Source organism: Micromonospora sp. NPDC051141 (genome assembly GCF_044455765.1).
Lineage (GTDB): Bacteria > Actinomycetota > Actinomycetes > Mycobacteriales > Micromonosporaceae > Micromonospora.
Window position 1 is genome coordinate 57,672 of the sequence record NZ_JBITFD010000017.1, and the last position, 57,671, is coordinate 115,342.

Here is a 57,671-nt window from a genome sequence, read left to right on the forward strand (position 1 = left end):
GGTTCCGGCAGACCGTCGAGGCGATGTACGACGCCGGGTTCCGGGTGTTCCTCCAGGTCGGTGCGGGGCAGCTCGCCTCGCTGATCGGTGACAACCTGCGCGGGCGCGACCACCTCGCGATGCCGGTCAACACCGCGCACCGCAGCGGGCTGAACCAACTGCGCCGGGTCGCCACGGCGCTGTGGGTGGAGGGGGCCGCACCGGACCTGCGGGCGCTGGACACCGTGGACCGCACCCCGGCGGCGGGCAACGGCCGCATGCCGGCGGCGGGCTCCGACGAGGGCCCGACGAAGCCGCGTGGCGGCGCCGCCCGACGCGGCCCGCGGATGAAGCTCGACCTCGGCGGGCCGCTGGTCCGCCTCGGCGCAGACGCCGCCGGCCTGCTCGGGGTGACCGCGTCGCCCGACCCGGTGCCGTCGACGCCCGGCAACGGCAACGGCGCGGCGCGGCCCGTCGTCGCCGCGACCGGCCGTGCCGCAACCGGCCAGGGCCGCCCGCCGACGCCGGCCGCCGCGCCGCCCCCGGCGGCCCGACCGGTGGCCGCACCGGCGCCCGCCGCACCGGCGTCCGCCGCACCGGCGCCCACCGCACCGACACCCACCGCCCGCCCGGCCGCCGCGCTGGACGCGCTGCACCGGCTCGGGTCCAGCGCGGCGGCCGAATTCGCCGCCCTGCTGCGGGAGAACACGGCGGGGCTGCGGACGGCCACCGGCGGCGGTGGCGCGACGACACCGACCCGACCCGCCCCGCCGGTCGACGCCCCGCCCGCGCGGCCACCGGTGACCACCACCGGCCCCCGGCGTCCGGCGAGCGCCGCCGGGGCCGGTGCGGAGATCGGTCGGATCACCCGGCGGATCTCCCTGGAGACCATGCCGTACCTGCTGGACCACTGCTTCTTCGTGCAGCCCGACGACTGGCCGGACCCGGAGGACCGGTGGCCGGTGGTGCCGGCGACCGCGCTTGTCGCGCACATGATGGAGGCGGTGGAGCAGCTCGTGCCCGGCGTCCCGGTGGTGGCGGTGCACGACGCCAGGTTCACCAAGTGGCTGATCGCCGAACCGGCCACCGACGTCGAGATCGTGGTTCGGGCCGCCGGCCCGAACCGGTACTCGGTCGTCTTCGCCGGATATGCCCGCGCGACCATCGAGGTCGGCCACGCGTACCCGCCGCCGCCGCCGGTCTGGACCCACGACCCGGCCACCGAACGACCGCCGACCCTCGGCGCCGCCGAGATGTACGCGGAGCGGCTGATGTTCCACGGCCCGCAGTTCCAGGGCGTGACCGAGGTGCACGCGCTCGGCGACATGCACGTGCGCGGCGTCGTCACCGCCCCCGAGCCGCCCGGGGCACTGCTGGACAACGCGCTCCAGCTCATCGGCAACTGGCTGATCACCACCCAGCCGTTCCGGACGGTCGCGTTGCCGGTGGGGCTCGGGCAGGTGCGGTTCTACGGGCCGCCCCCACCGGCCGGCCGGGCGTTCGAGTGTGTCGCCCGGGTCCGCGTCATCGACGACGGCAAGCTCGTCGCCGACACCCAGCTCAGCTACCAGGGGCGGGTCTGGTCGGAGATCGAGGGGGCGGTGGACCGCCGGTTCGACAGCCACCCGCAGGCCCGGGTCGCGGAGCGGTTCCCCGAGCGGCACCCGATGTCGCTGTTGCAGGCGGAGGGCTGGACGATGGCCTTCGACTGCTGGACCGACCTGGTCACCCGGGGCATGGCGGCCCGGGGCATCCTCGGCGGCGCCGGTTACGCCGAGTACGAGCGGCGGCCCGCGAAGACCCGCAAGCAGTGGATGCTGGGCCGGATCGCGGCGAAGGACGCGGTGCGGGCCCGGCTGTGGGATGACGGTCACACCGACATCTACCCGATCGAGCTGACCGTCGGCAACGACCCGGACGGCCGACCGTGGGTCCGTGGTCGGCCCGGCCGCGACCTCGGCGACTGCGACGTGTCCCTGGCGCACTGCGCGGAGATCGGGGTGGCGATCGCCCGCCGCCGGGCCCCGGGCGCGCCGGCCGGCGGTCCGGGCGTCGGCATCGACGTCGCTGAGGTCACCGACCACCCGGAGAGCACCCTCACCTTCGCCCTCACCCATTCCGAGCTGAACCTGATGTCCTCCCTGGCCGGCACGGACGCCGGGGCCCGAAAGCTGTGGTTCACCCGGTTCTGGGCCGCGAAGGAGGCGGTCGCCAAGGCCGAGGGCACCGGGCTGGACGGCTCACCGCGCCGGTTCCGGGTCTACTCGGCCTCCGACACCGGGCTGACCGTCCACGTCGGCGGGCGCGCGTACCGGGTCGGCCACCGGGTCGTGACCAACCCGGAGGATCTGCCGCCCCGCCGGTACGTCGTCGCCTGGACCTGGGGGCCGGAGCCTGCGCCCGCCATCCCGCCCGGGGTGTCCCGGCCATGAGCCGGCCCCCGGCACGCCGCACCGCCCACCCATCCGACCAGCAGAAGGAGCACCGCCATGCCCGCGGCCCAGGACACCATCCTCGCCGAACTCACCGAGATGATCGACGCCGTACTGGGTGACTTCGCGGACGACCAGGTGGTCACCATGGACACCACGTTCTCCGACGACCTGGGGATGGAGAGCATCGACGTCGTCGCGCTCGCCGGCCGGCTCCAGGCCCGCTACGGGGACACGGTGAACTTCGCCCACTTCGTCGCCAGGCTGGATCTGGAGACCGTCCGTGAGCTGACGGTCGGGCAGCTCGTCACGCACATCGCCGATTCGTTGGCCAACGCCGACGAGGTCGGGGCGGGCAGCCGGTGACCATGGTCCGGGCGAACGGGATCACCCTGCACACGCAACGGCTCGATCCCCCCGGTCCGGCCGCCGGCGGCCGGACCGACCCGCCGACCGCCGTGCTGATCCACGGGATGGCCTCGGACACCATGGCGAGCTGGTACTTCACCCTGGCCGAGCCGTTGTCCCGGGCCGGCGTCCCGACCGTCCTGTACGACCTGCGCGGCCACGGGCGCAGCGAGCGCCCCGCCACCGGGTACGCCCTGGACGACTTCGTCGACGACCTGGCGGCGTTGCTGACCGGCCTGGACGTCACCGGTCCACTGCTGCTGCTGGGCAACTCGTTCGGCGGGACCATCGCCTTCGGGTACGCCGCCCGGTATCCGGGGCGGGTGGTCGGCATCGTGGCGGTGGAGTCGGCGCCACCGGTCCCCGAGTGGATGCGCCGGGTCCGCGAGCGACTCGCCCGCGTCGCCGCCCGGCTGCCCGGCGGTGAGGCGGTCGCCGAGATCGGGGCCCGGCGGGGCCGGGTGGCCGCCCAGCGGGCCGCGGAGACGCAGCGGATGCTCGCCGACACCAGCCTGGCGCGGGAACTGCCGGCGAGTCCGCTGCCGACGACCGAGGCGCTGGCCGCGATCGGCTGCCCGGTGCTCTGTCTCTACGGCGGCGACTCGGCGGTGGTGGAGCTGGCCCCGACGGTACGCGGGCTGCTGCCGCAGACCCGGGTCGCGGTGCTGCCCGACCAGAAGCACACGGTGCTGATCGACCGGCCGGAGGAGATCCGCCGGCTCGTCTTCGGCTGGCTGGCCGAGGACTGCTCACTCGACCTGGCCCAACCCACCACCGCATGACGACGCGACACGTAGGAGGTCTTCCGATGGACACCCCGATCACCGGCCGGTCGATCATCATCAGCAACGGTCGGTGCGGCTCCACACTGCTGTCCGACCTGATCCACGAGGAGCCGGACACCCTGTCGGCCCAGGAGTTCTTCATGTCGGTGGCGCCGTGGGCGCGCAGCGCCGAGGTGCTCACCGGCGCCGCGTACTGGGCGGTGCTGGCCAGCCCCAAGGCGGAACTGTCCACCCTGTTCCGCATCGGGTTGCCGCCGAAGGAGGTCCGCTACCCGGCGACGGGCCGGTGGGCCGACCGGCTGACCGAGCTGCCCCGCATCCTGGCCATCACCCTGTCGAAGCTCACCGCCGACCCGGACGCGTTGTTCGACCAGCTCGCCGAGCGGGTGCCGCGGTTCCGCACCCAGACGGTGGCCCAGCACCATCACGACTTCCTGGACCTGCTCGCCGTGCTGACCGGCAAAACCCGGTGGGTGGAACGCTCCGGCGGCTCCAGCCACGTGGCGCCGTACCTGCTGCGGGGCTTTCCGGACTGCAAGGTCGTCTATCTGACCCGCAACTGGGAGGACACCGCCCGGTCAATGAGCCGGCACTCGTCGTTCCAGCTCATCCAGTTGCGGGTGGAGTTCCTCGGCCGGTGCGGCCTGGACCCCTTCCGCGTCGGCGCGGACCAGTCGGTGCCGGAGGATCTCCAGCGGTACCTGCCGGACCGGCTGACCGCCGACGCGCTGCGGGAGCGTGGCGCGGACCTACGCCGCTACCTGGGCCTGTGCGCCTTCATGAGCAGCCAGGCCGACCAGGCGTTGCGGGACGTGCCCCCGGAGCACCTGCTGCGGATGTCCTACGAGGACCTGGTCGCCGACCCGGTCGGGGAGCTGACCGGCCTCGGTCGGTTCCTGGGCTTTCCCGACCCGTCGGGCTGGGCCGAGCGGGTGGCGTCCCGGGTCGTCGCCCCGACGCCCCGCCGGCAGCCCGCCGCCGTCTGACCGGTCCCTGCCAGTCCCTGCCTGTCCCTGCCTGTCCCGGCCCGGTCTCCGGTCCCCGGGACGGGCGTCCCACTCCTTCGGAAAGAGAGACAGTTGGTGAATCCACTCCGGATCTCCCCGCGACGGTGGTCGACCGTCGTGGCCGTACTCGGACTCGGGTCGGTGTTGGCGCTTCCCCCGATGGCGCTCGGCGCGCCGCTCGACGCCGCCGACGCCGGCGGCACTGCCGGAACGCACCAGAGCGGCCCGCAACTGCTCGCCAAGGCCCAGCCGGACGAGTGCTTCGCCGGGATCGGGCAGGCGTACCCGGCCGGCCCCCCGTGCGCCACCGGGCAGGCGAAGGTCAACCAGGCGTACCTGTGGGGGATGACCCGGGCCGGCAGCACGCTGTGGTTCGGCACCGGAGCGAACGTCAACTGCCTGACCAGTGGGCGGGCCCTGCGCAACACCAAGCCGACGGTGAACGACGACTGGGTCTGCGAGTACGGCGAGAGCCAGGTCGCCAAGCGTAACCCGCAGTTGCCGGCCATTCTCGGTGACCACCGCCAGCCGCGCCTCTACACCTTTGACACCCGCGCCAACAAGCTGACCGAGAAGACCGACCTGGTGAAGGCGGCCTCCACCGAGGACGCCAACCGGTTGCAGAGCACGGCGGGCATCCGGGCGGCCGGCAACTTCGGCGGGGTGGCCCTGCTGGGCGGCCCGGCGCTGGGCACCAGCGTGAACCTGTTCGCGTTCGACACCGACACCGGCGCGTACCTGGGCTCCCGCAACTTCCCGACGTACGGCAACATCCGGCACTTCACGGTGGCCGGTGACGTCCTCTACGCCGGGGTGGGCGTCGGCGCGAACGGTGGCGAGCGCGGCAACGTGCTGCGCTGGACGGGCAGCAAGGCCGACCCGTTCGCGTTCACGGTGGTGGCGAACCTGCCGGCGCAGGCCGCCGACCTCACCGTGCACCAGGGTCGCGTCTTCGTCACCACCTGGCCGGGTTCCGACGACGAGCTGGCCGGCCCGACCGCCGGTGCCGCCGCCCCGCCGCAGAGCATCGCGGCGGTCTGGATGAGCCCGCCCCTGGCCGCGGGCGCCCCGGGGCTCAACCCGGAGGACGCCGACGGCTGGCAGCAGGTGTGGAACGTGTCGGCCTACGAGCCGGACCCGGTGGTGGCCCGCGCCTATGCCCTGGGCGGCCTGGCCTCCTACGGCGGTTACCTCTACTGGGGCACGATGCACGTGCCGATGAAGGCGACCACGGTGCACATGGCGACCTACCCGCCGGCGGACGAGGCGGCGGCCCAGGCCACCATCCAGAACACCCAGCGGTCGATCAGCATCTACCGGGGTCGCAGCTTCGGCACCCACTTCCAGAAGATCGACCTCTTGTACGGCTCGACGGACCTACCCGCGTACGACCCGGCGGCCAACGGTGGGGCGGGGGCCTGGGCGTTGCAGTCGACGCACCAGACGCCGAAGTTCGGCCCGGCCGGGTTCGGCAACCCGTACAACAACTACACCTGGAAGATGGTGGTGGCCGGCGGGAGGTTGTACGTCGGCACGATGGACTGGAGCTACCTGGCGAAGGAGCTGGGCAAGGAGACCGCCGACGAGCTGGGCCTGTCGCCGCGGCTCGGTGAGCTGATGGCGCAGGCGCCGATGACGGCGGCCGGGATGCGGGCCGGCGCCCGGCCCGAGGCGGTCTACGGCGGTGACCTGTACGTGTTCACCTCGCCGACGAAGCCGGCGACGACGGTGGACAACACCGGGCTGGGCAACTACCTGAACTACGGCATCCGCAACATGGTCGCCGACGGCACGACCCTCTACCTGGGCATGGCGAACCCGATGAACCTGCGGACCGACCCGGGCGACGACGTGCCCGAGGGCGGTTGGGAGCTGATCCGGCTCCGGCGTCACTGAGGCCGGGGGCCGGTCCGGTGCCAGCGTCGTCGCCGGGCCGGCCCTCCTTCCCGCCCCCGGCCGGGGGCGGTGGGGTGCCCCTTGCCGAATCCGGGCGCGTCTCTGACGTTGCTCGAACATTCCTGGGCGAAAGTAACCATATGATGCCTTTTACCGCTTTCCGCCCCTCGGTCGGGCCGGTTCCCCGCCGGCCGGTGGCCCGATTCGCGGGCACACTCACGCTGCTCGTCGCCCTGACCGTGCCGACCGGATGCGACCCCGACCGCCAGGACGCCCGGCCCGCCGACGGCGGATCCGCACCGACGGCCGGCGCGGCACGCCCGACACCGGACGTCCCCGTCGGCAGCTCCACGCACACCATCACGGTGGACGGGCGGGAACGCAGTTACCGGCTGTACCGGCCCGCCTCGGCCGACCTCGCCACGCCGGTCCCGCTGGTGGTGATGCTGCACGGCGCGGCCGGCACCGGCGAGCAGGCCGAGCAGGCGTACGGCTGGACCGGACAGGCCGACCGGGACGGCTTCCTGGTGCTGTTCCCCGACGGGCTGAACCGGGCCTGGGCCGTCGGCCCGCAGTGCTGCGGCGCACCCGCCCGGGAGGGCGTCGACGACGTCGCCTTCATCACCGAGCTGGTCGCCAGCGTCGGGCGGGACATGCCTGTCGACCCGGCCCGCCGGTACGTCACCGGGATCTCCAACGGCGGGCTGCTGGCGTACCGGCTCGTCTGCGACACCACCACCTTCGCCGCGATCGGAGCGGTGGCGAGCACACTGACCGGGCAGTGCCCCGACCCGAAACCGGTCTCGGTGCTGCACATCCACGGCCGGCAGGACCGAACCATGCCGTACGACGGAGGCCCCGGCCGCCGGGACAACGGCGGCACCGGCCGCAACCCGGTGAAGATCGACGGACCGCCCACCCCCGAGCTGGCCGCCCGCTGGCGGGCCGTCGACGACTGTGCCGCGCCGAAGGCGACCACCGACGGGCCGGTCACCCGGTCGACGGCGACCTGCGCCCAGGGCCGCGCCGTCGAACTGATCACCATCGCCGACGCGGGCCACCAGTGGCCCGGCGGTCGCCCCAACCCGCCCCGCGCGGAGCAACTGCTCCACCTCGATCCCCCGTCCACGGCGCTGAACGCCACCGACACCATCTGGCGGTTCTTCGCCGCGCACCCCAAGCCCACCGGCGGCTGAGCGGCACCGTCGCCAGCCGCAGGCTCCGGCATTCGCACCCGCAGAACAGGAGTTGAGATGCCCAGCAGAGACGGGCCGGCCGTGGTCGAGGTCGACGACCTCGTCAAGCGTTACCCCCGCACCGACACCAACGCGGTGGACGGGTTGTCGTTCACCGTCGCGCCGGGCGAGATCTTCGGGTTGTTCGGGCCCAACGGGGCCGGCAAGTCCACCACCGTCGGCATCCTGACCACCCGACTGCGGGCCACCGGCGGGCGGGCCCGCGTCGGCGGGATCGACGTGGGCCAGGACCCGGCCGCCGCCCGCGCCCAACTGGCCGTGGTGCCCCAGCACAACAACCTGGACCGGGCGCTGACCCCCCGGCAGAACCTGGTCTACCACGCCACCTACCACGGGGTACGGCGACGCGACGCGCAGGCCCGCGCCGAGGAGTTGCTGGACCGGTTCGGCCTGACCGAACGCGCCGATCGGAGGATCGAGGCGTACTCCGGCGGGATGGCGCAGCGGTTGATGATCGCCCGTGCGCTGGCCCACGAGCCGGCGGTGCTCTTCCTCGACGAGCCGACCAACGCCCTCGACCCGCAGACCCGCCTGCTGATCTGGGGCCAACTGCGGCAACTGCGCGAACGCGGGGTGGCCATCGTGCTGACCACCCACGCCATGAACGAGGCGGCCCGGGTGGTCGACCGGGTCGGCATCGTCGACCACGGCCGGCTGCTCACCCTCGACACCCCGGCCAACCTGGTCCGGGGCCTGGCCGGTGACGCGCTGCTCGACCTGACGGTCACCCCGGCCGGCGGCGACGACCCGGACGCGCTCCGCGCCGCCCTCGGCGAGCTGGCCGGCGTACGCAAGGCGGAACGGTTGGCGGCTCCGACCGTGCCGGCCGGATGGCGGCTCGGCGCCGGCGGGGCCGGGCTGGTCGGGGCCGGGGCGGGCGGTGCCGCGATGCTGGCCGGGCTCGCCGCCGGGGGTGGCGGTGGGCGGCCGGGCGCCGGCCGGCTGGCCGCCCTGGCCGGCGCGGGCCTGCTCGGGCGCGGCGGTGGCGGCGCGGCGGGCAACGGCGGTCGCGGCCGGCTGCGCATCCGCCTGCACCTGGCCACCGACCCCGCCGCGCTGCTCGGACCGGCGGTGAGCGTGCTCACCACCCGGTCGGCGGCGATCAACGCGGTCGACATCGGTGAGCCCAGCCTGGAGGACGTCTTCATCGAACTCACCGGAAGGCAACCGCGGTGACCGCTCTCGACACTCCCGCCCCGCCGCACCCGACCTCCCAGCCGCGCCGCCGCCCCGGGGCCGGGCGGGTGTTCGCCGCCGTGCTGCGTCGCGACCTGATGGTCACCGGCCGGGAACTCTGGATCATCCTGGTGCAGGTCGGGTTGACCCCGCTGTTCATGCTCTTCGTCTTCCACACCGTCCTGGGCAGCCAGGGCCTGGTCGGACGGGGTTTCGCCGACGTGTTCCTGCCCGGCGTCATCGCGCTGGCCGCCCTCACCACCGCGTTGCAGAGCGTGGCCCTGCCGTTGGTGAAGGAGTTCGGCTTCACCATGGAGATCGAGGACCGGCTGATGGCGCCGCTGCCGACCGGATACGTCGCGATCGGCAAGCTGGTGATCGCCACCATCCGGGGGCTGCTCGCGGCCGTGCTGATCTATCCGCTCGGAGCGCTGATGGTCGGCTCCGCGCCGTGGCGGCCGGAAGGGCTGCCGCAGGCGTTCGTGGTGACGCTGCTCGGAGCGTGGATCGGCGGGGCGCTCGGGATGAGCCTGGCCACCACCCTGCCGGTGCAGCGGATCAACGTCACCTTCGCGGTGATCCTCACCCCGATCATCTGGACCGGCTGCATCCACTACCCGTGGCCCCGGCTGTCGTCGGTGCCGTGGTACCAGGTGGTCACCGCGCTCAACCCGATGACCTACGTCTCGGAGGGGGTACGCGGGGCCCTGCTGCCCGGCGTGCCACACCTGCCGGCCTGGGTGTGCCTGACCGTGCTGACCGGGGTGGCCGTCGCGCTGACCCGGATCAGCGTCCGCTGCTTCGACCGTCGGGCGGTCCAGTGACCACGTCCACCGCCCACCCACACCCGAAAGGACGCGCGATGAGCAGCGGATCGGCCGCGTACCAGGTCTCGCAGCTCGACGAGTTGGAGGCGGAGAGCATCTTCGTGATGCGTGAGGTGGTCGCCGAGATGGAGCGGCCGGTGCTGCTGTTCTCCGGTGGCAAGGACTCGATCGTGATGCTCCGGTTGGCGCAGAAGGCGTTCGCGCCGGCCAACATCCCGTTCCCGGTGATGCACGTGGACACCGGGCACAATTTTCCCGAGGTGCTCGACTACCGTGACCAGCGGGTCGCCGAGTTGGGTCTGCACCTGATCGTGGCCAGTGTGCCGGAGGCGTTGACCAGGGGCATGGTCCGCGAGTCGGCGGATGGTATGCGTAACCGCATCCAGACGCCGGTGTTGCTCGACGCGGTGGAGAAGCACCGCTTCGACGCGTTGTTCGGCGGCGCCCGGCGGGACGAGGAGAAGGCCCGGGCGAAGGAGCGGGTGTTCAGCTTCCGTGACGAGTTCGGTCAGTGGGATCCGAAGAACCAGCGTCCGGAGCTGTGGTCGCTGTACAACGGTCGGCATCACCCGGGTGAGTCGATCCGGGTGTTCCCGCTGTCGAACTGGACGGAGCTGGACGTTTGGCACTACATCGCCCGGGAGCGGATCCCGTTGCCGGCGATCTACTTCGCGCACGAGCGTGAGGTGATCGAGCGTGACGGGATGTTCTACGCGGTCAACGAGTTCTTCCGGGCTCGGGCTGGTGAGCAGCCGTTCAAGGCTCAGGTGCGGTACCGGACCGTGGGTGATGCCTCCTGCACCGCGGCGGTGCGTTCGGATGCGGACACGGTGGAGAAGGTGATCGAGGAAGTGGCCGCCACCCGGATCACCGAGCGTGGCGCGACCCGCGGTGACGACCGGGTCAGCGAGGCCGCCATGGAGGACCGTAAGCGAGAGGGCTACTTCTGATGAGTGTCGACACCTGGGCGCCGGCTGACGGTGAGACCGCGGCACGGCCGATGGATCTGCTGCGCTTCGCCACCGCCGGCAGCGTCGACGACGGTAAGTCGACCCTGATCGGTCGGTTGTTGTACGACACGAAGTCGCTGTTCAGTGATCAGCTCGCCGCGGTCGAGGCGGTCAGCGCGGCGCGCGGCGACGAGTACACCAATCTGGCGTTGCTCACCGATGGTCTGCGCGCCGAGCGGGAGCAGGGCATCACGATTGATGTGGCGTACCGCTACTTCGCCACGCCGCGGCGCAAGTTCATCATCGCTGACACGCCGGGGCACACCCAGTACACCCGGAACATGGTCACCGGCGCGTCGACGGCGGACCTGGCGTTGATCCTGGTGGACGCGCGTAAGGGGTTGGTGGAGCAGTCGCGTCGGCACGCGTTTCTCTGCTCGCTGCTGCGGGTGCCGCACCTGGTGTTGTGTGTCAACAAGATGGACCTGGTCGACTGGTCGCAGGAGGTCTTCGAGCGGATCGCCGACGAGTTCACCGCGTTCGCGGCGAAGCTCGACGCGCCGGATCTGACCGTGGTGCCGATCTCCGCGCTGCGCGGTGACAACATCGTCACCCGTTCGGAGAACATGCCCTGGTACGAGGGCCCGTCGCTGCTGCACCACCTGGAACACGTGCACATCGCCTCGGACCGCAACCTGGTCGACGTGCGGTTCCCGGTGCAGTACGTGATCCGGCCGCAGTCCACCACCGTCACCGACTACCGGGGTTACGCCGGGCAGGTGGCCTCCGGCGTGCTCAAGCCGGGCGACGAGGTGATGGTGCTGCCGTCCGGCTTCACCAGCCGTATCGCCGCGGTGGAAACCGCAGACGGCCCGGTCGAGGAGGCGTTCCCCCCGATGTCGGTGACGGTCCGCCTGACCGACGAGATCGACATCTCCCGCGGTGACCTGATCTGCCGGCCGAACAACGCCCCCATGGTCGCCCAGGACATCGAAGCGATGATCTGCTGGATGGACGAGACCCGCCCCCTGCAGGTCGGCGGCCGATACGCGATCAAACACACCACCCGCTCCGCCCGCACGATCGTGCGGGACCTGCACTACCGACTCGACGTCAACTCGTTGCACCGGGACGAGACGGCGACCGAGCTCAAACTCAACGAGATCGGCCGCGTCCGGCTACGCACCACCGTCCCCCTGCTCGCCGACGAATACCGCCGCAACCGCACCACCGGCGGCTTCGTCATCATCGACGAAGCCACCAACCGCACGGTAGGCGCGGGGATGATCGTCGAAGCCGCCTGACGACCGCGCTCCCCTAGCGCTCGTCGCGCAGATTCACGGAAAGAGTGGCTATCCATGCTCGGATAGCCACTCTTTCCGTGAATCAGGGGCGGGCTGGCGTCGGGGGGCGCGTGCGGGCGTCGGGGGCGCGGGCGGGCGGGGGTGCGGGCGGGCGTCAGGGGAAGCGGGTGGCGCGTGTTCATCACGTCGGCTCCGGTCGAGCCGGAGCATCCGAGGGCGCATACCTGGATTCGGCCGGAAGCAATGCTGTTCCATGGCCATTGAAGTGCTGCTCCCACAGTTCGTCGAGTTTTGGCGCGTCCCGCGCGGCCACGGTGTCACCCGCATCGTCGACGAGTCGCTCGTGACTGAGAATCACTCGGCCGACGGTCGGCCTGCCGTCCCACATCTCGAAAACGCCGACGCCGGCATGCACCGGCCGGTAGCCGCGAGTGGCGAAGTCAGGAAAGATCTCGGTGGCCTGTGCGCTGGCTCCGCCGGTCTCAGCGGTGATGAGCAGAACGGCATGTCCACCGCGGATGCCGGCCTCAACGCTGTATGCGAGGGTGCGACCCAGCCCGTCCGGCACGTCGATCTTGACAGTGATCGAGCTGATCCTCTGCGGGCCGTCGAGGCTCCAGCGCATGTGTCGCCACACCAGCCGGCCCTCAAGAGTGGTGACATGGTAGTGGTGCCACGTAGCTCGCAGCTGTGGAAGGGCGTCCTCCGACGAGACGAATCGGGCACCCAGAGTTCGTCTCAGCATTGCACCGAGGTCATCTCGACCATCGCGATCAGCAAGGCGCGAGATGGCAATGCTCGTTGCGGCGCCGACAATCCCCGCACCCAGTGCACCCACAACCGCAGCTATCACACCATTTGATACGGACTGGCGTGAGGCGCTGGACCCGGCAGTCGCGATGCCATACGCAACGCCCAGCCCGGTGGTCACCAGACCCAGCGCCAAGAGAAGCCACAGGACAATGTCGTTGCGCTTCGACATAGCCACATTGTCGGTCCGCGCCACGCCATTGGTGACTTCGGTCGATAACCCGACACCCACAATTGCTGGCCGTCGGCACGCGGGGCACCTCTGGATTCGGTTCGTGTGTCAGGGGCTACGGCGCAGTGAGCGGAGCGCGGGAACCGCGTCGGTGGCGGCGAGCGCCCAGAGGACGAGCAGCGGTTGGAAGAGCAGGCGGACCGCCCGTGCCGCGTCGGTATCGAGGCCGAATCCGTCACGCCCTTCAGTGAACTGAGCGATGTTGCCCGGGAAGACCGCGACGAAGAAGGCGGCCACGACCGCTCCGGCGAGGCCGCGTACGGGCTGTCTCCAAGCGGCGAGCAGGGCCAGCCCCAGACAGATCTCGACCACTCCGGAAGCGACGACGACGAGGTCGGCGTCGAGCGGGAGCCAGGAGGGCACCTGCGCCAGGAACTCCTGGCGCGCGACGGTCAGGTGGGCGGTGCCGGCAACGAGCAGCATCACGCCCAACGCGACCTGGCCGGCCGCGCCCGTCAACCGTCGGGCAGACGTACGTGTCATGGTGGCTCCCGGGGCATGAACGAGGGACGGACGGCCCGCTGCGGGGGCAACTCCCACCACACTACGGACAGAGGAGGCGGGCCGGCTCCCGACCCGGCACCGCCTCGACCTGTCGACCGATCTGGCGGGAGCTTCCGCCGAGGTGCCGGCGCTGCCGCCGGCCGCGGTCGGCGCTGCCGCCAGCCACGGTCGGCGCGATCAGCCGTAGCGACAGGTGTCAGCGTGGAAGCCGATCACTGTGCTGGCCGAACTCCGCGACCGTGCCACGCCGCAGCGCCTGGGCTCCCAGCGCCGCCAACGCCGTGAGCGTCGACCTGGTGTCCGGGTCGACATCCCCGCGGCTCCCGGTAGCCGACGACGAGCGCACCCAGCACCTCACCGGCCACGGTCAGGGGAAGGAACGCCCACGCCTGCCGGCCCCCGGGCGGGGCGGCCGAGGCCGCACCGCGCCGATGGCGGCGTACGCCTGCGCTGTCGTTTTCGCCGCGACCAACGCCGCGGTCACGCTCTCCAGGCTGCGGGTGCGGGCTGCCGCCCGGCTCGGCGCGGGCCGCGACCTCGGCCACCTGTCGCTGCCTGTCGACCTGCTCGGTGATCTCCCGGAACGACACCGCCACATGACCGCCACCCGTGCGCCCGACCTTGATCTCCCATACCTGACCGATCTCGGGATAGCTCAGCTCCTGCCGCCACGGCTCCCCGTGTCGGCAGCCGCGCGGTCACGGTCGAACAGGCCGCTCTCCCAACTGTGGGCGGCAGTCTCGCTGAGCGGACGGCCGATCGCGTCCGCCACGCTGCGGCCGGTCATCTTGGCCCCTTGCTGATTGACGTACTCGCAGACGAAGTCGAGAACCTCTCCGTCGACAGCCCGTACGGGACGAAGCACCGTGAACCGACTGCCGCGTCGAGGCGCGCAGGGCTCCTCGGCGCCGCCGCGGCCCGGTGTCAGCCTGGTGGGGTGAGCTGAACGGCGAGGATGGCGAGGTCGTCGGTCTGCGGGCCGGTCTGATGAGCCGTGACGGCGGCTCGGATTCTCTCGACCATCGTGGCGGGAGTGCCGTTCGGAGCGGTGGCGAGGGCCGCGACGAGGCGCTGCTCACCGAAGAGACCGTCGGCGCCTCGGGCCTCGATGACGCCGTCGGTGTAGAGCACCATGGTGTCGCCCGGATGAAGGTCGATCGTGCTCTGGTCGAGCGTGACGGTCGGGAAGGCGCCGAGGAGCACTCCGCGTACCTCGACGACGTCGACGCGGCCGTCGACGCGGCGAATGAGCACGGGCGGGTGCCCGCCGGAGGCCAGTTGCACGCTCGCGCCGGCGTCGTGCGGTTGCAGGAGAGCACAGGCGACGGTCACGAAGCGGTCCACGTCCTGGGCGGCGACGAGTTGCCGGTGGAGTTGGTGCAGCGCCTCCGCCGGGGGCGCCTGGGCGGCGGTCACCCGGAGGGTGTGCCGGGCGATTCCGGTGACAGCGGCGGCGGCGATGCCGCGGCCGGCGACGTCACCGATGACGAACACCCAGCCCGGCATGTGCGGTGCGTGGGTGGGGAAGATGTCGTAGAAGTCGCCACCGACCTCTGCGGCTTCTGCGGTGATGTAGGCGGCGGCGAGGGCGAGGCCGTGGATCTGCGGCAGCCGGGAGGGCAGCAGGCTACGTTGCAGCCGGACCGCCGTGTCGTGTTCGCGTTCGTAGAGTTGCGCGCGGGCCAGGGCCTGTCCGGCCAGGCCAGCGACGGAGGTGAGCAGGTCGCGGTGCTCGTCGTCGAAGGACTGCTCGGTGTGGAAGGCGAAGGTGAGCACGCCCCTGGCGACAGCCGGCCCGCGCAGCGGAACAATCGCCCAGGCCCGGTCGGGTGTCTGGGCCTGGGTGTCGGCGAGGTGCGGATACCGGGTTGTCATGGCGGGCACGGTGGGCAGGAAGGCCGGCTCGCCGGTACGCAGCGCCCGGGCAACCGGATGGTCGGCGTCGCGGTGCACGCCGGCCCAGCGGGCCGCCGGTTCTCCGGCGGTCGCGGTGCTGGCGAGGAACACCAGACCGCTGCCGTCCCGGTCGAGCACAGCCACTCCCGCCACGTCGGCATCGGCGGCACGGGCGCCGGTGTCGGTGACGGCCTCGACGACGTCGGAGACAGTGAGGGCCTGCGCGAGTGCCGCGGTGAACCGCTGTAGGCGGCGGGCTCGCCGTTCGCCCCTGCGGCGCACCGTGATGTCGGTGACAAGGACGGCCAGGGCGGCGGTTTCCCCGGACGGGCCGGGCACCGCGTAGTAGCTGCTGAGCCAGTCCCGTCCCGCCGCGGAGTGCGCCACGTCCCTGGCCATCCGCCCGCTGGCGGCTACCTGGGTCAGCAGCGGTTCCAGGGTGCGAGCGGAGGCGGGAAGGACATCGCGTAGCCGCCGACCGATGTGGGCGGCGGCCGGCTGGCCGTTCCACTCGGCGAGGGTGGGGTTGACACGGAGATAGCGCAGGTCGGTGTCCAGGACCGCGACGCCGATCGGGGCGTTGTCGATGAGCGTGTCGAGCACCGCGAGGTTCGTCGCCCGGTCCGCCGCGAGTTCTCCCACCCCCTGGGGCGTGTCCAGGGTGTCGACCTCGTCGAAGATGATCGCCACCGCGACCGCCCGCTCGCCCGCCGCGGCGTAGACGGGATAGTAACTTCCTCGCCAGCGAGGGCTGTCGGGTCGGGCCGGGGTGGAGCCGACGATGTCGACGTTCGTTTCCGGCTCGCCTGTCTCGATCACCCGCCGCACGAGGGTTCCGATCGACCTCGGTATGCCCGGCAGGAGGTCGAACACGAACCGGTCGACGTGCGCGTCGGCGGGTAGACCGTTGATCTCGGCGGCTCTCTGGTTCACCAGGATGAAACGGAGGTCGGCGTCGAGCACGCTCACGGCGACCGGCAGGTGCACCAGTACGGTCCGCAGCAGTTCCTGGTCGATGCCCCGCGACCGGGCTGCCTCGGTCACGGTGCCCAGCAGGGGCAGCGGGTCGGAGTGGTGTTCGTGCGCCGGGTCTGACATCGGAAGCTGCCCTCCTACCCGCCGTCGAACATGTCGTGCCGCCGATGCCCCGCACACCAACCGCAGGCGCGCTGGTCGGACACCGCCGCTCCGACCGCACCGCCATCGAAGTGGCCCGCGAACCAGCGCGACGACCATACCGCCGCGATCGCGGTGATCCACCCCTACCCGGCGGAGTCGACACGTACACCCTCCCTCGGCCCTCCACGGCAACAACCGCCGGCCGGCGCCGACCTGACCCCGCGGTACTGCTCCTGCGGATCCCCAACGGCTCTCCGCTCGAGCGCCGCCGCTGCCGGCGCCGCAACTGTCCCCGTCGCCAGCGGGCCGTCAACCCAGGCCGTGCCCGGCTCCGCGCCCCGTCGAGCGAGCCATCGCCACACCCGAGACCCGGAAAGCACCGGCCAAGCCGCGCGACCGCCCCGCCGCGAGCGGCAATCGTGCGGGCCGTCCTCGTCCCACCACCGAGGCGGCCGGCGCCAGGGGAGGCCGGCCCCCCGACGCCGAGCAGGTCCGGGACCCGAATGACGGGTACGGCGAGCGGGCGCTTTTCCGGCCGCCGCACCGCGAAATCCGATAATCCCGCGTGCGACCGTCCTTCATCGCGGTCGGCACGCCGCCGTCGCCCGACCGATGAAGGACCACCATCTGTCGACGCGCACGACCGAACGCCTGGGCGACTTCGCTAAGCGACATTTCCTCCAGACAAGCGGTCGAATGCGCCGGCCACCGGCCGGCCCGATTCCCCGTGGGGCAAATGCTGCTACCGACGCCGCCACCCGGCAGGTCGTTGCGCCGCCGCACGGCGGGCCGCACACCATCCGCGCCCACGTCGATCCGGGGAACACCGCCTCCGTACCGGCCACGATGTCCGGCAGGCGCAGCTCGGCCGCCCCCGGACGGCGCGACGCCCGACCCGGCAATCCGACGAGGTTGCGCTGCGTCACGACATGAATACGCAATTGGAATAGCCGGACGCCTTCCATTCATGCAAGACTCGGATCAGTCGATGCAACGAGGTGGCAGGGGTCGACCGCAGCAATTGCTCGCACTTGCTCGCAATGCGTCCGCGGCTGACGACTAATGCTCGCCGTCGATTGAACAACCGGTGAGGAAGTGGTGCAGGAATGGCCATCAACCATCAACCAGGAGCCGTCGGCACCCGCGCCTTACCTGCCGTCGAAAATGCCCGGAACGTCTAAGCCGGCAAGCCGAAAGTAAACGACCGCAAACGGTAGCACCTCCGCCACCGCCACCCGGTCGCCGCACCACGCCATCGAAAGCCATTCCCGGAAGAAACGCATCCGGACGATTTACCTGCCGGCCTGCCAAATTGTCACCATCCGGATACCGGCTGGCCGCCGCCCTGAATCTGCCCGTCTTCCTTTTTCGAGGGAGTTCACCATGGATTGGCAGGCCCTACACTCCTTCCGCACCGTCGCCCGGGAGAGGTCCTTCACGCGCGCGGCGGCCCTGCTGTTCGTCAGCCCCAGCACGCTCTCGCATCGGATCAGACGTCTCGAGAAGGACTGGGGCGTTCCCCTGCTCACCCGAACGACGCGGCGGGTGTCCACGACCCGTGGCGGAGAGGCGCTGTTGGCGGCGGTGGAGAAGATCGAGGTCGCGCTCGTCGAGGCTCGACAGAAGGTCGCCGACATGACGCACGCCACCAAGGGACCGCCGTTCGGTTTCCGGACGTCGGAACCGGCCGATTCCCGCCGCGGGGGCACCGGCCCGGACGGCGGACACGACTGACGACAACGCCGTCGGCGTCACCGTACGCGGGAACCCTCCGCCCACAGGCCCTGCCCGCGCAGCGCGTCGAGGCAGGCGGCGGCGACCCGAGCGGGGTCGAGCTCCGCCGTGGGGATCACCTGCCAGGCCCGAGGATCGGCCATGCGCAGCAGCTCGCTGCGGACCTGGCGCTGGTACCGGGCGAACACCGAGCGGGAGCCCTCACCCCGGCGAGCCGGGCCGTATTCGGCGTCGTTGATGTCCTTCTTCCGGTCGGCGGCCACCTCCGGCGCGGTGTCCAGCAGCAACACCGTGTCCGGGGTGCGGACGGGGGCGAATATCGACCGGACCGCCTCCGGGTCGTCGGCGTGCCCGGCCGCGGTGACCCGGGCGACGAACTTGTGGTACCACCCGTCGGCCACCGTCACCTCGCCCCGCTCCAACGCCGGCCCGACGACGAAGCGGTCGACCAGGGCGTAGTAGCTGGCACGGATCAACGCCCAGTGCACCGCCCCGAGAGACGCGTAGTCGAACGAGTGCGTCCGCTGCTTCAACGACACCAACTCGGCGACGTACTGCGACACAACCCGCGGACCCACATCGGTGCTGTTGTGCGCGACCAGGGTGACGGGCACCCCGGAGCGGCGCAGCAGCCCCACCAGATGCGCCGCCGTGGTGGTCTTGCCGCTGCCGTCGATCCCCTCGAACGCGATGAACCGACCGGTCGTGCCCCGCTCATCCATGATCGGCCGGCTCCACCACTCGTACCCGGCCGGTGGAGCCGTTGACCTCCAGCATGGTTCCGTCCGCGACCCGCCGGGTCAGGTCCTTGATCTGCACGACGGTGGGGACACCGAGTTCCCGCGCGACGATCGCGACGTGGGTGAGCGGGCTGCCGCGCTCGATGAGAAGCGCGGCGGCGGACGGCAGCACGGCCACCCACCCAGGGTCGGTGCGGTACGTGACGACCACATGGCCGTCGACGCCGTCCGGGGTGTCCACCACGATGGCGGGGCCGGTGGCCGTTCCCGGCCCGGCCGCCACACCGACCATCTCATCCCGCGGGCCCACGGCCGGGGCGTCGTCGATGTCCTCGGCCCACTGTCGTCCCCCCGAGAGCGGATACACCGCGCCGGTCGTGGTGAACCGCTCGGGCGCCGTCACACCGGCGGCGCGGGTGACCGACCGGCGGGCCACGATCCCGGCCAGGTCAGAATCCACGAGCGTGCCCTCGTAAGCGCCGACGACCTCGTCCAGGGTGAGCAGATAGACGTCGTCGGCGGCGGCCAGCCGGCCCGATCGGGCGAGGTCCGCACCCAGCGCGCGAAACATGCGCTTGACCACACCGAAGGCCATCGTGCGCGAGAACCTGGTCTTCTCCCGGGCGGCGAAAGCGCGCTGGGCCCGGGTACGGGCCCAGCGGTAGGCGAGGCGACGGAGCGGGCCGAGGCCCCGCACATGGGGCGCGATGTCGGCGGCGGCCCGCCTCTCGCCGCCGCCGAGCGCCGTGGTGAGCAGCGCGAAGAACGAGGCGGGATCGTGCGAGAGTTCGGGCACCTCCAGCTTCAGCTCGTCGACGCTGCGATACCCGAAGCGGTCGATGTACGCGTCGATCCGGGCCAGGAACGCGTGGTGCCCGGCGTCGGCGAGGGCCTGCCGGGTCGCGGTCCCCTCGGTGTCGCGCACCAACGCCTCAAGCCCGGGGTCGGCCCGAACCTCCTCGGCCAGCTCGGCCAGCCGTTCCGCGGGCTCGACGGAGACCACCTTGCCAGGCCCGGCGGCGGCCCAGGCCAGCCAGGGCGGCGCGGCGGGCAGCCAGCGACGCGTGAGGTGCGCGAGCAGACCGAAGAAGACACCGATCGCCTGGTCGGTGATGGACACCGGGCCCCAGCGGGTGACGAAGTCCCGCTCCAGCGCGAGATAGCGGCGCAGCACCTCGTCGCCCGGCAGGCGGGTGTAGTCGACCGCGTCGTATGCCGCGAACGCCGCGTCGAAGCCGCTGAGGAAGCGCGCGACGATCCGGTCCCGGCGCAACAGGCGCCAGGCGAACACCGTCCGGGTACGTGCCAGCCTCAGCAAACGGGCGAGCCCCGCACCCGGCTCGTACGGCACCAGGGACTCCGCCACCTCCTTCGGCAGCGCCTCGCGGACGCCCAGGGTGAGTTCCAGGTTGCGTCGACCGTTGTCGTAGAAGGGCGCCAGTCCCACCAGGCGGTACCAGTTGTGCAGGTTGTAGTAGACGTGGCCGTCGAAGTAGCCCAACAGGAACGGGGTCCACTGCTCGACCTGGTCCAACGCCCTGCGGTCGAGTCCCAGCGACGCGGCGTAGTGCCGGTAGACCTCGCCGTAGACGCGCCTCGCGAAACTGTAGGTCAGCGGCGAGGTGACACCCCGGAAGCTCTCGATGATGTTGGAGTTGTCCCAGGTGCGGATCTGCCCTGGCGCAGCCTCCAACGCGCTCGTTATCGGCCGGCACTGCAGGACCCAGAGCTGATCGTCGGCGAAGGCCCACTCGATGTCCTGCGGTGTGTCCAGGCGCTCGTCGATGAGGTCGGCCACCGCGCCGAGTTGCTTGAGCAGTTCCACGTCGAGGCACGCCCGCGCGGCCTCGGCCGGCGTCACCGGGTGCGGTGAGACGCCGCCGCCGTCCGCGGGGGCGTACCGCTCGGACTTGTCACCCAGCACGACGGACCGCGCCGAGCCCGCCCGGTCCAGCACCACCGTGTCGGCGTCGACGGCCCCGGACACGAGTCCCTCGCCGAGCCCCCAGGTGCCGCTGACCACCCGCTCCGTACGCGAGCCGGTGAGCGGGTTGGCGGTGAACAGAACGCCACTGACCTCGGCGGGCACCAGACGCTGGAGGACCACCGCCAGCCCTCGGGGGATGCCCCGGAGACCGTGCTGGGCACGGTAGCTGACGCTGCGGTCGGAGAACGCCGACGCCCAGCATCCCAGGACCGCGTCCAGCAGGGCGTCGGTCCCCCGAACGTTGAGGAAGCTCTCGTGCTGACCGGCGAAGGAGGTGACCTCGCCGTCCTCCTCCAGCCCCGAGGACCGGACGGCGAGGGGCCCGTCACCCAACTCGTCCTGGATCCGCCGGATCGCCGCCCGCACCTGCGGGGCCGGGGCGCGCGTCAGAATGGCCTCCCGGAGTCGCCGGGCCTCCTCGGGGTCCCCGGCGGACCCGGCTCCCCTTCGCCCCGGTCGGGCTGGCAGCGTCGCAGGTGCTCGGTGAAGGCGTCGACCGGCAGCGCCCGCCAGTCGGGCACGGCGAGGCCGAGTTCGCGCAGGTCACGGAGCCCGGCGGCCTTGCGCCCGCCCAGGGCGGCGACCTCGGTGACCGGCATGCCCGGGTGGAGAATTCGCATCGCGGCTCGCTCTCGTCGGTTCAGGCCGTGGCGGCGGCGGTCACCGCCACCACCGCCGGCAGGATCACCAGCAACGGCAGGCCGGGCCACCACCGGGGCGGAAGACCACGGCGGTCGCGGATCCCGGCCTGGTGCGCGGCGGCCAGGCAGAACAGCCCCGCGACCGTCGCGGTGGCGACCGACACCGGAGCGTTCAGCAGACCGGTACGGCCGGCCACGGCGGCGACCGCCGCGCCGAGGGCGGCGATGACGGCGGCAGCCCGCACCCGGCCCTCGGGCGTCAGGTCGAAGGGCGTGTAGCCGGCGTCGCCGGGTTTACGGGAGAACTTCCAGAACTCGTAGGCGCACCACAGCACGAGGCCGACGGTGAGCCCGGCGCCCCATGCCACCGGGGCGTCGGCGGCGACCCGGGCGGACGGGAACACCATGATCGCGAGCGGCACGCTCTCGTAGAGCACGAACAGCAGCACCGGCCGCCGCAGTGCCCGGTGCCGCGCCACCAGGGGCCCCACCCACATGCCGGCCAACGCCACGGCCGCGGTCAGCACGGCCGCGGGTCCGGGCAGGCCGAGCAGCAGCGCCAGGGCGCCGCTCAGCACCAGGCCGGCGACCATGCCCGCCCGGCTGACCCGCGCCGGGAGTCGGCCCTGGGCGCGATCGCGGTCGAAGTCGTCGATGTCGTCCACCAGCCGCTGCGCCAAAAACAGCAGCATCGTGCCGGCGGCGCAGGCGGCGAGGGTGGCGGGCGGGACGCCGCCGTGGGCGAGACCCGCGGCGACCCCGGGAAGCGCGGCCACCACCATCAGCGGTACGGGGAAGCGGGCGGCCAGGTACGGGCCCACCGCCCAGCTAGGCATGCGCCTGCGCGCCCACGGCCGAGGCGATCTGGACGCAACTGTCCCGCAGCGCCTTCTCGGCGACCGGGTTCAGCATCTCGGCCAGCAGCGGGATGCCGATGTCGAACGTGGCCTCCATCGTGATGACCGTCCCGCCCGACTCGGCGGTCACCCGCCACTGCCCGGTGAACACGTCCATGTCTCCGTCGAGTTGCTCGAAGGACAGCGTTCGGCGCGCCTCGTCGACGACCTCCTCCTCACGCCACTCCAGGACCGAGCCCTTGAGCAGGACCGACCACGCGCTGACCCGGCGTCCGTCGGACAGCTCCCGTTCGATCTCCACCGACCGGACCACTGTCATGTAGGTCGGATAGGACTCGATGTCCTTGAGTCTGGCCCAGACCGCGTCGACACCTGCGGCGCAGACGGTCCGGGTGATCACATGCGGCATGACACTCCTCGTAGTCGACGGCGGCTCGCGGCGGGACACGCTCTCAGTGCAGCCACTGGATCCAGTCCAGCGGCGGCAGTCCGAGCCGTTTGCGCAGGTTCTCGTAGTCCTTGGCGATGCGGACGCTGGGGAAGAACCCGTCGGATGCGCGTACGGTCGGCAGCGCCGACGGCAGCTCGGCCACGACGAGATCGGTCAGCCTCCGTACCGCCGCGCGGGCCGTCTCGGCCTGCTCCCGCGACGCGCCCACCGCCTCCGGCAGCGACCGGCGGGTCGACTCGACCTCCGCCATCGGATCCCCGGGGCGGGCGTCGGCGAGGTGGATCGCCACCTCGCCGTCGTAGGTGTTGCCCTCCAGGCCCCGCAGCACCAGCAGGCAGTACCCGATCGACGTCACCGCCTCGGCCGCCGCCGCCACGACGGTCTCCCAGTCACGGTCGACGGTCGCGGCATCCATGTCCCCCAGTGAGCTCTGCACGTAGGTGAAGTAGACATAGGTCGCGGGGGCTGCCCGGTTGGCCACCCACCAGGTGTCCCACTCCGACGCCCGGGTCACCGTGGTTCTCCCGCGGGTTCGGCGTCGGCCGGCGATCGGCGGGCGGAGCGGTCGAGCGCGGCCGGGTCGACAACGGGACGCACCAGTCCGGCCCGCATCCATTCCAGAACCCGCCGGGCGCCGGCCTCCGCGACGGTCTGCCGGAGGCATCCGCCGGCCGGCGGCTCGCCGCCGTGCAGCCGGTGGTAGCGCGTCACGGCCATGGTCCGCCGGCCGAGGAGGACCGGCTCGCCGATCGTGCACTCCCGCAACTCGACCAGGGCGAGGGGGTCGTCGATCGGCCACACCAGTCGGGCGACGGCCGCCACCCAGTCGTCGAGGGTGGCCGGGGCGAACGAACGGCGTACGGCGTCGTCGACCCCGGCCGCACGCAGTCGCGCCGGGAGCCACTTGGCGCCCATCGGGGCAAGGCCACGTTCGGTGCACAACAGGTCGAGCAGCGCCCGCCCGCTGTGTCCCCACAGCCCCGCCGGGTTCGCGCCACCCAGCTCGGCCAACTCGGCCAGCGCCGCGTACAGCACGGTCAGCTCGACGCTGTGGCGCAGCAGGTGCGCCCGGATCACCGCGGCGTCGGCGGTGGTCAGCAGCGCGCCGTGTGCGGGGTCGAGGGGAACGGCCGTCATCCAGCGGGACAGGCACATCTTGCGATGGCCACGCGGCGCCGGGTGGAGCGCGATCGGTCCGACCTGCGTGTGCACCGCCGCACGGCCGAGTTCGGCGACCATCGTGGCGACCCGGACCGCGGGAAAGAATTCGATGTCGACCGGCACCTGATCGACGAAGAACAGATAGGGGGCGCTGTCCGGGTGCGCGGATTCGTCGAACACGTGGATATCGACGTCACTTCCCCCGTTGCCGAACCCCTGAGCCAGCGAGCCGACCAGATAGGCACGGCCATCGGCCAGCACACTCCCACCCGAGTCCCGCAATTGCGCGAGCGTGATGCCCACCTTCGACAACGCGCTCCGTATATCGGTGTCCTGTTTCAGCATCCCCGCTCCCGACGCCGCGGTGACATGTCTGCCACGATTCGACGATGCGTCGCCGTGGTCGGTTGGACGGTAACATCGCCGCCGGCACGTATTGCTGAAAAGCATTCAACAATGCCGATGGGTCACTGCCCTATATTCCGATGGAGCAGGCGTGATCATCGGAGGGGTTCCGGGTGAGCGATACCCTAATGAACTACGACTACCTGTGGCCGGACGTGAGTGCGCTCCTGCCGGCCGGCACGCTCGACGGCATCGCGAGTCGCGCCGCGAAGTCCGACGACGACGGAGAGCTGAATCTCGACAGCCTCGCCGCGCTCCGGGAATGCGGGTGGCCCGGGCTGGCCGTGCCCGTGGAGATGGAGGGCCGCGGGGCCGGCTTGGTCGAGTGTTGCGCCACCCAGCGCCTTCTCGGCAGCGCCGACCCCGGTCTGGCCATCGCGGTGAACATGCACGTGTTCTCCGTCGGGATCATGGTCGAGGAGTGGCGGCGGAACACCGACACCTCCTGGTTCCTGCTGGAGGCGATCGCGTCCCAGGGCAGACTGGTGGCCTCGGCGTTCGCCGAACCCGGGCTGGCCGGCAGCGTGTCGCGGGCCGGCATGACGGCGGTTCGACACGCCGACGGCTGGACGGTGAAGGGGCGCAAGACACCCTGCTCACTCGCGGGCGTCGCCGACCTGTACTGCACCCAGGCGCAGAGCGCCGACGGCGACCTCGTCATCGGCCTGCTCCCCGGGCACGCCCCCGGAATCACCGTCGACCGCACCTGGGACGCCCTGGGCATGCGGGCGTCGGGGTCACACACCGTCGTCTTCGACGACGTCCACCTGCCCCAGGATCTGGTCTTCACCGAAGGACGGGCGGGCGTCGAGGACGTCACGATCGACGCCGGACTCGTCTGGTTCTGCCTCACCGCCACCGCCGTGTACCTCGGGGTGGCGAAGGCGGCGGCCGATGCCGCCGGTGCGATGCTGCACCGCGGCCGGGTCGTGCACACCGGCGGGTCCCGCGCCCAACTTCCCACCTACCAGGGAGTTGCCGGCGGCGCGCTCAGCCGGCTGCTGACCCTGGAGGCGTCGTGCCTGGCCCTGGCCACCCAGATGGACGCCGGCCGCGACGCCACCGCGCTGCTGCCCTTCGCGCTCGCGCTCAAGAGCGAGGCCGTGGACGGCGTCACCGAGGCGGTCGCCACGTTCAGCGAGGTGTGCGGCGGGCAGTCGTACGGCCGACGCGCTCGGCTGTCCCGGCTGTGGCGCGACGCCCAGGCCAGCCGGTACCACCCGCCGACCCGGGCGGCCGTCCGGCAGTACCTGGGACGACGCCACCTGGGCATCGACGGGGGCCTGGACCTCTCGGACATCCCGGTGCGCGATGCGACGTGACCCGGTGGCGGCGGACACCTTCGGCGCCGTCCGCCGGCACCTCACCCCGGCCGCGGCGCTCACCGGCAAGGTGATCGGTCAGGGGGCGGTCGAGGAGTCCGCGGCGGGATGCCGCGTCCGGACCTCCGACGGCCGATCCCGGTTGGACTTCGGCTCGTACGGCGTGGCCCTGCTGGGGCACCGCAATCCCGCGGTGCTGGCCGCCGTGACCCGCCAACTCAACCAGCAGCCGGTCAGCACCCGGACCCTGGCCAACCCGGTCACGGCCACGGCCGCCACCCGGTTGGGCACCTATCTCGGCGCCGGCCTCACCCGGGTCTACCTCGGCGCCAACGGCAGCGACGCGGTCGAGGCCGCACTCAAACTCGCCCGCCTGGCCACCGGGCGCCCCACCGTGCTGGCGGTCCGCGGCGGCTACCACGGCAAGACACTGGGCGCCCTGTCGGCCACCTCGACGCCGCTGTTCCGGGCGGGGCTGCACGCGCTGCTGGGCCACGTCGAGCACCTCGACGTGGCCGACACCGCCGCGCTGCGGGTCAGGCTCCGCGCCGGGGACGTCGCGGCGGTGATCTTCGAGCCGGTCCAGGGCGAGGGCGGCGTCGTCCCCCTGCATCGCGACCTGCTGACCGAGTGGTGCGCCGCCGCGCACGCCGCCGGCGCCTTCGCCATCTCCGACGAGATCCAGTGCGGGCTGCGCCGCTGCCTCGCGCCGTCTGTCGCCGTCGCCGACGAACTGCCCGTCGACGCGGTGCTGTTCGGCAAGGGGCTCGGCGGCGGGGTGGTGCCGGTCTCCGCGGTCGTCTGCACCGATGACCTCTACCGGCCGCTGCTGGCCGACCCGTACAAGCACACGGCCACGTTCAGCGCCTATCCCCTCGGATGCGCCGCCCTGGTGGCCGCCCTGGACGAGGTCGAGCGGCTGGCCGGCCACGCCGTCGACCTGGCCGAGCGGCTGGCCGGGCACCTGACCGACCTCCGCGGCCGACACCCGGACGCGGTCCGCCAGGTACGCGGGCGGGGGCTGCTGTGGGCGATCGAGTTCGCCACCCCGCACCTGGGTGGCGAGGTGCTGGTGAACCTCGCCCAGGAAGGGCTGTTGGTCTCGCCGTGCCTGGGCCGACCGGAGTGCCTGCGTCTCATGCCGCCGCTGGTCGCCGGCCCCGACGACATCGACACCGCCCACCAACTCATCTCCGCCGCGCTCGCCCGCGCGGTGCGGGACGTCGAGGCATAGGAGGCCGCGCATCATGTCACCGTCCATCGACAGCATCGTCCGTCACGAGGTGGCCGCCGTACTCGGCATCGACCCGACCGAACTCGCCGGCGACGAGCCGTTCATCCGGACCTACAAGGTCGACAGCCTGGAACTGACCGAGATGGGTGTCCGGCTCGAACGGTCGCTCGGGCGGCGGCTGCCGGTGCAGACCCTGCGCGACATCGTCTCCGTCGACGACTTCGTCCGGGTGCTGACGGAACACCTGCGGGACGGCCAGTCGTGACCCGGTCGGTGGTGGTGACCGGCTTCGGTCTGGTCACGCCGGTCGGAAGCACGGTGGGCGACGCGCTGTCCGCACTGGACCGGGCCCGGGGTGTCGCCGCGGTCGTGCCCGAGTTGGTCGCCGACAACGTCGCCGTGTCCTTCGCCGCCACCGTGGCGGACTTCGCCGCCGCGCCGGAGCTGACCGACCGGCGGCGCAAGTACTACAGCCGTTCCGCCGAGATGGCGGTGACGGCGGCGCTGGCCGCCGTCAGTCACAGCGGCCTCAGCGGCGATCCGCTCCTGCGCGGCGCCGGCGTCGCCGTGGGAGTGGGCAGCGGGGGCGCGCCGCCGATGGAGTTCGCCGTGCGGGAGGCCGCGGGCGACCCGACCGGCACCACGGCCCTCCTGGTGCCACTGGCCATGCCCAACTCCCCGGCCGCCGCCCTCGCCCTCATGCTGGGTGCGCACGGCTCCGCCACGACGTATGCCGCCGCCTGCGCCAGCGGCACGACCGCCATCGGCGAGGCGTTCCGCAAGGTCCAGTACGGCGAGCTGGACGTGGCCGTGGCCGGCGGAACGGACGCGCCGGTCACCCCCCACATCATGACCGGGATGGCGCGTCTGGGTGTCATGGCCACCGCCTCCGACGACCCCGGCCGGGCCTGCCGGCCCTTCGACGCCGACCGCAGCGGTCTCGTCCTCGCCGAGGGGGCCGCGTTCCTCGTCCTGGAGGAGGAGACCCGGGCCCGGGCGCGGGGCGCCACCGTCCTGGGCCGGATCCTGGGGTACGGCACCACCTCCGACGCCCACCATCCGCTGGCTCCCGACGCGAGCGGTGCGGGCGGCGCCCAGGCGATCGAGTCGGCCCTCCTCGACGCGAAACTGAACCCCGCCGCGATCGGGCACATCAACGGACACGGCACGGGCACCCGGGCCGGCGACGCCGCGGAGGCCCGCTCCTACCGCACGGTCTTCGGCGACGCCTGCCCGCCGGTCACCACCTGCAAGGGGGTTACCGGGCATCTCTTCGGCGCGGCCGGGGCGATGGAGGCGATCGTCGCTCTCGAGTGTGCCCGGCTGGGCACGGTCTTTCCGGTGGGCAACCTGCGACAGCCCGATGTCGACATCGACGTCGTCGCCGGATCGACCCGCCGGATCGACCCGATGCCGGTGCTCAGCCACTCCTACGGCTTCGGCGGGCACAACAGCTCCCTCGTCCTCTCCCCCGAGCGATAGGAACATCGATGCGCATCCTGGTGACGGGAGCGGCGGGCATCGTCGGCAGTGAGACGGCCCGGTTACTTGCCCGGGACCCGCGGTTCGACGTGGTGCGCACGGTGCGCCGCCGCCCCGAGCCCGACGGCGGACCGCCGACCGTCGGCTGGGTGATGGGTACGGAGGACCCGCCCGCGCTACTGCGCGGCCCGTGGGACGTCATCGTGCACACCGCGGCGTCCACCCGCTGGACCATGGACCGCGCCGAGGCCACCCGCGCGAACATCGACACCCTGCGCGCGGCCCTGGCCCTGGCTACCGGCCGGACCCGGTTCGTGCACGTGTCGACCGCCTACGCCGACGGACCCGGCCCCACCGACGCGCCGGGGCGACCCGAGTACGACGGCTTCCGCAACGGCTACGAGTGGTCCAAGGCCGCCGGTGAACGGATCGTCACCGACTCGGCTGTCGGAGACTGCGTGATCGTCCGGCCACCGCTGATCCTGGGTGGACGGTCCACCGGGATGATCGCGGCGTTCACCGGCCCGTACACGCTCTTCCAGGCCCTCGTGTCGGGCCTGGCCCCGGCCGTCGTCGGCGCCCGCGACGGATATGTCGAGGTGGCCCCGGTCGACGAGGTGGCCGCGGCGCTGGAGACGTGCTGCCTCCGGCCCGGCGGCGGGCGGACCGAGGTGATCGCCGCCGGGACGGGCTGCCTGACCATGGACGCGTTCCTGTCGGCCTTTCTCGACGAGATCAACGAGTGGCGGCGCCAGCGCGGACGCGACCCGGTGCCGTTCCCCCCGATCGTCGCGCCGGACCGCTGGAAGCGACTGCATCTCCCGCTGGTACGCGAGCACCTCTCCCCCATGCAGATGCGCGCCACCGACCTGCTCGAACAGTTCGAGGCATACACCGCGATGCGCCAACCGTTCGAGCCCACCTTCCCGGTGGCGGATCCCGCCCAGGTGGTGCGCGCGTCCACCCGTTGGTGGGCGGACCAGGTGCCCCGCCGCGCCGGCCACCCCACCGAGGGCTGGCTCATGGCCCCGTGACCTCCCGGCCGCAGCGGAACCGAGCCTGCGGCGGGCGGGCCGGGAAAATCCCATCGCTGGCTCAGCATGTCTACGACACCGCGGCGCGCGGCTGCGCCACCGGCGACGTCGTCCTCGTCGACGACGCGAGGCGCTTCCCTCGGACTCGACCGCCGCAATACACGAAGCAGATTACTTGCTTTTCATTTCGCGTATACGTTATCGTAAGTATTCCACCTGGCACCGCCGAACCTGCGGGTCACCACGTCGTCATCCCCGCGGCACAAGCCAAAGAAGATCAACGACCTCGACCATCCGCAGACCCTCCCCGAGAGGATCCGACCAGAGGACGACCGAATGGCGAAGCGGATACTGCACAAACTCATCGACGACCTGACCGGTGACGACGCTGACGAGACCCTGCGTTTCGCCCTGGACGACACCAGGTACGAGATCGACCTCTCCGCGGACAACGCCCGGAAGTTCCGCGAAACCCTGGCACCGTACGTCGCACGCGGCAGGAGGACCGGCCGGAACACCCGGACGGCTCGGCGCGCCGGCGGAGGTCGTCGATGAGCCTGCGCCCGGACGCCGGCGCGAAGCGATCATCTACGCCGTCGGGGGCGCGTCAGGACGCCGGCGGCAGTGCGGAGATCCGGGCGAGGTTGGTCCGGGTCCCGCCGCAACCAGCCGGGCGCAGCGGCGCCCAGGGTCACCGCGTGGAACCAGAGCATCGACGAATCGGGTACCCAGGGGGACGGCCGGATTCTTACGGACTGGATCGCATCGCCGCGTGGGCGAGGCGGGTGAGGCCAGCTCGTATCCGCTGTTCGCCGAGTTCCGGCAGGAGCGCGGCCACGTGTTCGGCGGCCAGGGCGGCGAGCAGGGCGTGGGCGGCGTGTTCGGGGTCGGGTGTGGGGCCGAGCAAGATTGACATGTGGCGGTGCCAGAACCGGTAGGCGCCGATCCGGTACCGGGCACCGGGTGTCGAGGTCTCTGACATTCGGATCAGGGCCAGGTGTTCCAGCAGGTAATCGAGGTAGGCCCCGATGAAGGCGGTCAGGCGTTCCTCGGCCGGTGCGCCGGGGCCGAGGGGCGGCGGCCCGTGCAGGATCGCCTCCTGCAGCACGGACTCCCGGGCGTCCAGCAGCGCCGCGGCCAGCCCGGACTTGTCGCCGAAGCGGCGGAACAAGGTGCCCTTGCCGACACCGGCGGCTGCCGCCACCTGGTCCATGGATACCGCTTCGACGCCGTGTTGGGCGAACAACCTGCCCGCGGCCTCCAGCACGGCGGCGCGGTTACGTGCCGCGTCCGCGCGCTCCTTGGCTGGTGGGGTGCGCAGGAGCTCCAGGGGCGTTGCTGAAACGGACCGTGGTCCGCTATCGTGGTGAGGCACAACCGGACTATAGTCCATATCTCTCGGAAGGTAGCGACATGACCGCACTCATCACCCGCGACGAACTGACGGCGGCGATCGACGCCGGCTCCGTGACTGTGCTGGACACGCTGGGCGGCGAGTACTACGCCAAGCAGCACCTGCCCGGCGCCATCGAACTGGTCCTGGCCGACGTGGAAGCCGAGGCGTCCACCCTGCTTCCCGACCGCGGCGCGGCGGTCGTCACCTACTGCTCCAACCCGGCCTGCCCCAACAGCGGACAGGTCGCCGACCGCCTGACCGCTCTCGGTTACACCAACGTGCGGAAGTACCGCGAGGGCATCCAGGATTGGGTGGCGGCCGGGCTCCCCACCGAGTCCGCCTGAGCTCTGCCGAGGGAGGAGCAAGGTCGAGCGCCTGCCCCTCCCTCGGCAGTCACGCACACGTGCATCCGTCGCCGACAGGCGCGCACCCCGCCGCCGGGCGCACACCGGCAACCCGCTCCCGTGCGGCAGCCGCCCAGGTGCGGTCCTCGATCAACTCCTGGTGTTGCTCGTGGTCTGGAAACTACGGACGGGCCAGATCGGCTGGGCAGGGCTCAGCGTCGGCCGTCGGATCGGTGCACGGTGAGCTCGCCGTACGCCCTGAGTCGCGCGGCGAGGTCGCCCGGCGCGTTGCGCAGCGTGGCGTCCAGGAAGGCGACCGTGGTGGCGATGGTCATGCGCAGCGCGCCGGCGCGGCTCCGGGTGCCCACGAGCGAGGGGACCGGCGGCAGGAAGAGTGGCGCGTCGGTGAACGTCAAGTGCGCCGATCCGGGAACGACGAGCAGGTAGCCGGTCGAGGTGCCGAGGTTCAGCACGTGTGTCAACTGGGGAAGGTAGGTGGGGTTCACCGCCGGGTCGACCGGGTGGGCGAGCGCCAGTACGGGCTGGTGGAACGGCTGCGGGTGGGGATCGTGGGGGGCGCCGTCGATGTCGATGACGACTGCGAACCGGGCATCCTGCCGGGCGGCCAGCAGGGCGGCGGCTCCGCCGGCGGAGTGGCCGGTCACCGCGGCCCGGTCGGTGTCGAGGCGGTCGGTGAACGGCCCCCGGATCTCGCCGCGGTCGAGGCGGCCCAGTTGGGTCAGCACGAAGCGCAGGTCGGCGGCGCGGATTGCCGTCCAATCGTCCACGCTCCGCCGGTCCACGGCGTCGTCGCCGGTGGCACCGACCCGGGTACGGACGGTCGTGCCGTCGGCGAGGACGACAGCGGCGGAGTCGTACGGATGGTCGACGCCCACGACGACATAGCCCCGGCTGGCCAGTTCCTCGGCCCACGCGGTGTTCTGGGTGCGCACACCGCCGAGCCCTGGCGAGAACAGCACGATGGGGAACCGCCCGCCGGTGTCGGCCACGGCCGCTTCGGGCACCGACCAGGTCCGGGCGTCCGCGGCACCGTCGAGCAGGAAGCCGGGCGCGCCGAGATAGTGCGCCAGGGCACCGAACACGACGTGCGCCTCGTGCGCGGTGCGACCGCCGTACCGGGCCCGCTCATCGCCCACGGCGCTCGGGCGCGCCGGATACCACAGCTGCACCACGACGGTGCGGCGGTCGTCTGGCGCGGGTGTGGCGGTCTCCGGGCGGTCCGGGTCGGTCCACTGCAGCACCGTGGTGCCGACCCCGAGCTGCCCCGACGGTCGCGGAAAAACCGGCACGGGCAGCGCCCACGCCGCGGCGGGCCCGGTGGCGATGAGCCCCAGACACACCACCGTTCCCGGTAGCGCCAGCCACCAGCGGGCCCGCCACGCCGGCCGCCCGTCACGCCCTCGCACCAGCGCGGGCACGGCGAGCGACAGCATCACGGCCGCACACCCGAGAACCGGCACCAGTTGCCACCGCACCCCGACCACGACGAGCACCACGGTGGACGCCGCCACCACCGCCGCGGCACCGATCGTGGTCGGGCGGCGGCCAGCGGGCGGCAGCCAGCGGGCAAGCACCAGCCCGACAGCACCGAGCACCGCGAGGATTTCCGGCAGCGACATTCCGAGGCCCTGGATCGATTCGGTCACCCGGCAACCTTCGGCCCAACGGCCCGGCGGCCACATCCGTCTCAGGTCACCGCTCCGCGTACGACTCAGGTCGCACCCCGACCGGGGACCGTCGTTCAGGGGTCGCACCCGAGCCCGGCTGCGTGAGCGGCACAGGTCGACGAGACCTGGAAACCGAAACGCCACGCCGGCTCGCCTCCCTCACGACGCGGCAGCGTGCGGCCTGGTCAGGCGTCCCTCCCCGGTGCTGCCGGTTGGACGAGACGGTCGACCGGAACATCACGGAACGCCGTACCGGCAGTTCAGCCGCCCGCTATCAGACTCGGGAGTGACCGTGTCCACCCAACCTCCAGTGACGACCTCGCGTTTGAGCGCGCTCGCGTTGCCGTTGATCTGCCTGGCGCAACTCATGGCGACGCTTGACGTCACGATCGTCAACCTGGCCCTGCCGGCCGTGCAGACCGAATTCGCCCTGTCCAACGCGTCGCTCGCCTGGGTCATCGACGCCTACACGCTCACCTACGGCGGGCTGCTGCTGCTCGGTGGCCGCGCCGGTGACCTCTTCGGGCACCGGCGGACTCTGGTCGTCGGGGTGCTCCTGTTCACCGCGTCGTCTCTGCTCGGCGGCCTGGCGCGGGACGAGTCGGTGCTGCTGACGGCGCGAGCGATCCAGGGCCTCGGGGCCGCCCTCGCGACGCCGACGACGCTGTCGTTGATAACCACGCTCCATCCGCCCGGGCCGCGTCGGAACAAGGCGATGATCGCGTACGGTGCGATGGCGGGACTCGGCATCACGCTCGGGCTCGTCCTTGGCGGCATCCTCACCGAGGCGGCGTCGTGGCGTTGGGTGTTCCTGGTCAACGTGCCGATCGGCCTGCTTCTCGCCGTGGCCGCACCGAAGGTGCTGCCCGACACCGCGGGACGCCGGCGGCGGCTCGACCTCCTCGGCGCTCTGTCGGGCACCGCCGCCTTGACCGCGCTGGTGTACGGAGTGATCCGGGCCGGTGGCGAAGGCTGGGACGACCGCGCGGCGCACGCCGCGCTCGTGCTGTCAGTCCTGCTGGTCGGCGTGTTCGTGAAGGTCGAGCGAGCAGTCGCCGAGCCGATGCTCCCGCTGAGCCTGCTACGACACCGCACACGCCTCGGCGCCTACCTGATCGCCATGCTGCTCTTCGCCTGCCTCTACCCTTCCTTCTTCTTCCTCACCCGCGCGTTGCAGGACGTCTTCGCGCGACGGCCCATGGAAACCGGACTCCAATTCCTCCCCATTGGGGTGGGCGTGCTCATCTTCGCCGTGGCCACTCGCCGTTTCGTGCCGGTCTACGGCGCGCGCCGGATGGTCGTCGGCGGTACGGCAGCCGCCATGCTCGCCGCGCTGTGGCTCGCCCAACTGGATGCGGGCGACGCCTACGTGACCATGCTGCTGCCCTGTCTCGTCGGGCTGGGCGCCGGGGTGGGCACGACCTTCGTGGCCAACGCCGCTGCCGCGATGACCGACGTGCCCGAACACGAGACGGGCATCGCCTCAGGGCTGCTCAGCACGTTCCAGGCGGTCGGCGGCACGGTCGGAGTCGCGGTGCTGGCGTCCGTGGCGGCCAGGGTCACCGAGGACCAGGTCGCTGATGCCGCAGCCCTGGGCCTTCCCTCTACGGCAGTCGTCCAGGATGCGGTGATGTCGGGCTTCGCCCGTGGGTTCGTACTGGCAGCCGTGCTCGCCGGGCTCGCCTGCGCCGTCGCGATCTCCACCTCTCCCGGACGCGCGACAGGTCTCCGCGGTCCGGCACCTCGGCGACAGCCCGTCGCGGTGCTCGACGACGACCGAGGTTAGGTCAACGCCCCCGGTAGGACGAGGAGGGCGAACCGGATCACTCGCCCGGCCAGGCATGCGGCGGCGAACTCGCGGTGTCGGAGGCCCGCGGTGCCGGCGGCGAGGCTGACCACGGCCAGCGGTGGGACCCCGACCGTGGCGGAGGCGAGCACCGTCGGCAGGGCGGTGCGTCGGCGGGAGAGCCAGCGCTGCATCCGCCCGGCCCAACGGGCGCTCCCGGCCGCCGCGCGACCTGATCGGCTCCGACGTGCGAATTTCCGGGCGAGCCGTCCCGTTCCGCGACGCGCGGCTTCGAACAGGAGTAGCTTGCCGGCGGTCTGCCCGAGCGCCAGGGCGAGAACGGCGACCAGGGCGTGGCTGCCACGGTGTCCGGCGACGACGGCGTAGACCTCGGCGTTGACGACCGGGACGAGGGCCGACGCGAGACCGTACCCGAGCGCCAGCACCGCCTCGACGAGGACGCTCATGACCGGCCGTCCCGGTCGAGCAGCCGGACCATCGCCGCGGCCGACCACAGCTTGACCGCGACGACGGCGACGGCGACCGCCAGCGCGAGTCCGTACTGCCCGAACGCGACGGCGCCGATGACCCCGGCGGTGTTGGCGGCCTTCGCCACGGGCGACCAGTTCACCGCCCACACCCGTCGGTCGATCAGGTGGAAGTAGTTGGGGCTGAGCACGGGCCAACACAGAAACGCCAGCGACAGCATGGTGTCCAGCACCAGGAACGAGAGCAGAAAGACCACTGCCACGACCGCGACGTCGGGCACGAGTGAGACCAGCCCCGCGCCGAGCACGGCGGCGCAGGCGCGGTCGCTCACGATGTCCAGGACCGCCCCCGCCCGGGTCTCCTGCCCGAGTCTGCGTGCGGCCCAACCGTCGAGCACGTCGCCGAACCAGTAGATGCCGTACGCCACCGACAGCAGAACGGCGGAGCCGGCGACGACGGCGGCGACACCGACGGCGACGGAGACGACCGTGCGGATGGCCGTGATGTAGTTGGGAACCGTACGGAGCGGGCCGACGGTGACAGCGGTGCGGGGCTCGACAAGCGTCACCTCCGCAGCCTCGTACGGTGAGCGTTCCGGGCGGAACGTGCCGCGGTGCCGATCCGGTCGCGGGAGCGGCACCGGGGTACCGGCCGGTCTGGTACCGGGGTACCTGGTCGGTTTCGGGCCGGATCGTCGAAACTATGCAGGTGAGGACCAGGATTCGGGAAGGGTTGCGCGACCCCGGGCGAGTACGCCGGCTCGCGTACGGCGCGGCGGGCTTGATCATCGCCGTCGTGGTCACCACCGTCGAGGGGGGCCTGGCCGTGCCGGCGGGGTGGGCGCGGCTGGTGCTGCCCGTCGGCCTTGTGGCCGTGGCGCTGCGGCCCCGGTACCGGGCCCTGGTGTTCGCGGTCTGCGCCGCGTTCGTGGCGGTGGTGAGCACCGGGGAGTCGGTGCAGTTGGGCCTCGCGTCCGCCGGCCTCGTGTTCGTCTCGACCTGTGAGGACCCGGCCCGGCGTCCGTGGCTGGGGTGGGCGGGGGGCCTGGCCGGCGCCTTCGGCGCCCTCGCTGTCGCGCTGCTTGACCAGCGTGGGCTGTACGAGCAGCCGATCGGCTTCGTGACGGCCGGATACCTCCTGGCGATTCTGTTCCGGTCGTGGTCGCGCGGCTACGCCCTGACCCGGGAGGCGGGCGAGCTGCGCGACCAGGCAGCCTGGCTCGAGCAGCGGACGAACCTGGCCCGCGAGTTGCACGACGTGGTCGGCCATCACGTCACCGCGATGGTGGTGCAAGCCGAGGCGGGCCAGTTCGGTGCCGACCCGGCGGCGGCGCTGCGGGCGATCGCGGAGAGCGGCCGTACCGCACTGAGCGAGCTCGACACGCTCGTCGTGCACCTGCGCGATCCGGACGCGGCGATCGCGGTGAGTGCGCCGCCACGCCTGTCCGACATCGACGAGCTGCTCGCGCAGCCGCTGCGTCAGCAGGGCGTGACGGTACGGGTACGTCTGGATCCCGAGCCAGGACTGGACGAGCTCGGCGTGCTGACCATCTACCGCATCGCCCAGGAGGCCCTCACCAATATCGTCCGGCACGCGAAGGCCACGACCGCCTGCGTCGAGCTGGTCCGCGTCGGCGACCGCGCCCGCCTGCGGGTCAGCGACGACGGCATCGGGCCGCCCCCTGCGCCCACGCGCGGCTCGGGCCTACTCGGCATCGAGGAGCGCGTGCGAGCCCGCGGTGGGAGCTGGGAGCTGGGCCGACGACCGGGCGGCGGCACCATCGTGGAGGCCACCCTGCCGGTGGCGAAACCGTGATCCGGGTGGCGATCGCCGACGACCAGCAGCTGATCCGCGACGGCTTCAGCCTGATCCTGCGTTCCCAACCCGACATCCAGGTGGCCGCCGAGGCCGCCGACGGCCGGCAGTTCCTCGACGCCGTCCGCCGCGACTCCCGCATCGACGTCGCCCTGGTCGACATCCGCATGCCCGTGCTCGACGGTCTGCAAGCCACCCGCGAGCTGGCCACGATCCCGCACGCCCCGGCCGTGATCGTCGTCACCACCTTCGACGACGACGCCTATGTCCTGGACGCCATCGCCGCCGGCGCGCGGGGGTTCCTGCTCAAGCGGGGCAGCGCCCGCGACCTCATCGCCGCGGTGCGCACCGTCGCGGGCGGGGAGGCGATCCTCTCCGCCGAGGTCACCGGCGCGGTCCTCGACCGGGTACGCACGACCGGGCCGGCCACCCGCGTGGAACTGGCGGCCTACCACCTGACCGCCCGGGAGACCGACGTGCTCGCCCTGATCGGCGCCGGACTCAACAACACCGAGATCGCCGAACGCCTCCACCTCTCCATGAGCACCGTCAAGACCCACGTCACCAACGTGCTGGCCAAAACCGGCAGCCGCGACCGCGTACGAGCCGCCATCCTGGCGATCCAGGCCGGCCTCTTGCCCTGAGAAGACGAGTCTCAAGCCGGGTCACCGAGACTCAGGACTCAAGGTGGGCGCGGCTGGGACGGCGTGATCTGCCAGCGTGACGAACCCACAGGTGTTGGCCCGCCTCATCCGCCGCCTTCCCTGACACAGGTTCAGGGCTAGTTTTGGCTTTGGCCTCCAGACCATCGGAGGTTGGGAGACCATCGACCGGGGAGGCGTCACCTACACCCGGGCGTGCGCTGACGGGGCCGGCGACACCAGCCCGTCGGGCAGGCATCAAGGAGTAGCGGACAAGACGATGGCCTTCGAGGATGAGGAATCCAACAAAGTCGCTGAGTTCTTCAAGGAGCTGAGCGAGCAGCCGCGGATGCTGTCACCGGCCGTCGAAACGACACTGAGGTTCGACCTCGAAGTCGATCACGAGGTCGAGAACTGGCATCTGCGGATCAGCCGGGGGACGGTGCGCGTCCGGCGCGAGCCCCTGCCGGCGGATTGCGTTGTCAGGACGAGCAAGGCCACCTTCGTCGAGCTGGTCACCGGCCGCGCGAACCTCGTCACTCTCACCTCCCGCAACCAACTCGCCGGGACCGGCGACCTGGAAGTCCTCGCCACCTTCAGAAAATTCCTCCCCGGCCCCGCCGAAGCCCGCGATCCTCGGTACACGCACCCGAGGTTGTCATTGGGAGGTCGGTGATGAAGCTGGTCAGCATCCTCGACGGAAACACGTTCCTGGTAAGCGACGAGATCGGCGACATCGATTTTTCGGAAAAATATCCGATGGGGCTCTTCTCCTACGACACCCGATTCTTGTCACGCTGGGTACTGACCATCAACGGAAGCCGTCTGCAGTCTCTTTCGGTGGATGAGACACAGTACTTCGAATCGCGCTTCTTCCTCGTGCCGGAGGGCCTGACACACTACGTCGACTCGAAGATGTCCGTGATCCGCGAGCGGCGTATCGGAGGCTCGTTCGAAGAGGATCTGAGCATTCTCAACCACAGCAAGGGCCCCCTCGTCCTGGACGTCCGCATCAACATCGGCAGTGACTTCGCCGACATTTTCGAGGTGAAGAACCTCAGGCCGAAAGTCGGCCGGGTGACCACCGAGACACACGACGACCGTCTCGTTCTCACCTACGAGAGAGGCAGCTTCCGGCGGTCGACGACCATCCACTCCAGCGTTCCGGGCACCTTTGACCGGACCGGGATCTCGTTTCACCTCCACGTCCTGCCCCATGAACGGTGGAGCACCCGCCTCACCGTCATAAGCACCTTACGTGAAGCGCCCGGACGACGCGGAGCGAGCTTGCAGGAGCATGTGCAGAAGACCGGTGTGCACATGCGGGAGAACCTCGCCGCATGGATGGATTCGGCTCCTACGCTTGCCAGCGCCTACGAGCCGGTCGTGGAGGCCTATCGCCGTAGCCTCGTCGACCTCGCTGCCCTGCGCTACACGCCGCTCGGTCGCACGGATCAGATTCCCGCGGCCGGACTGCCGTGGTTCATGGCGCTGTTCGGACGCGACACGATGTTCACCTGCCTGCAGGCCATGCCGTTCAAGCCCGAACTCACCCCGCCGACGTTGGCGATGATGGTGCGCGGACAGGGCAGCCATCTGGACGACTTCCGGGACGAGGAGCCGGGCAAGATCCTGCACGAAGGCCGGTGGGGCGAGTCCGCGACGTTCGAGGAGCAGCCTCATTCCCCGTACTTCGGCGCAGCCGACTCGACGCCCCTGTTCGTGATACTGCTTGACGAGTACGAACGGTGGAGCGGCGACAAGGAGACCGCCAACAGGTTGGAGTACGAGGCGCGCGCCGCCCTGACCTGGATAGATACCTACGCAGATCTCCTCGGCACCGGTTACATCTGGTACGAGCGGCGAAACACCACCACCGGCCTGGAGAACCAGTGCTGGAAAGACTCTTGGGATTCGGTGGCATTCGCGGACGGCACTCTGCCCGACTTCCCACGGGCGACCTGCGAACTACAGGGCTACGCGTACGACGCGAAACGACGAGGCGCCCGACTCGCCCGCGAGGTTTGGAACGATCCGGAGTACGCCCTCCGTCTGGAACGTGAGGCGGAGGAGCTCAAGCGCCGGTTCAACCGTGACTTCTGGATCGAGGACGGGCAGTACTACGCCCTTGCTCTGGATCCCCACGGCAGGCAGGTGGACGCACTTTCGTCCAACATCGGGCACCTCCTCTGGAGCGGGATCGTCGACGAAGATCGCGCCCCCTCTGTCGCACGACACCTCATGGGTACCCGACTCTTCTCTGGATGGGGTGTTCGCACACTCGCGACCGGGCATCAGTCCTACAACCCGATCGGATACCACGTCGGCACGGTCTGGCCGTTCGACAACTCCATCATCGCGTGGGGGCTCAGACGATACGGGTTCAAGCGTGAGGCGGCGGCGATCGCGAAGGCAATAATTGATGCGGCTCCCTTCTTCAGAGGGCGGCTTCCTGAAGCGTTCGCCGGTTACGAACGTAGCCTCACCACCTATCCCGTCGAGTACCCGACGGCATGCAGCCCCCAGGCATGGTCAGCAGGAGCCCCGCTGCTCCTGATCCGCGCGATTCTCGGCATGGAACCGGATGGTGAGGTCCTGACGGTCGATCCTCTGCTGCCACCGGGCTTCGGCAGCCTGGAACTGCGTGGAGTCCCGGGCAGATGGGGCCGAGTTGACGTCCGGGCGTGATGCAGTCCGCGCCGCTTTGCTGTTGACGCCGGTTTCCTCCCGCGACACGTGGTCGTCTCGGTACGGGCGACAGGCGCCGCGGCACCCGACACGTCGTCAGGTACCGCGGCGCCCGGCAGAGGTGAGCCTCAGCCTCCGATGATCTGGTGGCCTACGGGACCGCTGGTGTTGCCGAGCACGTACCTCAGGTCCAGTGCCGAGCACGAGGAGTTGCCGTCGGGAATGTCCAGGCAGCCGGCGGCCTCGATCGTCACCGCCTTGACGTCGTAGTAGTGGTTGGTCTCCATGGTGAACGTGTAGGGCGTGCCCGTGTAGCCGTTCGGTCCGCACGTCCCGCCGGAGGTCCACTGCGGGTCGAGGCTCGTCTTTCTCTGCCACGCGCCACCCGTCGTCAGGTCGCGGGTCCAGATGCTGACGGTCCACTCCGACGGCGTGCAGTTGTAGAGCACCACCGACTTGTAGCCCGCGCCGGGTGTCGGGGTCGGGGTCGGCGTCGGGTTCGGGTTCGGCGTCGGCGTGGGCTCACCGGTGCTCGGGAAGCCGGAGCAGCTCAGGTTGTCGCAGTGGGCGAGCTTCGGGTGATCGGTGTCGCCGTCCTGGTAACTGATGATCGGCAGTCCGTCCGCCCCGATGAGGATCGAGTTGAGGTTGCCCTGGTCTCCGCCGTTCTCCACCGGGTAGGTGTTGGCCGAGGTGCATCCCTGGTCGGCGCACTTGACGACCTTCAGGTCGTTCCCGGGACCCTTGAACGAGGCGATGACCGTCCGGTCGTCGCCGAACGCAAGGCCGATTCCCCCGGTGACCTCGCCGCTGGGCACGAGCACCTTGCGGTCACCGCTGACGCAGAATCGGAAGTTGCAGCGGCGGATGACGAGTTCCGACAAGCCACCGGCGCCGCGCTGCGTCCACGCGACATAGCCGAGGTCACTCGCGTTGTCCCGGGCAATGGCGACATTGTCCACACCACCGGTCGGGCCCGCTTCCGCCTGGATGTTCTCGAAGGTGTTGCACGCGACAGTCCTGCATCGCGCGAGAATGAGGTTGAACTTGCCCTTGAAGAAGAAGTTCGGGAGCCCGTCGACACCGTTCTCGACCTTCAGCGCCGGAATGTAACCGCTGGCGAGCCCGGTGTTGGTGACCGTCGCGCCGGCGCAGGAGGCGTTGTTGCACCGCGCGACCTTGAGGAGCTTGTCACCGCTGCCGGGGGCGTTGGTGTACACCACGACCGGCAAGCCGTCGCCGCTGATGGTGAGGCCGATCTCCTCCGCCAACGGTTCGCTGTCGTCGATCACCGAGATCGTGCTGGCGGTGCAGGCAACGTTGTGGCACTTGGCGACCTTGAGCACCACCGGCTGCGTGCTGCTGAGGTACTGCGTGAAGGCGATGACGGGCAGCCCGTCCCAGCCGGTCCTCACCGCCACCCGCCGCAGGCCGGTCACACCCCCGACAGCGGTGCTGGTGCTCGTGGTGCAGGCGGCATCGTTGCAATGCGTGACACGGAGGGCGTTACTGGCATTCTGCACGGTCAGTGGCAGGCCGTCGAAACCGATGGTGCTGGCGACCCTCGACACGGTCTGCGACGAGTCGACGGTGCGGACGCTGCCCCCGGCGCGGAAGGGCGGGGTCACGCCTGCCGGCATCTGGGTCCACGTCGACCATCCCCCACCGGTCAACTGCTGCCGGTAGAACGCGTCGCCGTTCGTGCTCACGCCGACGACCATCACCCGACCGTCGATGCTGGCGTCCGCGGCGACGGATCGCAACCGGGTGGAGTGACTGATGTTGGCCCAGCGTGACCAGCCGCCGTCAATCTGGTAGCGGTGGAAGACGTCGCCCTGCACCGAGGTCGCGAACAGCTCCAGCCGTCCCGCGCCGTTGCGGGCCACGGCGACGGAACTCATGTTCCCGTCGAACAACGCCCAGCCCGACCACCTGCCGTCGGTCTGCTTCCACTGGTGGTAAACCATGCCCTGCTTGTTGACGCCGAACACCTCGAGGCGTCCGTCGGCGTTGGTCTCGGCGGCGACCGAGACGAGTTGGCCGTCGAACGTCTGCCACGGGGCCCACTCGTTCGCGTTCAGCCTCTCCTGCGAGCGGTGGAACACGGTGCCTGACGCGTTGGTGCCGAACACCTCGAGCAGCCCGTTGCCGGCGCGCGCGACCGCGATCGAGTTCAGGTTGCCATCCAGCTGGGCCCAGCTGGTCCACCCGCCGTCCCGCTGCCACCGGTGCCAGATGTCACCGTTCTCGTTCAGGCCGAACAGTTCCAGCGCCTTGTCCTGGCGGGCCTCCACCGCCAGGGATCGAACCTGCCCGTTGAAGGCGTTCCAGCCGGTCCACTGGCTACTGCCCGGGGTGGACTGCCAACGGTTCAACGCGGTGTCGTAGGCGTCGGTGAGGAAGAACTCCATCCGGCTGTCGGAGTTGGCCGCCAGGGCGGGTGTCCTCGACGCAAAGCTGGTCGACAGGTCACCGCTCACCGCGCCGGCCTGCGACGGCGGGAGCAGCGACAGTGCCGGAACCGCCGCCAGAATGCCGACGGCGGCGGCGACGGCGCTGCGCCACTTGGGCATTCGCCAGCGGTCCCCGCTGACGTTTCCTCTTTTCATGCTTTCCCAATCTCTCAGGGTCTGTCATGCGGTCTCGCGTTCCGCCTGGTTCCGGTGCAGTTCCACTACCACGCGGTGTGGGACCGCCCGGTCCGCCGGTGAGACGCCGCAGCCGGGCCCGCCCGCCGGGAGGTGGTGGAGAAAGCACGAGGCAGGCGCGGGTCGCGTCGGAGGTTTCGGCGCGTGTGCGCGCTCGCACCGCTCACCCGGGAGCCACTTCACATCGCGCAAACCGCTCTCAGGGACGCTCTTGCGTCAGCACCCTTGCCAGCTCGGTCCGCGTGGTGACGCCCAGCTTGCGAAAGGCAGAAGTGAGGTGAAGTTCGACCGTCCGGGTCGTGAGGTACAGCTTCTGCGCGATCTCCTTGTCGGTGAGACCGCGCACCGCCAGGTCGGCCACTCTCGCCTCGCTCGGAGTGAGACCGCGTCTGCCCGTCACGTCGCCCGTGCGGGGGCGGACGCCCACCTCGTGCAACCGTTCCGCAAGTGCGTCACGCAGTGGGATCGCCCCGCATCCGGCAGCGAGCCGGTGACCCTGCTGAAGTCGTTCGCGGGCGTCATCCGTGTACCCCAGATGCAACAGCGCGTTGCCGAGTGCGGACAACGTCTGAGCGCGGTCGAGGCGGGCTTCCGTCCGGCCGAGCAGCTCCGCTGCTTCCGACAGGAGTTCTGGTCGCTTCCGGAGGGGTGCCACGGTGGCGCTCAGACGCAGGCTGCGTGCGACGGCCCGGGGCGTGTCCCACGCCCGCGCCACGTCGATGAACTGCGCGCAGACATCCTCCGCCGCACGCCGCCTGCCGAGGGCACCCAGGGTGATGATCATTGGTGAGCGCCAGTCGGCAAGGATCGGGTTCTCGATTGCGAGGTTGTCGCACTCGTCCCGCAGGGCGCCGGCGAGGCGGTACGCCTCGGGGATGTCGTCCTCGGCCAGCGCCAGGGCGATCAGTGCCTCGCCGAACAGCCGGGTGCTGATGTCCGCGGGGCAGCCGTTCTGGACCTCGGCGAGGACCACCCGCGCGCCGGTGACGTCGCCGCTGTGCAGCAGGGCAAGGGCGAGATAGTTCCCGATGTAGGGAAGACCGACATGAATCGACGAGGTGGTCACGGCTTCCCAACCGGCCCGGCCATCGGAGACGGCCTCGGCGAGGTGGCCTCGGCTGAGCATCAGGGCCGAGCGGAAGCACATGGCCGGTGCGAGGGCGCGCAGTGAACCGGAGCGCCGGGCGTGCGCGATGGCGGCATCCACGCTGGGCAGCGCCTGCGGTGCGTCACACACGTCCAGCACCTGCCACGCGCAGGCCAGGGTGCTCTCCGCCAGCGGGTGGCGGATGAGCACATCGCCGGCGACGGCGCGCTCGGCGCGTTGCTGAGCCGACCGACGGTCGTTGCGGCAGGCATCCCAGACCGACAGTGCGGCGTCGCGCATCAGCCCGCCGTCGCTGTCGTCACCGGACAGGTGACGTTGCGCCTCGATCATCTGCGCCAGGCCGAGAGCATCGCGGGCCGGGTAGGCGGCATCGATCATGCAGGATTCCAGCCCCAGCCGCGCGGACGTGGAGATGCTGCCGTCTGCCAGCGCCTCCCGGCAGACGGTGACCGCCTGCGCCGCGTGGCCCGCGAAGAACTGGGCTCCGGCCAATGCCAGGGCGGTTCGCGCTCGTGTCTCGGGATCGGTCTCCAACGCCAACCCGGCAGCCAAGTGCCCCACCGCCGCACCCGTATCCACCAGAAACTCCGCCATCCCCAACCGCGTCAACACACCACCCCGACCCTCACCCAGATCCTCCTCCAACAACCGCCGCAAAAACGCCACCGCAGAATCCACCGCACCCCGCACCAAACACACCCGCGCCGCCTCACCCAGCACCCCCACCACATCCACCTCACCCCCCCACCCCGCCGGCACCCGCAACAACTGCGAACCCGCACCCACCACATCCCCCACCCGCAACGCCACCCCCGCCGCCCGCACATGCAACCCCGCCCGCACCCCCGACCCCACCCCCTCATACACCGCCTCACAAATCAACGGGTGAGCGAACCCGAAGCCGCCTGCCGTCTCGGTGACGTAGGCGCTGTCGCGAAGGATGCTCAGCCCCTCCACGACCTCCTGCGGCCGGGCCTGCGCGACCTGGGCCAGGGCGTCGACCGAAGCGCCGTCGCCCACCACCGACAGGGCCTGGGCCGCCACCGCGGCAGCGGGCGGGAAGTAGTCCAACTGGGTCCTGACCAGCATCGAGATGACCGGCAAGCCGGCCTCCAGGGCCGACGCCGGGTCCTGTCCGCTGGCCGCGGCGCCGTTGACGCGTTTGGCGAGCTGCCGCAGCAACAGCGGGTTTCCGCTGCTGAGCCGACGGCATTGGGCTGTCACGGGATCGTCGGGAGGCATGCCCGTCAGCGCGTTCAGAAGGCGCGCCGAGCCGGCGGCGGTCAGCGGCGCGAGGATGTGGGTGACCGAGGTGAAGGCCGACAGCAGAGGCTGAACCCGATGGTCGTCGCCCTTGCGGAGGCCCATGACCAAGAGGATCGGTAGCGCTTCCAACCGGGCGCTCAGATAGGCCAGGAAACGCACCGACGGCACATCCAGCCATTGGAGATCATCCACGACGAGCGCGACCGGAGCGTGTTCTGCCACGTCGGCGACCAGCCAGTAGAGCGAGTCGAGCAGGGCGTACTCGCCGACGGCGCGCTCTCCACGTGCCTGGTCCCAGCCCAGCAGCGCCTCGCGCGCCAGCGCGCTGCCGGCCGATGCGGAACGACCAGACTCGCGAGAGGCACGCGTCTCGCCGTGGAGTAGGTGCCGGACCCCGGCCCAGGCGGCGTCGCTCTCCCCCGGCCATCCACCGACACTCATGACGGTGAAGCCGCGCTGCCGGGCCTGCCCTTCGGCGTACTCCAGCAGCGAGGTCTTCCCCATTCCCGGGGGCCCCTCGAAGAGCAGAACGGTGCCGGCAGAGGCAGCCGCGGCCCGCATCGCCTCATCGATCAGACCGGTCTCATGATCACGGTCGACGAGTTCGTCCCGGCCCTCCCCGCCTGCGTCCGGTGCGGCTGCCAGCTTCCCGCTGAGGGAGGCTGTGGTGCCCGCGGCGGTGAGGTCGAGTTCGGGTGCGTGCCGGAGTATCGCCGTGTACAGCTCGTTCGTCGCCACCTGCGGCCCGGTGTCCAGGTCCGCCGCGAGAGTTCGTTTGAGGCGCTGGTAGACCGACAACGCGTCGCTCTGCCGTCCGCTGCGGTAGAGGGCGGTCATGAACTGCCGGTGCAGTTCCTCGTCGAGCGGCTGCTGCTCGATCGCGTGTGCCAGCTCGGCCACGAGTTGATGGTGCTCGCCGAGTGCGAGCCGGGCCTCGACGAGAGCGTTGGTGGCGGCCCGGCGGATGCCGTCGAGGCGTACGGCCTGGTCGTTGAACCAGGTGAGGTCCCGCAGATCGCTGAGGGAGGGGCCGCGCCAGGCGGCGAGCGCGTCCCGCAGTTCGCCGACGACCTTCGCGGGATCGTCGGCGAGCATCGCGTCGTGGATCCGCCGCTCGGCGAGTTGCAGGTCGGTGAACTCATCGGCGAGTTCGAGTACGTATCCGGAGTCTCTCGCGAGGATCAGACCGCGTAGCGCGTACTCCCGGCGCAGATGCGTCAGGTGGCTCTGCAGCGTGTTCACCCTGGTCGCGGTGGTCCGACCCGGCCAGGCGATTTCCAACAGCCGCCGTGAGCTGACGACGTCACCGGGTTGCAGGGCGAGCGCCGCCAGCAGGGCGCGTCGCCGCAGGCCACCGACGGGACGAGGCGTGCCGTCGACGACTACCTCCAGGGTGCCGAGAAGTCTGAGTCGACTTACCGGTGGTTTGAGCACCTCCACCACCTCACAGCTGTCGCGGCGTCGGGAATGACGGCTCGCCTCGGCGTCGGTGACATGCGGGTCCGCATCAGGCCTACCGGTATCGCCTGTCGTCGACTCCGGCAGGAGCCGAGGTTTCCGAGTCCGACGCGAGTGATGCCTGGGCCAGTTGCCCACGGCCGGAGACGCCGAGCTTCCGGTATGCACTCGTGAGGTGGGTCTCGACCGTCTTCAGCCTGATGAACAGGCTGTGGGCGATCTCGCGGTTGCTGTGGCCCTCCCTCGCCAGTTCGACGACACGCCTTTCGGCCGGGGTCAGGCGCTCCGAGCCGCCTCCCTGCCCGTTACGAACGCGGGTGCCCAGCAGGCGCAGACTGCCCGCGGCATCGCGGGCCAACGCTTCGGCGCCGCACGCGGCGGCGATCTCGTGTGCTCGACGCAGGTGCTCACGCGCCTCCGTCGGCGACCCCGCCTGGCGCATCGACTCACCCAGCCGGTGGAGGGACTCAGCCAGTTCCCATCGGGCGTCGGCAGCCTCGAAGTGCTTCGCCGCCTCGTGCAAAAGTTCCGTACGCCGCCGCGCGTGCGCCACGTCAGCCATGGCCGCCAAGGACCGCCCGATGGCCCGGGCGGTGCCCCAGGTGGTAGCCGAACCGACGAACTCCTGGGCCGTCTCCAACGCCTCGTCTCCCCGGCCGAGATCGGTGAGGCAGCGGATCATCAGGGTCCGCCAGTCCGGATCCACCGCGTTGGTGATGCCGCTGACGCGGCACTGGTCCCGCAGGGCGATGGCCCTGGCCAGGGCGAGGGTCGTCCTGCCCTGCGCAAGCAGCAGGCTTGCCTCCGCGTACGTCCTCAGTCCGTTCGTGACATCAAGCGCCGGGCCATCCGCCAGCTGGGATCGGATGGTGTCGGCGGCGTCCACATCACCTCGCCGCAGGAGGGCGATCATCAGGTGGCTGCCGGAGAGGATCTTGCCGAGTCGCAACTCGTGCCGTACTGCCTGTGCCCAACTGAGGCGCAGGTCGTCGACAGCCTCGCGTACGTCGCCGTGGGCCAGCAGGACGGCGCCCCGATGGCACCTGGCCAGCGTCTGCCCCCACCGGGAGCCGGTCGCCTCGACGTGGGTGAGGAACGTGTCGATGGCGGGTAGGGCCTCCGGGGCGTCGCACATCGTGAGTACCTGCCAGGCTCGCGCGGCGGCGTGCACGGCGAAGGGCTGTCGGCCCAGGTCGGCTGCCGTCGCCACCGCGCTCGCCCGCCTCAGGGCCGAGACGCGGTCGTTCCGAAGGGCAGCGTGGATAGCCAGCGCGGCCTGCACCATCAGGTCGCCGGCCGTCGAGCCCGGCGGACGGTCCCGCCACTCCTGCACAAGCGGCTGGATGTGCGGAAGGTGACGAGCGGCGATGGCGGTGTCGACGACCATGGCCTGTAGTGCGCGGTGTGTGCTGCTGAGCGGGTCAGGGCTGTGGTGCAGGGCGTCCTGCGCCACGTGCATCGCCTCGGCGGGCTGACCGTCGGCGTGCAGCGCCGCAGCCAGTGTCAGGGCGGTTCGCGCTCGTGTCTCGGGATCGGTCTCCAACGCCAACCCGGCAGCCAAGTGCCCCACCGCCGCACCCGTATCCACCAGAAACTCCGCCATCCCCAACCGCGTCAACACACCACCCCGACCCTCACCCAGATCCTCCTCCAACAACCGCCGCAAAAACGCCACCGCAGAATCCACCGCACCCCGCACCAAACACACCCGCGCCGCCTCACCCAGCACCCCCACCACATCCACCTCACCCCCCCACCCCGCCGGCACCCGCAACAACTGCGAACCCGCACCCACCACATCCCCCACCCGCAACGCCACCCCCGCCGCCCGCACATGCAACCCCGCCCGCACCCCCGACCCCACCCCCTCATACACCGCCTCACAAATCAACGGACGCGCCAGCGCGAACCGCCGACCATCGTCGCTGGCAGTCACCAGTTGATTCGCTCGCAGCGCAGCCAGGTGGTGCATCGCCTCCGCGACATCGATCCGAGCCGTCGCCGCCACCGCCTCGGCCCCGGTCGGGCCCCGCCACACCGCCAGCGCCTGCGCCACACCGGCTGCTCCCGGCGGTAACTGGCGCACCTGCGCCTGAACCAGGCGTCGTACGCTCGCTGCGCCCCGTTCCACCCCACGTTCGTCACCGAGGTGACGGCCGAACTCCCGGACCAGAAGCGGGCTGCCGTCTGTCAACTCATGACACTGCTGCGCCAACTCCTCACCTCCATGGCCCAGCACAGCAGCACAACCATTCACCGACAGGGGTGCCAGGACCCGCGTGAACCGGGCAAGCCCGGTCAGGACCTGATCGATCTCTGCCACGCCCGGCCGCGATGTCCCCAACAAGACCATCGGCAGGCCGCAGGCCCGTGCGGCGAGGTAGGCCATCAACCGCACCGAAGGAAGATCGCACCACTGCAGGTCGTCAAGGGTCACCAACAACGGCCCCCGCTCACACGACCTGACCATCAGCCGATAGAGCGCATGGATTTCCGAGCGTTCCAGGTCCGACTCGGGCTGACGTCCCGGCGGTGTCGGCAGCTCGCCGTGCGCATCGGAAGCAGGTGTTTCCGCGGAGAAGCTGAGGGGGCCGGACTGCGAGCCGTCGAACAGTTGACGCGCGCATCCCCAGTCATAGGTTGTCTCCAACTGCCGACCGACGGCGGCGGCGAGGTGGAACCCCAGCTCTCGGGCCCGAGCCCGGGCGTGTGCCAGCAGCGCCGACTTGCCGATACCGGCTGGACCCTCGAACAACACGACCGAACCGGTTCCCGCGCGGGCCTTTGCGAGCGCCTGTTCCAGCAGGCTCATCTCCGCCGCGCGCTCCACCAAGGTCCCTTCCCGCGCCGCGGGTCGCGCCACCATGCGCCCCGCACCGCCCGGCTCGGTCGTCGTCCCTGGGAGCGTCAGCGCCTCGTCATGACGAAGGATCGACGACTGCAGCCCACGTAGCACCGGCCCGGGATCCACTCCCAACTCGTCGGCCAACCGACGTCGCAGCCTGCCGAACACGGTGAGCGCGTCACTGGGCCGACCGCACCGGTACAACGCCACCATCAGCTGTCGATGCAGCTCCTCGTCGAAGGGGTAGCGTTCCGCGAGGTGCTCCAGTTCTCCCACCAGGGCACCGTGCTCGCCCAGCACCAGACGCGCCTCCGTCAACGACGACAGAGCCCCCCGCCTCATCCCGTCCAGCCGCGCCGCGTGATCCGCGAACCAGGTCAGATCCGCCAGCCCGGCCAGGGCGGGACCACGCCACCAGCCCAGTGCCGACCGCAGCAACCCGGCCCGGCGCGCCGGGTCCGCCTCCTGCGCGGCGCGTCGAAGCAGCTCTTCCGTCACCTCCACGTCCGTACATCCGGCGCCCAGGTCGAGCAGGTAACCCGGAGCACGGGCCAGGATCGCCTCCCGTAGACCCGGCTCGCGACGCAACGACGAGACGTGACTCTGCAGTGCGTTCAGGGCGGTGACGGGACCGTCGCCGTTCCAGACGACATCGATGAGGTCGTCCGCGGAGACGACCTGCCGGACCTGCAGCGCCAACGCCGCCAAGACCGCACGTTTACGTAGTCCGGCGACAGGCCGGTGCAGCCCGGCCGCAACCACCTCGATCGGGCCCAACAGCCGGACCCGGACGTCAGCGCGCATGTCCGTCCTCGGCTTCGGCCGCCAACCGCGGCCACGGCCACGCGGTCGGTTCGCGCCTCGTATCCATACAGTCAAACCGCCGAACCCGCTTGCGCCTGGAGGAGATCAATACCACTTGGCCCCCGCCGTCCCGGCGTTGACGCCGTGGAAATTCTACGCCGATCCGCGTCTGCCCGACCGACGCAGACCATCCTGGATACCATTCAAAGGGTCGAACATGCATCAAAAGCCCATCGACTACCGGCCGGTCACGAAAGGCCCGTCAGGTGCTGCCGTCAGCCAACGACCGCATACCTGCCGGCGTCGGCCAACTGTTCGGCCGACAGCACGTCACCCCTGCCATCCCTCAGCACGACCATGTTCATCAGATGGGCCAGTGCCCTGCCCCGCCGCGCCGCACCCGCCTCGGCGGAGGCCGCCGACGGCGCCTGCGGACCGGACTCCGCAGACTCGCCGAACGGTCCGTCGAAGCCCTGTTCTGCGGCGATGACATCGAGCAGCATCTCGGCCTCCGTTCGCCTGGCGATCGCCGCCCGCAGCACCGCATCGACGTCGTCCTCCGCCATGTCCTCGGCTGCCAGGTAGTCCTCGAGAGCCACCCCGAGGGCACCCAGCGAGTGCGAGATGTGCCGCTTCTGTTCGTCCAGCAGCCGCTGCACGAGGTCGTCCGGGGCCGTGATGCCGGCCCTCGCGGCCGCCAACGCCACCGCCTTGTCGTAGGTTGCCGCCCGGTGCCGGGCGGCGGCCCGCGCCGCCAGCCGCCGTGCCAGCGCCGAGCGCAGCTCGTCGAGGGTCTGAAAGTCACCCATCACGCCGGCGAAGGCGTCGTTCAGCTCCGGCAGGCTTCGGCTGGACACCTGCGTGACCGTGACGGCCAGCTCGGCCGCCTGCCCGCGGTGCCGGCCACCGACAAGCGTCGTCGTGAAGGTGGTGGCCTCACCGGCACCCATGCCGAGCAGCGTGTCGTCCAGCCCTTCGAGCGCATGCCCCGCACCGACCTCGTGCACCACACCACGCCACTCGCCCCGCTCGATGTCGCGCCCACCCACGGTGGCGCGGAGGTCGACGGTCACGAAGTCGCCACTGCGGGCCGCTCGGTCCAGCGGTGTCAGGATCGCCGCGTGCTCGCGAAGATGGGCCAGATACCCCTCGACGGTCCTGTCGTCGGGTATCGCGTCGACGGTGACCTCGAGCCCGGCCAGTTCGGGCAGCGGGACAGCCATCCGAACCTCGGCCGTCACGCTGCCCTGCCCGGCCCCGTCCACGTGGATGTCGGGCGGACGGCACAGCGTCAGTCGCCGATCGGCGAGCAGGTCGCTCAGGTGAGCGCGGATCGCTTCGGGCTCGGTGTAGGGCACCATGACCCGGATCGCCCTCGCGGAGAGCCATTCGACGGTGCTCATGGCAGACACGTCCTCTCGTGAGATCTCTGACGCTGTGCCATTCGCACGTCGCCTTACTGGACGCGTTCCCTCGCGTTCCAGCGCGGCGGCACGACCCTTGGCGCTGTCACCCGGCTTGGATCCCGTAGCGGAGTACGAGGAGGATGAGGACCGCGGTGACAACGCCGGTGGCGATGAGGTCCGTCAGCGCGATCCGCTGGGCGACGGACCTGAGCACCGTCCTCCTCCGACGGCGCGGGACCGGGCGGACCGGCACCGTCGGTCGAGACGGGGCCGCCGAGGGCCGGGCGGCCGGGCGACCGCGCGCCTCGGGTGCCATCACCGCCACGCGAGCCCGCCCGGCGTTCTGCGGGACAACGATTTCCTGCCGATAGGGGCCGGAACTGCGGTATCCAGGAGCGGCGTTGTCACGCTGGGCCGCCGCCGCAGGGGGACGGTTCCCTGCATGCGGGGGTGTCCGCACCGCTCGGCCGACAAACCCCGCGGCCGCGGTCAGGTCGGCCTCCCACGTGCGAGCAATGCGCTCAGCGGCGAGCGTGCGTAGGCCGGCGTGGATACCCTCAGCCCCGGCCGCCGACTCGGCGGCGGTCGCCGAGGCGCGCAGCGACGCCGCCGCATGCCGGTCCGGGCACAGTGCGCTGATCTCGCGCAGCAGGCGGGCCCAACCTCGCGCGTCTTCGTCGGCGCGAAGCGCGGTGCCGGCGAAAGCGCGGGCGAGACCGACCTCTAGCAGCATCACCTCACCCGAGGGAGCGATGCTGACCGAATCGAGGTGCAGACCCCCGTGCGACAGGCCGTCGGCGTGCAACGCACCGAGCGTACGGCCCGAGGCGGCGGCGACGGCGATCGCAGCCGGTCCCGGGATTCCACCGGCCGCCGTCGCCAACCGCGCGAGGGTCGGGTGGGGTGGCGTGTCCGTGATCAGCCACATCTGCTGCTCGTCGTACAGGCAGTCAACAACCTTGACCAGTCCCGGGACGCGAGCGGCCACGATCTGACGGACCTGCGCGGTCACGCGGAGGGCGAAGGCCGGATCGGCCGGCGGCACCTCTCTCACCAGCAGACCCTCGTGCAGCGAGCCGGAGGTGCTGGCGAGCGGATACCACGACCCGAGGCGGCTCTCGCGCGGCGGTCCCACGAGCGAATACCGCTGCTCGGTGATCCAGTTCAGTCGAACTGTCGGTGGTTCATGCGTCTGCATCGGTTCTCCTCACAGGAAAGTCTCCGAGGTGTGCGGCGCTCTTGCGCGCGCACGGGTCGTCGTAGGGGTGTGTGGGGCCTCAGTGACCCGTCAGCTGAACTTCAGCGGGCTCTGGGACCGTTCTCGCAACCCGTAAGAAGGCGGCGTGGCGATCGATGACAGCTGAGCGACGGCGTCTCTGCCGGGGACATGCCGAACGGCGAGCAACCTCCCCCCGTTCTCGCCGTTCCCGCCAGGAGCGTGAGACACCGAACTACGGCATATTCGGTCCTCACGCTCCTGGCGAACTGTCACCTCGGCATGTAGCAGCAGCGCATGCCGGTCCGCACATAGGAACGAAGATGGTCACCGATCACCGGATCCACGGCGGTTGCCTGCATGACCGCACGCCTGATCGCCTTGCCGACCGAGATGCGCGCGCGTTCGGCGGCGTCGGCGAAGCTACGGGTACGCCCGCCCAACCCGGTCACCGCCGCCAGCTCCTCGATGAGCCAGCCGCGCTCCGCCCTGGCCCGCTCGGCCCGGACGAGGTCGTTGTGCGCCTCATACTCCGCGATGGCGTCGTCGAGTTGGGACAATCTGGCCTTGTACGCGCGCTTCGCGGCCTCGTCGAGGACAGGTTGCGAAGAGCCGGTCGTCAGGCTGCCGTTGAGCGAATCCGCCGCGGTGCCCGGACCGGCGGCCAGTTCCACCGCGGATATCTCGAACCCGGGGTTGGCGATCAGACTGGCGAGATAGGTCATGCCCTTGCTGGCGTCCAGCACGGCCGCCCGGTCGCCGAGGTGCAGATGCCAGCGCAGCCCGCGGCGCTCACAGCTGAGCACCGGCGCAGCCGCCCTGCCGGCGTCCGCCGCGGGTCGCCGGGAGATGTGCTCGGTCGACCGAGGCAGCGGCATGGCCAGCTGCTCCGCTTCCTCACGAGCCTGGTTGAGCAGTTCGTGAGCCCGGGAGTGCTCGCCCTGTCGCCACAGCGCCTCGGCCAGCCGGGCGCGCGACAGCAGCGCCGCCGGCCAGTGCTGAAGCGCGTGGTTGGCGTGCACGGCCGCCTCGAGGTGAGCGACCGCCTGGTCGCCGTGTCCCATCGTCAGTGACGCGACGCCGAGCGCGTGTTCCGCCGATCCGAAGCACGCGATCCCCATGCTCGCCATGATCGGGAGATGGCCGAACGGCCGTAGCTGGTCGTAGGCGGCGGCTGCCGTCTTCGTGTCGCCGAGCAGATTCGCCGCCTCGATGACGCCGTACATGGTGGCGAGCCAACTGCTGGTCATCGGGAGCTGGCTCCATGAGGCGCCCGCGAGCCGGGCCAGCGAGCCACGGGCGAGCCGCTCGTCGCCGGCGCTGGCAGTCGCGACGGCGAGCGCCGCCAGGTGTGAATTGTCGACGGTGCTCAGCAGCGGCGAGTTGACCAGTTCGCGCAGCGTGGGGATCAGCTCCGCCAGGTTGCCCCGGTACCAGTTGACCGCGATCATGTGGGCTCCGAACCAGCCGATCGAGTCGATGTCGCCCACCGCCTGCCCGGCTTTCGCGCAGGCGTTGGCGCGTTCCTCCGCGGCCGCGAGGTCGCCGGAGCGAATCGTTCGCATCACCTCCATGGCCTGCACGATGAACCCGACCGCCGCATGTGGCCGCTCCTGCAGCATGCCCTGTAGCTCCCGCAGCGACCGTTCGGCGTGACTGTCGGCAGCGAGCAGCAGGTTCGACGTACGCCACAGCAAGCCGATCAGCAGGTCGCCGCGCCGCCCGGTGCGCAGGCTCGTCTCGATCAGTTCCTCGACGAGCCGCGTGCGAAGGTGGGCCTCATGGGGACCCATCACGCAGTGGTGAGCAAGGCTCAGCGCCTCCGCCAGCGCCACCGGATCCTGCAACCGTCGCGCATGCTCCACCGCAGCGAACACCCGCTCGTGCGTTCCTTCGCGGTAGTCGGCTTCGGCGGCCAGCCGGGCGCGCAGCCGAACCGCGAGCGGTGAGTCGTCGTCCACCAGATTCAGTGCGCGGCGCAGGCGCAGCTCGGTCAGCGCCGCCGTGGCCGCGCCGCGGTGCTCGTGCACCCAGAGGCCCCCGTAACCCACGGCGGCCAGCGCCTGACTCGGACCGTCCTGCTCGCGTTCGGCCGCGGTGAACGCCCGGTCGAACCATTCCCGGCTGGCCTGGAGGTTGCCGTCGTGGTACAGGGCACGCGTCCCGTTGACGAGCGTCGCGTGCAGCTCGTCAGCGACGGGACGGGGTTGTGTCGGGAGATGGCCGGGCGCCGCGGCGAGGGCCAGACGGCTGCGGTCGGCCAGCCGGGACGACGGCAGACGGGCGATCACCGGAGGTCCTCCTGCAAGTGAGGGTGATACATCAACAGTCCGTTCGGATGGTGCGGGCGATCGGTAGACGCGGAGCGGAAGCCCAACCCGGGGGGCAATGAGGAGGCTGCGGACAACCGCTTCAGGGCGCAGCCGCGGGGACCCGGCCCGCGCGGGTCCCCGGGCCGGCGACCCGGCGACCGTCACGCCGGGCAGATCGACGTCAAACAGCTCTTGCGCTCACGGTTGTTGGCCGCTGGCAGTCATGACGTGTGCGCGCGCCGGGCTGAGGCCGAGGTGATGGTACGTCTGCGGTGGTGCCATGAGGATCTTCTCCAGCGGTGGAGTCGCGGCCGCCCTCACGAAATCCCCGAGGAAGGGATCTTCCCGGGCCGGCCCACGATCATTATTTCCATGCACCCTTGCTCAGCACGCTGAAGTCGCGCTGACGTACCGCTGAGGGGAATTCGACCCTGATGGGCGCTTCATGTCCGGCTGTCCCGAAGTCGGGGCAGCGCGCCATGCCGCTCCGCCCGGGACAGGCGACCTGGAACCGATGAGCTCTGGGCGTTCCGACTCGTTCCGGCCGCAACCTCGCACGCCCCAGCCGCCACCGCCCTACAATCCCGGCAGTTGCCCGTCAGCCGGAGGATCGACATGACTCCCCACGTATCGCCGCAGCCCGATCCGTCCGGTCCGACCGACCTCGACCTCGTACGTCGGATCTACGCCATGCTCGGCTCGGCGGGGGCCGCGGCCGCCGGCGCGACGACCGCCCACCCGGACATCAGCGTGTACCAGTCTGAGCAGTTGCCGTGGGGCGGCCGCTACACCGGCCGCGAGGGCTTCCAGCGCTTCGCGCAGGCTCTGGGCAGCGCGCTCGACAGCCGCGTGGAGATCGAGGAGCTCTACCAGGCGGGCGACCGCGTCGTGCAGAGCGGTCGGGCTCGCGGTGTGGTGCGAGCGACCGGCAAGCCGTTCGAGGCACGTGAGGTGCACGTCTGGCGGATCCGCGACGGCCTCGTGATCAGCCTGGACATGTACGTCGAAACCGAGCCGATTCTCGAAGCGCTGCGCACCGACTGATCACCCACCGCCCCGCTCAGCGGAACAGGTTGGAACGCACTCCGAGCCGACGCATCGGCAACACTCGGAGGAAAACGTGCCCCTGTCCCGTCGGAATCTGCTCGCCGTTGGCGGCCTGGGGGTGATCGCGGCCGCGCTGGACCCCCTGGGAATCCTGCGCCACAATGGCGCCCCGGCTACCGCCGCGAGCACCCACGAGGTCGTCACGACTCTCACCCGGACCGTCTCATACCTCGTCACCGAGGATTACCACCCTGTCGCCGAAGGTCCCGGGGAACCTCACGTCGTCCGCGACGATCTCGCCCTCTACCCGCAGCCCGGCTACAAGCGACCACTCATCGCGTTCGCGCAGGTGAGCGACATGCACATCATCGACGACAAGTCGCCGGTGCGGGTCGAGTTCCTGGACGCCCCCGACGACGGTCACCAGTGGGGCACCGCCGGCGCGTACCGGCCGCAGGAGATGCTCTCGGCACACATGAGCGACGCCGCGATCCGTGCGGTGCAGAAGTTCGGCAAGGGTCCGGTCACGGACCTGCCGTTGGCGTTCACGGTCGTCACGGGCGACTCGATCGACAACTCCCAGTACAACGAGCTCCGCTGGTACATCGACCTGATGGACGGCAACCCCGTCCGTGCGAACTCGGGCTCCCCCACCAAGGAGGAGGGCGTCTCCGGCGACCAGTGGCCGCCGCTGCTCGACTACTGGCACCCCACCATGCGCGCGTACGAGGAGGCCCACGGCACGCTCGACCGCTACTATGTGGGTCACGCTCCCGGCTACACGCGCGTTTTTCCCAGCCTGCCCAGCCTCTTCACCAACGCGCGTCGGGAGTTCCAGGCGCACGGCATTCGCATGCCGTGGTACGCCGCCTACGGCAACCACGACGCCCTGGTCCAGGGCAACGCGCCGAAGGACACCCCGGGCCTCGGCTTCCTGAGCGCCATGGCGGTCGGTGACCGGAAGCCGACCAAGCCCCGTGCACCGCTGCCGAGCGAACCCAGTATCGGGTTCGGCGTCCAGCTCCTGTGGGACGGCCTCGAGAGCGAGGGGGTGACGCCGGATCCCGACCGGCGTCTCCTGGAGC

General features: G+C 71.0%; 45 protein-coding genes (2 of these 45 cut by a window edge). 25 read left to right on the plus strand and 20 right to left on the minus strand.

Going from position 1 to position 57,671, the window contains the following annotated elements; all coding sequences use genetic code 11:
- From ACIA6B_RS27340 to cysN, 10 genes are all read left to right on the plus strand, one after another.
- Window positions 1–2,411: the 3' portion of a beta-ketoacyl synthase N-terminal-like domain-containing protein gene (locus ACIA6B_RS27340; protein ID WP_396777605.1), read on the plus strand. 2,410 nt of this gene lie to the left of the window's left edge; the window shows 2,411 of its 4,821 coding nt (coding positions 2,411–4,821); the start codon falls outside the window, past its left edge; its stop codon occupies window positions 2,409–2,411.
- Window positions 2,412–2,468: 57 nt separating this feature from the next.
- Window positions 2,469–2,777: an acyl carrier protein gene (locus ACIA6B_RS27345; RefSeq protein ID WP_396777607.1), complete on the plus strand. Its 309-nt coding sequence runs from the start codon at window positions 2,469–2,471 to the stop codon at window positions 2,775–2,777.
- A gap of 2 nt (window positions 2,778–2,779) precedes the next feature.
- Window positions 2,780–3,601, plus strand: coding sequence for an alpha/beta fold hydrolase (locus ACIA6B_RS27350; RefSeq protein WP_396777773.1), 822 nt, complete (start codon window positions 2,780–2,782; stop codon window positions 3,599–3,601).
- 26 nt (window positions 3,602–3,627) lie between these two features.
- On the plus strand, window positions 3,628–4,590 hold the full coding sequence (locus ACIA6B_RS27355; protein ID WP_396777609.1) for a sulfotransferase domain-containing protein: 963 nt from the start codon (window positions 3,628–3,630) through the stop codon (window positions 4,588–4,590).
- A gap of 138 nt (window positions 4,591–4,728) precedes the next feature.
- Window positions 4,729–6,507, plus strand: a complete 1,779-nt coding sequence (locus ACIA6B_RS27360; protein ID WP_396777611.1) for a hypothetical protein — start codon at window positions 4,729–4,731, stop codon at window positions 6,505–6,507.
- Between the two features lie 194 nt (window positions 6,508–6,701).
- The gene (locus ACIA6B_RS27365; RefSeq protein WP_396777613.1) at window positions 6,702–7,703 is read left to right on the plus strand and encodes an alpha/beta hydrolase family esterase; all 1,002 of its coding nucleotides are present in this window, start codon (window positions 6,702–6,704) and stop codon (window positions 7,701–7,703) included.
- Window positions 7,704–7,760: 57 nt separating this feature from the next.
- Complete coding sequence (locus ACIA6B_RS27370; RefSeq protein WP_396777615.1) at window positions 7,761–8,939, plus strand: ABC transporter ATP-binding protein; 1,179 nt, start codon at window positions 7,761–7,763, stop codon at window positions 8,937–8,939.
- The gene (locus ACIA6B_RS27375; protein ID WP_396777617.1) at window positions 8,936–9,763 is read left to right on the plus strand and encodes an ABC transporter permease; all 828 of its coding nucleotides are present in this window, start codon (window positions 8,936–8,938) and stop codon (window positions 9,761–9,763) included. The genes ACIA6B_RS27370 and ACIA6B_RS27375 overlap by 4 nt, the downstream gene beginning before the upstream one ends.
- 38 nt (window positions 9,764–9,801) lie before the next feature.
- On the plus strand, window positions 9,802–10,716 hold the full coding sequence (gene cysD / locus ACIA6B_RS27380) for a sulfate adenylyltransferase subunit CysD (RefSeq protein ID WP_396777619.1): 915 nt from the start codon (window positions 9,802–9,804) through the stop codon (window positions 10,714–10,716).
- Window positions 10,716–12,020, plus strand: a complete 1,305-nt coding sequence (cysN, locus tag ACIA6B_RS27385) for a sulfate adenylyltransferase subunit CysN (RefSeq protein WP_396772898.1) — start codon at window positions 10,716–10,718, stop codon at window positions 12,018–12,020. The genes cysD and cysN overlap by 1 nt, the downstream gene beginning before the upstream one ends.
- Window positions 12,021–12,201: 181 nt before the next feature.
- On the opposite strand, the gene ACIA6B_RS27390 is transcribed toward cysN, so the two are convergent.
- The 3 genes from ACIA6B_RS27390 to ACIA6B_RS27400 all read right to left on the minus strand — a co-directional run bounded on the left by ACIA6B_RS27390 (window position 12,202) and on the right by ACIA6B_RS27400 (window position 16,560).
- On the minus strand, window positions 12,202–13,002 hold the full coding sequence (locus tag ACIA6B_RS27390) for a hypothetical protein (protein ID WP_396777621.1): 801 nt from the start codon (window positions 13,000–13,002) through the stop codon (window positions 12,202–12,204).
- 108 nt (window positions 13,003–13,110) lie between these two features.
- Window positions 13,111–13,545, minus strand: coding sequence for a hypothetical protein (locus ACIA6B_RS27395; RefSeq protein WP_396777623.1), 435 nt, complete (start codon window positions 13,543–13,545; stop codon window positions 13,111–13,113).
- A 945-nt stretch (window positions 13,546–14,490) separates the two neighbouring features.
- Window positions 14,491–16,560, minus strand: a complete 2,070-nt coding sequence (locus tag ACIA6B_RS27400; protein WP_396777625.1) for a SpoIIE family protein phosphatase — start codon at window positions 16,558–16,560, stop codon at window positions 14,491–14,493.
- A gap of 1,404 nt (window positions 16,561–17,964) precedes the next feature.
- Here ACIA6B_RS27400 and ACIA6B_RS27405 point away from each other — a divergent pair.
- A complete protein-coding gene (locus tag ACIA6B_RS27405; protein WP_396777627.1) occupies window positions 17,965–18,315 on the plus strand; it encodes a LysR family transcriptional regulator in 351 nt (116 codons plus the stop codon).
- Window positions 18,316–18,332: 17 nt separating this feature from the next.
- Here the strand turns inward: ACIA6B_RS27405 and ACIA6B_RS27410 are convergent, their stop codons facing one another.
- From ACIA6B_RS27410 to ACIA6B_RS27440, 7 genes are read right to left on the minus strand one after another with little or no spacing between them, the layout of a single operon-like run.
- Window positions 18,333–19,037: a dTMP kinase gene (locus tag ACIA6B_RS27410; protein ID WP_396777629.1), complete on the minus strand. Its 705-nt coding sequence runs from the start codon at window positions 19,035–19,037 to the stop codon at window positions 18,333–18,335.
- Window positions 19,030–21,408 carry a phosphoenolpyruvate synthase gene (locus tag ACIA6B_RS27415; protein ID WP_396777631.1) on the minus strand — a complete coding sequence of 793 codons (2,379 nt, stop codon included), beginning with the start codon at window positions 21,406–21,408 and terminating at the stop codon, window positions 19,030–19,032. Before ACIA6B_RS27415 ends, ACIA6B_RS27410 begins: the two co-directional genes overlap by 8 nt.
- 20 nt (window positions 21,409–21,428) lie before the next feature.
- Complete coding sequence (locus ACIA6B_RS27420) at window positions 21,429–21,662, minus strand: hypothetical protein (RefSeq protein WP_396777633.1); 234 nt, start codon at window positions 21,660–21,662, stop codon at window positions 21,429–21,431.
- A 20-nt stretch (window positions 21,663–21,682) separates the two neighbouring features.
- Window positions 21,683–22,519 (minus strand): hypothetical protein, encoded by an 837-nt coding sequence (locus ACIA6B_RS27425; RefSeq protein ID WP_396777635.1) that lies wholly within the window; start codon window positions 22,517–22,519, stop codon window positions 21,683–21,685.
- Window positions 22,512–22,949 carry a type II toxin-antitoxin system RatA family toxin gene (locus tag ACIA6B_RS27430; RefSeq protein WP_396777637.1) on the minus strand — a complete coding sequence of 146 codons (438 nt, stop codon included), beginning with the start codon at window positions 22,947–22,949 and terminating at the stop codon, window positions 22,512–22,514. Before ACIA6B_RS27430 ends, ACIA6B_RS27425 begins: the two co-directional genes overlap by 8 nt.
- Before the next feature lie 43 nt (window positions 22,950–22,992).
- Window positions 22,993–23,505: a hypothetical protein gene (locus ACIA6B_RS27435; protein WP_396777639.1), complete on the minus strand. Its 513-nt coding sequence runs from the start codon at window positions 23,503–23,505 to the stop codon at window positions 22,993–22,995.
- Window positions 23,502–24,497: a hypothetical protein gene (locus ACIA6B_RS27440; protein WP_396777641.1), complete on the minus strand. Its 996-nt coding sequence runs from the start codon at window positions 24,495–24,497 to the stop codon at window positions 23,502–23,504. The genes ACIA6B_RS27435 and ACIA6B_RS27440 overlap by 4 nt, the downstream gene beginning before the upstream one ends.
- Window positions 24,498–24,670: 173 nt before the next feature.
- Here ACIA6B_RS27440 and ACIA6B_RS27445 point away from each other — a divergent pair, with 173 nt between their 5' ends.
- From ACIA6B_RS27445 to ACIA6B_RS27470, 6 genes are all read left to right on the plus strand, one after another.
- Window positions 24,671–25,879: an acyl-CoA dehydrogenase family protein gene (locus ACIA6B_RS27445; RefSeq protein ID WP_396777643.1), complete on the plus strand. Its 1,209-nt coding sequence runs from the start codon at window positions 24,671–24,673 to the stop codon at window positions 25,877–25,879.
- Window positions 25,869–27,113 carry an aspartate aminotransferase family protein gene (locus ACIA6B_RS27450; RefSeq protein WP_396777645.1) on the plus strand — a complete coding sequence of 415 codons (1,245 nt, stop codon included), beginning with the start codon at window positions 25,869–25,871 and terminating at the stop codon, window positions 27,111–27,113. The genes ACIA6B_RS27445 and ACIA6B_RS27450 overlap by 11 nt, the downstream gene beginning before the upstream one ends.
- A 13-nt stretch (window positions 27,114–27,126) precedes the next feature.
- The gene (locus tag ACIA6B_RS27455; protein ID WP_396777647.1) at window positions 27,127–27,378 is read left to right on the plus strand and encodes an acyl carrier protein; all 252 of its coding nucleotides are present in this window, start codon (window positions 27,127–27,129) and stop codon (window positions 27,376–27,378) included.
- Window positions 27,375–28,595, plus strand: a complete 1,221-nt coding sequence (locus tag ACIA6B_RS27460; protein ID WP_396777649.1) for a beta-ketoacyl-[acyl-carrier-protein] synthase family protein — start codon at window positions 27,375–27,377, stop codon at window positions 28,593–28,595. The genes ACIA6B_RS27455 and ACIA6B_RS27460 overlap by 4 nt, the downstream gene beginning before the upstream one ends.
- Before the next feature lie 8 nt (window positions 28,596–28,603).
- Complete coding sequence (locus tag ACIA6B_RS27465) at window positions 28,604–29,629, plus strand: SDR family oxidoreductase (RefSeq protein WP_396777651.1); 1,026 nt, start codon at window positions 28,604–28,606, stop codon at window positions 29,627–29,629.
- 336 nt (window positions 29,630–29,965) lie between these two features.
- A complete protein-coding gene (locus ACIA6B_RS27470; protein WP_396777653.1) occupies window positions 29,966–30,184 on the plus strand; it encodes a histone-like nucleoid-structuring protein Lsr2 in 219 nt (72 codons plus the stop codon).
- A gap of 193 nt (window positions 30,185–30,377) precedes the next feature.
- Here the strand turns inward: ACIA6B_RS27470 and ACIA6B_RS27475 are convergent, their stop codons facing one another.
- Window positions 30,378–30,896: a TetR/AcrR family transcriptional regulator gene (locus tag ACIA6B_RS27475; RefSeq protein ID WP_396777655.1), complete on the minus strand. Its 519-nt coding sequence runs from the start codon at window positions 30,894–30,896 to the stop codon at window positions 30,378–30,380.
- Window positions 30,897–31,042: 146 nt separating this feature from the next.
- On the opposite strand from ACIA6B_RS27475, the gene ACIA6B_RS27480 reads away from it, so the two are divergent.
- Window positions 31,043–31,369: a rhodanese-like domain-containing protein gene (locus ACIA6B_RS27480; protein ID WP_396777658.1), complete on the plus strand. Its 327-nt coding sequence runs from the start codon at window positions 31,043–31,045 to the stop codon at window positions 31,367–31,369.
- A gap of 212 nt (window positions 31,370–31,581) precedes the next feature.
- Here the strand turns inward: ACIA6B_RS27480 and ACIA6B_RS27485 are convergent, their stop codons facing one another.
- Entirely contained in the window at window positions 31,582–33,036 is a 1,455-nt protein-coding gene (locus tag ACIA6B_RS27485) for an alpha/beta hydrolase family protein (RefSeq protein WP_396777659.1), read from the minus strand.
- Window positions 33,037–33,367: 331 nt separating this feature from the next.
- Here ACIA6B_RS27485 and ACIA6B_RS27490 point away from each other — a divergent pair, with 331 nt between their 5' ends.
- Window positions 33,368–34,843, plus strand: a complete 1,476-nt coding sequence (locus tag ACIA6B_RS27490; protein ID WP_396777661.1) for an MFS transporter — start codon at window positions 33,368–33,370, stop codon at window positions 34,841–34,843.
- On the opposite strand, the gene ACIA6B_RS27495 is transcribed toward ACIA6B_RS27490, so the two are convergent.
- Together ACIA6B_RS27495 and ACIA6B_RS27500 are read right to left on the minus strand one after the other, a co-directional pair.
- The gene (locus ACIA6B_RS27495) at window positions 34,840–35,310 is read right to left on the minus strand and encodes a VTT domain-containing protein (protein ID WP_396777663.1); all 471 of its coding nucleotides are present in this window, start codon (window positions 35,308–35,310) and stop codon (window positions 34,840–34,842) included. The genes ACIA6B_RS27490 and ACIA6B_RS27495 overlap by 4 nt on opposite strands.
- Window positions 35,307–35,900, minus strand: coding sequence for a CDP-alcohol phosphatidyltransferase family protein (locus ACIA6B_RS27500; protein ID WP_396777665.1), 594 nt, complete (start codon window positions 35,898–35,900; stop codon window positions 35,307–35,309). Before ACIA6B_RS27500 ends, ACIA6B_RS27495 begins: the two co-directional genes overlap by 4 nt.
- A gap of 17 nt (window positions 35,901–35,917) precedes the next feature.
- Between ACIA6B_RS27500 and ACIA6B_RS27505 the strand changes: the two genes are divergently transcribed.
- From ACIA6B_RS27505 to ACIA6B_RS27520, 4 genes are all read left to right on the plus strand, one after another.
- Window positions 35,918–37,147: a sensor histidine kinase gene (locus tag ACIA6B_RS27505; protein WP_396777667.1), complete on the plus strand. Its 1,230-nt coding sequence runs from the start codon at window positions 35,918–35,920 to the stop codon at window positions 37,145–37,147.
- 5 nt (window positions 37,148–37,152) lie between these two features.
- Entirely contained in the window at window positions 37,153–37,791 is a 639-nt protein-coding gene (locus ACIA6B_RS27510) for a response regulator (protein ID WP_396777669.1), read from the plus strand.
- Window positions 37,792–38,068: 277 nt separating this feature from the next.
- Window positions 38,069–38,464 (plus strand): SCP2 sterol-binding domain-containing protein, encoded by a 396-nt coding sequence (locus ACIA6B_RS27515; RefSeq protein ID WP_396777671.1) that lies wholly within the window; start codon window positions 38,069–38,071, stop codon window positions 38,462–38,464.
- Window positions 38,464–40,476 carry a glycogen debranching N-terminal domain-containing protein gene (locus tag ACIA6B_RS27520; protein ID WP_396777673.1) on the plus strand — a complete coding sequence of 671 codons (2,013 nt, stop codon included), beginning with the start codon at window positions 38,464–38,466 and terminating at the stop codon, window positions 40,474–40,476. Before ACIA6B_RS27515 ends, ACIA6B_RS27520 begins: the two co-directional genes overlap by 1 nt.
- Before the next feature lie 128 nt (window positions 40,477–40,604).
- Here ACIA6B_RS27520 and ACIA6B_RS27525 read toward each other — a convergent pair whose 3' ends face one another.
- From ACIA6B_RS27525 to ACIA6B_RS27550, 6 genes are all read right to left on the minus strand, one after another.
- Window positions 40,605–43,085, minus strand: a complete 2,481-nt coding sequence (locus ACIA6B_RS27525; RefSeq protein ID WP_396777674.1) for a tectonin domain-containing protein — start codon at window positions 43,083–43,085, stop codon at window positions 40,605–40,607.
- 238 nt (window positions 43,086–43,323) lie between these two features.
- Window positions 43,324–46,941, minus strand: coding sequence for a BTAD domain-containing putative transcriptional regulator (locus tag ACIA6B_RS27530; RefSeq protein ID WP_396777676.1), 3,618 nt, complete (start codon window positions 46,939–46,941; stop codon window positions 43,324–43,326).
- A 70-nt stretch (window positions 46,942–47,011) separates the two neighbouring features.
- Window positions 47,012–50,605, minus strand: coding sequence for a BTAD domain-containing putative transcriptional regulator (locus ACIA6B_RS27535; protein WP_396777677.1), 3,594 nt, complete (start codon window positions 50,603–50,605; stop codon window positions 47,012–47,014).
- A gap of 275 nt (window positions 50,606–50,880) precedes the next feature.
- Entirely contained in the window at window positions 50,881–52,008 is a 1,128-nt protein-coding gene (locus ACIA6B_RS27540; RefSeq protein WP_396777679.1) for an FKBP-type peptidyl-prolyl cis-trans isomerase, read from the minus strand.
- A gap of 106 nt (window positions 52,009–52,114) precedes the next feature.
- Entirely contained in the window at window positions 52,115–53,209 is a 1,095-nt protein-coding gene (locus tag ACIA6B_RS27545; protein ID WP_396777681.1) for a hypothetical protein, read from the minus strand.
- Window positions 53,210–53,499: 290 nt separating this feature from the next.
- Window positions 53,500–55,518 (minus strand): hypothetical protein, encoded by a 2,019-nt coding sequence (locus ACIA6B_RS27550; protein WP_396777683.1) that lies wholly within the window; start codon window positions 55,516–55,518, stop codon window positions 53,500–53,502.
- Between the two features lie 612 nt (window positions 55,519–56,130).
- On the opposite strand from ACIA6B_RS27550, the gene ACIA6B_RS27555 reads away from it, so the two are divergent.
- The gene (locus tag ACIA6B_RS27555) at window positions 56,131–56,583 is read left to right on the plus strand and encodes a nuclear transport factor 2 family protein (RefSeq protein ID WP_396777685.1); all 453 of its coding nucleotides are present in this window, start codon (window positions 56,131–56,133) and stop codon (window positions 56,581–56,583) included.
- Window positions 56,584–56,659: 76 nt separating this feature from the next.
- Window positions 56,660–57,671, plus strand: partial view of a TIGR03767 family metallophosphoesterase gene (locus ACIA6B_RS27560; protein ID WP_396777687.1) — the 5' end (the start) only. The gene runs 1,913 nt beyond the window's last position; the window shows 1,012 of its 2,925 coding nt (coding positions 1–1,012); its start codon is at window positions 56,660–56,662; its stop codon lies beyond the right edge, outside the window.

Excerpts from the sequence above, each read along its gene's own strand:
- ACIA6B_RS27535 (WP_396777677.1), bottom strand. The coding sequence starts at position 50,605 with ATGCGCGCTGACGTCCGGGTCCGGCTGTTGGGCCCGATCGAGGTGGTT.
- ACIA6B_RS27545 (WP_396777681.1), bottom strand. The coding sequence starts at position 53,209 with ATGCAGACGCATGAACCACCGACAGTTCGACTGAACTGGATCACCGAG.
- ACIA6B_RS27405 (WP_396777627.1), top strand. The coding sequence starts at position 17,965 with ATGGATTGGCAGGCCCTACACTCCTTCCGCACCGTCGCCCGGGAGAGG.
- ACIA6B_RS27355 (WP_396777609.1), top strand. The coding sequence starts at position 3,628 with ATGGACACCCCGATCACCGGCCGGTCGATCATCATCAGCAACGGTCGG.
- ACIA6B_RS27390 (WP_396777621.1), bottom strand. The coding sequence starts at position 13,002 with ATGTCGAAGCGCAACGACATTGTCCTGTGGCTTCTCTTGGCGCTGGGT.
- ACIA6B_RS27410 (WP_396777629.1), bottom strand. The coding sequence starts at position 19,037 with ATGGATGAGCGGGGCACGACCGGTCGGTTCATCGCGTTCGAGGGGATC.
- ACIA6B_RS27515 (WP_396777671.1), top strand. The coding sequence starts at position 38,069 with ATGGCCTTCGAGGATGAGGAATCCAACAAAGTCGCTGAGTTCTTCAAG.
- ACIA6B_RS27395 (WP_396777623.1), bottom strand. The coding sequence starts at position 13,545 with ATGACACGTACGTCTGCCCGACGGTTGACGGGCGCGGCCGGCCAGGTC.
- ACIA6B_RS27525 (WP_396777674.1), bottom strand. The coding sequence starts at position 43,085 with ATGAAAAGAGGAAACGTCAGCGGGGACCGCTGGCGAATGCCCAAGTGG.
- ACIA6B_RS27480 (WP_396777658.1), top strand. The coding sequence starts at position 31,043 with ATGACCGCACTCATCACCCGCGACGAACTGACGGCGGCGATCGACGCC.
- ACIA6B_RS27455 (WP_396777647.1), top strand. The coding sequence starts at position 27,127 with ATGTCACCGTCCATCGACAGCATCGTCCGTCACGAGGTGGCCGCCGTA.
- ACIA6B_RS27350 (WP_396777773.1), top strand. The coding sequence starts at position 2,780 with ATGGTCCGGGCGAACGGGATCACCCTGCACACGCAACGGCTCGATCCC.
- cysN (WP_396772898.1), top strand. The coding sequence starts at position 10,716 with ATGAGTGTCGACACCTGGGCGCCGGCTGACGGTGAGACCGCGGCACGG.
- ACIA6B_RS27400 (WP_396777625.1), bottom strand. The coding sequence starts at position 16,560 with ATGTCAGACCCGGCGCACGAACACCACTCCGACCCGCTGCCCCTGCTG.
- ACIA6B_RS27470 (WP_396777653.1), top strand. The coding sequence starts at position 29,966 with ATGGCGAAGCGGATACTGCACAAACTCATCGACGACCTGACCGGTGAC.
- ACIA6B_RS27420 (WP_396777633.1), bottom strand. The coding sequence starts at position 21,662 with ATGCGAATTCTCCACCCGGGCATGCCGGTCACCGAGGTCGCCGCCCTG.
- ACIA6B_RS27495 (WP_396777663.1), bottom strand. The coding sequence starts at position 35,310 with ATGAGCGTCCTCGTCGAGGCGGTGCTGGCGCTCGGGTACGGTCTCGCG.
- ACIA6B_RS27425 (WP_396777635.1), bottom strand. The coding sequence starts at position 22,519 with ATGCCTAGCTGGGCGGTGGGCCCGTACCTGGCCGCCCGCTTCCCCGTA.
- ACIA6B_RS27450 (WP_396777645.1), top strand. The coding sequence starts at position 25,869 with ATGCGACGTGACCCGGTGGCGGCGGACACCTTCGGCGCCGTCCGCCGG.
- ACIA6B_RS27370 (WP_396777615.1), top strand. The coding sequence starts at position 7,761 with ATGCCCAGCAGAGACGGGCCGGCCGTGGTCGAGGTCGACGACCTCGTC.
- ACIA6B_RS27465 (WP_396777651.1), top strand. The coding sequence starts at position 28,604 with ATGCGCATCCTGGTGACGGGAGCGGCGGGCATCGTCGGCAGTGAGACG.
- ACIA6B_RS27440 (WP_396777641.1), bottom strand. The coding sequence starts at position 24,497 with ATGCTGAAACAGGACACCGATATACGGAGCGCGTTGTCGAAGGTGGGC.
- ACIA6B_RS27520 (WP_396777673.1), top strand. The coding sequence starts at position 38,464 with ATGAAGCTGGTCAGCATCCTCGACGGAAACACGTTCCTGGTAAGCGAC.
- ACIA6B_RS27430 (WP_396777637.1), bottom strand. The coding sequence starts at position 22,949 with ATGCCGCATGTGATCACCCGGACCGTCTGCGCCGCAGGTGTCGACGCG.
- ACIA6B_RS27540 (WP_396777679.1), bottom strand. The coding sequence starts at position 52,008 with ATGAGCACCGTCGAATGGCTCTCCGCGAGGGCGATCCGGGTCATGGTG.
- cysD (WP_396777619.1), top strand. The coding sequence starts at position 9,802 with ATGAGCAGCGGATCGGCCGCGTACCAGGTCTCGCAGCTCGACGAGTTG.
- ACIA6B_RS27345 (WP_396777607.1), top strand. The coding sequence starts at position 2,469 with ATGCCCGCGGCCCAGGACACCATCCTCGCCGAACTCACCGAGATGATC.